The 57,671-nt window shown below is 40.7% G+C and carries 56 protein-coding genes (1 of these 56 running past the window's edge); 20 read left to right on the forward strand and 36 right to left on the reverse strand.

Features of this window, described 5'->3' with window-relative positions; genetic code table 11:
* Positions 1 to 448 precede the first annotated feature (448 nt).
* Positions 449 to 1,669, forward strand: a complete 1,221-nt coding sequence (locus DZ860_RS06375; RefSeq protein WP_120030102.1) for an ammonium transporter — start codon at positions 449 to 451, stop codon at positions 1,667 to 1,669.
* Between the two features lie 80 nt (positions 1,670 to 1,749).
* Here DZ860_RS06375 and DZ860_RS24385 read toward each other — a convergent pair whose 3' ends face one another.
* Positions 1,750 to 1,923 carry a hypothetical protein gene (locus tag DZ860_RS24385; protein WP_165862859.1) on the reverse strand — a complete coding sequence of 58 codons (174 nt, stop codon included), beginning with the start codon at positions 1,921 to 1,923 and terminating at the stop codon, positions 1,750 to 1,752.
* A 121-nt stretch (positions 1,924 to 2,044) separates the two neighbouring features.
* Here DZ860_RS24385 and cobB point away from each other — a divergent pair, with 121 nt between their 5' ends.
* Entirely contained in the window at positions 2,045 to 2,776 is a 732-nt protein-coding gene (gene cobB / locus DZ860_RS06380) for a Sir2 family NAD+-dependent deacetylase (protein ID WP_120030103.1), read from the forward strand.
* A gap of 116 nt (positions 2,777 to 2,892) precedes the next feature.
* Here cobB and DZ860_RS06385 read toward each other — a convergent pair whose 3' ends face one another.
* The 5 genes from DZ860_RS06385 to potA form a co-directional block, all read right to left on the reverse strand.
* The gene (locus DZ860_RS06385; RefSeq protein ID WP_120030104.1) at positions 2,893 to 3,930 is read right to left on the reverse strand and encodes an extracellular solute-binding protein; all 1,038 of its coding nucleotides are present in this window, start codon (positions 3,928 to 3,930) and stop codon (positions 2,893 to 2,895) included.
* A 175-nt stretch (positions 3,931 to 4,105) separates the two neighbouring features.
* On the reverse strand, positions 4,106 to 5,140 hold the full coding sequence (locus tag DZ860_RS06390) for an extracellular solute-binding protein (RefSeq protein ID WP_120030105.1): 1,035 nt from the start codon (positions 5,138 to 5,140) through the stop codon (positions 4,106 to 4,108).
* A gap of 121 nt (positions 5,141 to 5,261) precedes the next feature.
* A complete protein-coding gene (gene potC / locus DZ860_RS06395) occupies positions 5,262 to 6,032 on the reverse strand; it encodes a spermidine/putrescine ABC transporter permease PotC (RefSeq protein ID WP_120030106.1) in 771 nt (256 codons plus the stop codon).
* The gene (potB, locus tag DZ860_RS06400) at positions 6,032 to 6,892 is read right to left on the reverse strand and encodes a spermidine/putrescine ABC transporter permease PotB (RefSeq protein ID WP_120030107.1); all 861 of its coding nucleotides are present in this window, start codon (positions 6,890 to 6,892) and stop codon (positions 6,032 to 6,034) included. The genes potC and potB overlap by 1 nt, the downstream gene beginning before the upstream one ends.
* Positions 6,873 to 8,003: a spermidine/putrescine ABC transporter ATP-binding protein PotA gene (potA, locus tag DZ860_RS06405; RefSeq protein ID WP_120030305.1), complete on the reverse strand. Its 1,131-nt coding sequence runs from the start codon at positions 8,001 to 8,003 to the stop codon at positions 6,873 to 6,875. Before potA ends, potB begins: the two co-directional genes overlap by 20 nt.
* A 406-nt stretch (positions 8,004 to 8,409) precedes the next feature.
* Between potA and DZ860_RS06410 the strand changes: the two genes are divergently transcribed.
* From DZ860_RS06410 to DZ860_RS06420, 3 genes are read left to right on the forward strand one after another with little or no spacing between them, the layout of a single operon-like run.
* Positions 8,410 to 9,213: a hypothetical protein gene (locus DZ860_RS06410; protein ID WP_120030108.1), complete on the forward strand. Its 804-nt coding sequence runs from the start codon at positions 8,410 to 8,412 to the stop codon at positions 9,211 to 9,213.
* The gene (locus DZ860_RS06415) at positions 9,206 to 10,024 is read left to right on the forward strand and encodes a glucosaminidase domain-containing protein (protein WP_120030109.1); all 819 of its coding nucleotides are present in this window, start codon (positions 9,206 to 9,208) and stop codon (positions 10,022 to 10,024) included. The genes DZ860_RS06410 and DZ860_RS06415 overlap by 8 nt, the downstream gene beginning before the upstream one ends.
* Before the next feature lie 32 nt (positions 10,025 to 10,056).
* A complete protein-coding gene (locus DZ860_RS06420) occupies positions 10,057 to 10,716 on the forward strand; it encodes a DUF2987 domain-containing protein (protein WP_120030110.1) in 660 nt (219 codons plus the stop codon).
* 107 nt (positions 10,717 to 10,823) lie between these two features.
* Here DZ860_RS06420 and ttcA read toward each other — a convergent pair whose 3' ends face one another.
* The 11 genes from ttcA to ccoN form a co-directional block, all read right to left on the reverse strand.
* Positions 10,824 to 11,693, reverse strand: coding sequence for a tRNA 2-thiocytidine(32) synthetase TtcA (gene ttcA / locus DZ860_RS06425; protein ID WP_120030111.1), 870 nt, complete (start codon positions 11,691 to 11,693; stop codon positions 10,824 to 10,826).
* Between the two features lie 632 nt (positions 11,694 to 12,325).
* On the reverse strand, positions 12,326 to 13,273 hold the full coding sequence (uspE, locus tag DZ860_RS06430; RefSeq protein ID WP_120030112.1) for a universal stress protein UspE: 948 nt from the start codon (positions 13,271 to 13,273) through the stop codon (positions 12,326 to 12,328).
* A gap of 130 nt (positions 13,274 to 13,403) precedes the next feature.
* The gene (gene fnr, locus DZ860_RS06435; protein WP_120030113.1) at positions 13,404 to 14,153 is read right to left on the reverse strand and encodes a fumarate/nitrate reduction transcriptional regulator Fnr; all 750 of its coding nucleotides are present in this window, start codon (positions 14,151 to 14,153) and stop codon (positions 13,404 to 13,406) included.
* Between the two features lie 88 nt (positions 14,154 to 14,241).
* Positions 14,242 to 14,916: a sulfite exporter TauE/SafE family protein gene (locus DZ860_RS06440; protein WP_120030114.1), complete on the reverse strand. Its 675-nt coding sequence runs from the start codon at positions 14,914 to 14,916 to the stop codon at positions 14,242 to 14,244.
* Entirely contained in the window at positions 14,906 to 15,082 is a 177-nt protein-coding gene (gene ccoS / locus DZ860_RS06445; RefSeq protein ID WP_120030115.1) for a cbb3-type cytochrome oxidase assembly protein CcoS, read from the reverse strand. The genes DZ860_RS06440 and ccoS overlap by 11 nt, the downstream gene beginning before the upstream one ends.
* On the reverse strand, positions 15,082 to 17,454 hold the full coding sequence (locus DZ860_RS06450; protein WP_120030116.1) for a heavy metal translocating P-type ATPase: 2,373 nt from the start codon (positions 17,452 to 17,454) through the stop codon (positions 15,082 to 15,084). The genes ccoS and DZ860_RS06450 overlap by 1 nt, the downstream gene beginning before the upstream one ends.
* Positions 17,455 to 17,461: 7 nt before the next feature.
* Positions 17,462 to 17,941: a FixH family protein gene (locus tag DZ860_RS06455; protein ID WP_120030117.1), complete on the reverse strand. Its 480-nt coding sequence runs from the start codon at positions 17,939 to 17,941 to the stop codon at positions 17,462 to 17,464.
* Between the two features lie 81 nt (positions 17,942 to 18,022).
* Positions 18,023 to 19,003 (reverse strand): cytochrome-c oxidase, cbb3-type subunit III, encoded by a 981-nt coding sequence (gene ccoP, locus DZ860_RS06460; RefSeq protein ID WP_120030118.1) that lies wholly within the window; start codon positions 19,001 to 19,003, stop codon positions 18,023 to 18,025.
* Entirely contained in the window at positions 19,000 to 19,176 is a 177-nt protein-coding gene (locus DZ860_RS06465; RefSeq protein WP_120030119.1) for a cbb3-type cytochrome oxidase subunit 3, read from the reverse strand. The genes ccoP and DZ860_RS06465 overlap by 4 nt, the downstream gene beginning before the upstream one ends.
* 10 nt (positions 19,177 to 19,186) lie before the next feature.
* Entirely contained in the window at positions 19,187 to 19,807 is a 621-nt protein-coding gene (gene ccoO / locus DZ860_RS06470; RefSeq protein WP_120030120.1) for a cytochrome-c oxidase, cbb3-type subunit II, read from the reverse strand.
* A 12-nt stretch (positions 19,808 to 19,819) separates the two neighbouring features.
* A complete protein-coding gene (ccoN, locus tag DZ860_RS06475; RefSeq protein WP_165862860.1) occupies positions 19,820 to 21,247 on the reverse strand; it encodes a cytochrome-c oxidase, cbb3-type subunit I in 1,428 nt (475 codons plus the stop codon).
* 257 nt (positions 21,248 to 21,504) lie between these two features.
* Here ccoN and DZ860_RS06480 point away from each other — a divergent pair, with 257 nt between their 5' ends.
* A complete protein-coding gene (locus DZ860_RS06480) occupies positions 21,505 to 21,879 on the forward strand; it encodes a hypothetical protein (protein ID WP_120030122.1) in 375 nt (124 codons plus the stop codon).
* A gap of 195 nt (positions 21,880 to 22,074) precedes the next feature.
* Here DZ860_RS06480 and DZ860_RS06485 read toward each other — a convergent pair whose 3' ends face one another.
* Entirely contained in the window at positions 22,075 to 22,443 is a 369-nt protein-coding gene (locus DZ860_RS06485; protein ID WP_120030123.1) for a DUF3693 domain-containing protein, read from the reverse strand.
* 127 nt (positions 22,444 to 22,570) lie between these two features.
* On the opposite strand from DZ860_RS06485, the gene DZ860_RS06490 reads away from it, so the two are divergent.
* The 10 genes from DZ860_RS06490 (at position 22,571) to DZ860_RS06540 (ending at position 29,834) form a co-directional block, all read left to right on the forward strand.
* Positions 22,571 to 22,873 carry a hypothetical protein gene (locus tag DZ860_RS06490; protein WP_120030124.1) on the forward strand — a complete coding sequence of 101 codons (303 nt, stop codon included), beginning with the start codon at positions 22,571 to 22,573 and terminating at the stop codon, positions 22,871 to 22,873.
* Positions 22,873 to 23,088 carry a hypothetical protein gene (locus tag DZ860_RS06495; RefSeq protein WP_120030125.1) on the forward strand — a complete coding sequence of 72 codons (216 nt, stop codon included), beginning with the start codon at positions 22,873 to 22,875 and terminating at the stop codon, positions 23,086 to 23,088. Before DZ860_RS06490 ends, DZ860_RS06495 begins: the two co-directional genes overlap by 1 nt.
* 2 nt (positions 23,089 to 23,090) lie before the next feature.
* Entirely contained in the window at positions 23,091 to 24,350 is a 1,260-nt protein-coding gene (locus DZ860_RS06500; protein WP_120030126.1) for a replication initiation factor domain-containing protein, read from the forward strand.
* The gene (locus DZ860_RS06505) at positions 24,338 to 24,640 is read left to right on the forward strand and encodes a CTX-RstB family phage integration protein (RefSeq protein WP_120030127.1); all 303 of its coding nucleotides are present in this window, start codon (positions 24,338 to 24,340) and stop codon (positions 24,638 to 24,640) included. Before DZ860_RS06500 ends, DZ860_RS06505 begins: the two co-directional genes overlap by 13 nt.
* 256 nt (positions 24,641 to 24,896) lie before the next feature.
* The gene (locus tag DZ860_RS06515) at positions 24,897 to 25,106 is read left to right on the forward strand and encodes a phage coat protein (protein ID WP_120030129.1); all 210 of its coding nucleotides are present in this window, start codon (positions 24,897 to 24,899) and stop codon (positions 25,104 to 25,106) included.
* Positions 25,107 to 25,244: 138 nt separating this feature from the next.
* Positions 25,245 to 26,831 (forward strand): hypothetical protein, encoded by a 1,587-nt coding sequence (locus DZ860_RS06520; RefSeq protein ID WP_120030130.1) that lies wholly within the window; start codon positions 25,245 to 25,247, stop codon positions 26,829 to 26,831.
* Between the two features lies 1 nt (position 26,832).
* Entirely contained in the window at positions 26,833 to 27,147 is a 315-nt protein-coding gene (locus tag DZ860_RS06525) for a DUF2523 family protein (RefSeq protein WP_120030131.1), read from the forward strand.
* A 1-nt stretch (position 27,148) separates the two neighbouring features.
* Positions 27,149 to 28,276: a zonular occludens toxin domain-containing protein gene (locus DZ860_RS06530; RefSeq protein WP_120030132.1), complete on the forward strand. Its 1,128-nt coding sequence runs from the start codon at positions 27,149 to 27,151 to the stop codon at positions 28,274 to 28,276.
* Between the two features lie 457 nt (positions 28,277 to 28,733).
* A complete protein-coding gene (locus tag DZ860_RS06535; protein WP_120030133.1) occupies positions 28,734 to 29,294 on the forward strand; it encodes a DUF2726 domain-containing protein in 561 nt (186 codons plus the stop codon).
* A gap of 129 nt (positions 29,295 to 29,423) precedes the next feature.
* The gene (locus tag DZ860_RS06540; protein WP_120030134.1) at positions 29,424 to 29,834 is read left to right on the forward strand and encodes a hypothetical protein; all 411 of its coding nucleotides are present in this window, start codon (positions 29,424 to 29,426) and stop codon (positions 29,832 to 29,834) included.
* Between the two features lie 40 nt (positions 29,835 to 29,874).
* Here DZ860_RS06540 and DZ860_RS06545 read toward each other — a convergent pair whose 3' ends face one another.
* The 4 genes from DZ860_RS06545 to matP all read right to left on the reverse strand — a co-directional run bounded on the left by DZ860_RS06545 (position 29,875) and on the right by matP (position 33,108).
* Positions 29,875 to 30,270, reverse strand: a complete 396-nt coding sequence (locus tag DZ860_RS06545) for a phage protein (protein ID WP_120030135.1) — start codon at positions 30,268 to 30,270, stop codon at positions 29,875 to 29,877.
* Between the two features lie 611 nt (positions 30,271 to 30,881).
* On the reverse strand, positions 30,882 to 32,102 hold the full coding sequence (locus DZ860_RS06555; RefSeq protein WP_120030137.1) for an HDOD domain-containing protein: 1,221 nt from the start codon (positions 32,100 to 32,102) through the stop codon (positions 30,882 to 30,884).
* A 226-nt stretch (positions 32,103 to 32,328) separates the two neighbouring features.
* Positions 32,329 to 32,640, reverse strand: a complete 312-nt coding sequence (locus tag DZ860_RS06560) for a DUF3634 family protein (protein WP_120030138.1) — start codon at positions 32,638 to 32,640, stop codon at positions 32,329 to 32,331.
* An 18-nt stretch (positions 32,641 to 32,658) separates the two neighbouring features.
* Positions 32,659 to 33,108: a macrodomain Ter protein MatP gene (gene matP, locus DZ860_RS06565; RefSeq protein ID WP_120030139.1), complete on the reverse strand. Its 450-nt coding sequence runs from the start codon at positions 33,106 to 33,108 to the stop codon at positions 32,659 to 32,661.
* Between the two features lie 161 nt (positions 33,109 to 33,269).
* Between matP and DZ860_RS06570 the strand changes: the two genes are divergently transcribed.
* The gene (locus DZ860_RS06570; RefSeq protein WP_120030140.1) at positions 33,270 to 34,913 is read left to right on the forward strand and encodes a S16 family serine protease; all 1,644 of its coding nucleotides are present in this window, start codon (positions 33,270 to 33,272) and stop codon (positions 34,911 to 34,913) included.
* A gap of 71 nt (positions 34,914 to 34,984) precedes the next feature.
* The gene (gene fabA / locus DZ860_RS06575) at positions 34,985 to 35,503 is read left to right on the forward strand and encodes a bifunctional 3-hydroxydecanoyl-ACP dehydratase/trans-2-decenoyl-ACP isomerase (protein WP_120030141.1); all 519 of its coding nucleotides are present in this window, start codon (positions 34,985 to 34,987) and stop codon (positions 35,501 to 35,503) included.
* Positions 35,504 to 35,637: 134 nt separating this feature from the next.
* On the opposite strand, the gene rmf is transcribed toward fabA, so the two are convergent.
* The 7 genes from rmf to pyrD form a co-directional block, all read right to left on the reverse strand.
* Entirely contained in the window at positions 35,638 to 35,811 is a 174-nt protein-coding gene (gene rmf, locus DZ860_RS06580; protein WP_120030142.1) for a ribosome modulation factor, read from the reverse strand.
* A gap of 165 nt (positions 35,812 to 35,976) precedes the next feature.
* Complete coding sequence (locus tag DZ860_RS06585; RefSeq protein WP_120030143.1) at positions 35,977 to 37,620, reverse strand: DUF3466 family protein; 1,644 nt, start codon at positions 37,618 to 37,620, stop codon at positions 35,977 to 35,979.
* A 5-nt stretch (positions 37,621 to 37,625) separates the two neighbouring features.
* Positions 37,626 to 39,542 (reverse strand): ABC transporter ATP-binding protein, encoded by a 1,917-nt coding sequence (locus DZ860_RS06590; protein ID WP_120030144.1) that lies wholly within the window; start codon positions 39,540 to 39,542, stop codon positions 37,626 to 37,628.
* Positions 39,520 to 39,765 (reverse strand): glutaredoxin family protein, encoded by a 246-nt coding sequence (locus tag DZ860_RS06595; protein WP_120030145.1) that lies wholly within the window; start codon positions 39,763 to 39,765, stop codon positions 39,520 to 39,522. Before DZ860_RS06595 ends, DZ860_RS06590 begins: the two co-directional genes overlap by 23 nt.
* 24 nt (positions 39,766 to 39,789) lie before the next feature.
* The gene (gene rlmKL / locus DZ860_RS06600) at positions 39,790 to 41,916 is read right to left on the reverse strand and encodes a bifunctional 23S rRNA (guanine(2069)-N(7))-methyltransferase RlmK/23S rRNA (guanine(2445)-N(2))-methyltransferase RlmL (RefSeq protein ID WP_120030146.1); all 2,127 of its coding nucleotides are present in this window, start codon (positions 41,914 to 41,916) and stop codon (positions 39,790 to 39,792) included.
* A gap of 503 nt (positions 41,917 to 42,419) precedes the next feature.
* Positions 42,420 to 42,965, reverse strand: a complete 546-nt coding sequence (locus tag DZ860_RS06605; protein ID WP_165862867.1) for a cell division protein ZapC — start codon at positions 42,963 to 42,965, stop codon at positions 42,420 to 42,422.
* 186 nt (positions 42,966 to 43,151) lie between these two features.
* Complete coding sequence (gene pyrD, locus DZ860_RS06610; protein ID WP_120030148.1) at positions 43,152 to 44,162, reverse strand: quinone-dependent dihydroorotate dehydrogenase; 1,011 nt, start codon at positions 44,160 to 44,162, stop codon at positions 43,152 to 43,154.
* Positions 44,163 to 44,509: 347 nt separating this feature from the next.
* On the opposite strand from pyrD, the gene DZ860_RS06615 reads away from it, so the two are divergent.
* On the forward strand, positions 44,510 to 44,773 hold the full coding sequence (locus tag DZ860_RS06615; RefSeq protein ID WP_120030149.1) for a hypothetical protein: 264 nt from the start codon (positions 44,510 to 44,512) through the stop codon (positions 44,771 to 44,773).
* Between the two features lie 70 nt (positions 44,774 to 44,843).
* Here the strand turns inward: DZ860_RS06615 and DZ860_RS06620 are convergent, their stop codons facing one another.
* The 7 genes from DZ860_RS06620 to DZ860_RS06650 all read right to left on the reverse strand — a co-directional run bounded on the left by DZ860_RS06620 (position 44,844) and on the right by DZ860_RS06650 (position 57,199).
* The gene (locus DZ860_RS06620) at positions 44,844 to 49,691 is read right to left on the reverse strand and encodes an NAD-glutamate dehydrogenase (RefSeq protein WP_120030150.1); all 4,848 of its coding nucleotides are present in this window, start codon (positions 49,689 to 49,691) and stop codon (positions 44,844 to 44,846) included.
* Positions 49,692 to 50,026: 335 nt separating this feature from the next.
* On the reverse strand, positions 50,027 to 50,245 hold the full coding sequence (locus DZ860_RS06625) for a DUF2835 domain-containing protein (RefSeq protein WP_120030151.1): 219 nt from the start codon (positions 50,243 to 50,245) through the stop codon (positions 50,027 to 50,029).
* A 180-nt stretch (positions 50,246 to 50,425) separates the two neighbouring features.
* Positions 50,426 to 53,032, reverse strand: a complete 2,607-nt coding sequence (gene pepN, locus DZ860_RS06630) for an aminopeptidase N (protein ID WP_120030152.1) — start codon at positions 53,030 to 53,032, stop codon at positions 50,426 to 50,428.
* Positions 53,033 to 53,190: 158 nt separating this feature from the next.
* A complete protein-coding gene (locus DZ860_RS06635) occupies positions 53,191 to 53,853 on the reverse strand; it encodes a hypothetical protein (protein WP_120030153.1) in 663 nt (220 codons plus the stop codon).
* A 132-nt stretch (positions 53,854 to 53,985) separates the two neighbouring features.
* The gene (gene prc, locus DZ860_RS06640) at positions 53,986 to 55,983 is read right to left on the reverse strand and encodes a carboxy terminal-processing peptidase (RefSeq protein WP_120030154.1); all 1,998 of its coding nucleotides are present in this window, start codon (positions 55,981 to 55,983) and stop codon (positions 53,986 to 53,988) included.
* A gap of 17 nt (positions 55,984 to 56,000) precedes the next feature.
* A complete protein-coding gene (gene proQ / locus DZ860_RS06645) occupies positions 56,001 to 56,627 on the reverse strand; it encodes an RNA chaperone ProQ (protein ID WP_120030155.1) in 627 nt (208 codons plus the stop codon).
* Positions 56,628 to 56,725: 98 nt separating this feature from the next.
* The gene (locus DZ860_RS06650) at positions 56,726 to 57,199 is read right to left on the reverse strand and encodes a free L-methionine (R)-S-oxide reductase MsrC (protein WP_120030156.1); all 474 of its coding nucleotides are present in this window, start codon (positions 57,197 to 57,199) and stop codon (positions 56,726 to 56,728) included.
* Between the two features lie 141 nt (positions 57,200 to 57,340).
* On the opposite strand from DZ860_RS06650, the gene DZ860_RS06655 reads away from it, so the two are divergent.
* Positions 57,341 to 57,671 carry the beginning of an ABC transporter ATP-binding protein gene (locus tag DZ860_RS06655; protein ID WP_120030157.1) on the forward strand. Its footprint extends 1,466 nt past the window's final position, so 331 of the gene's 1,797 nt are visible here — the first part of the coding sequence; it begins with the start codon at positions 57,341 to 57,343; the stop codon falls past the right edge of the window.

Raw genomic sequence — 57,671 nt, forward strand, 5'->3', positions numbered from 1 at the left:
CATTGAGATGATGTTCTTGGCAAAACTCAGCGGTAATCTGTAACTCTTTAGAAAACTCAGACATAAAAAAATCGGCCTCAACTATGTTGAGACCGATTATGAACCCTGCTCAGGATCGTTCAATTATTTAAAACGATCAGCATTAAGTATTTACTGGGGTTTTTATTATATTGAATATCATAGTAGTCTACTTCTGCGCATTATATTTTTGCATGTATTTAGTGCAGCCTCACCAACAGTGTGCAATATCGTCATGTCACTACTAGTCATTACTTTCAACGCATATCATCTTTCTTATTAATAGTTCAATAATTTCAGTCTGTTATCGATGACTTGCCGTTATTGCACCAAACTGGAACAAACCTTGCTCAGTTGTAACAAATTCAAAGTCATTACCAATTGATGATTGAGCACAGGATTAGTGCAATTTACTCAAGGAGAGAGCAAGATGAGCGTAGCCAGCGCTGACGTACATGGGGTCGTGCAAACGTTAACCCAAAGTTCTAACACACTGTTTTTATTGTTAGGTGCCATTATGGTTTTTTTGATGCATGCGGGCTTTGCATTCCTTGAGGTCGGTACTGTAAGGCATAAAAACCAAGTCAACGCCTTAGTTAAGATTCTTGCTGATTTCGGTGTTTCTGCAATTGCTTATTTTTTTATAGGTTATTGGTTAGCCTATGACGCACACTTCTTTGCCGACGCACAAACCTTGTCACAGGGCAATGGATATGAGTTGGTAAAATTCTTTTTCTTACTCACCTTTGCTGCCGCTATTCCTGCTATTGTGTCCGGAGGAATTGCTGAACGTGCTCGTTTCTATCCTATTTTGATCGCGACATTTTTTACCGTTGGATTTGTTTACCCTTTATTTGAGGGAATAATCTGGAATGGTAATTTTGGTGTGCAAGCATGGTTTGAACATCGTTTTGGTTATGGGTTCCATGATTTTGCCGGTTCCGTTGTTGTACATGGCGTCGGTGGCTGGATTGCTCTCGTCGCAGTAGTCTTCCTAGGGATGCGAAAAGGTCGAGTCCGCGCGGGTAAACATACGAACTTTGCACCATCAAATATTCCTTTTCTTGCCCTCGGTGCTTGGATACTTTGTGTCGGCTGGTTCGGGTTCAATGTTATGTCAGCTCAGACGCTGGATGGTATCAGTGGCTTAGTCGCAATGAATTCACTGATGGCGATGGTTGGTGGCATTATCGCATCAATGATAGCAGGCAAGAATGATCCAGGATTTATTCACAATGGTCCATTAGCTGGGCTTGTCGCAGTATGTGCAGGTTCGGATCTGATGCATCCCATTGGAGCGTTAGTAACAGGGGCAATTGCTGGAGTCTTGTTTGTCCATGTATTTACTTACCTGCAAAACAAAACGCGAATAGATGACGTTCTAGGTGTTTGGCCGTTACATGGTTTATGCGGAGCATGGGGTGGAATTGCTGCTGGGGTTTTTGGTCAAACAGCACTGGGTGGTTTAGGTGGCGTTAGTGTGGTCGTTCAAGTGTTGGGAACACTTGCGGGGATCACCATTGCAGTTTGTGGTGCCATTATTGTTTATGGCGCCATAGATTTCTTTTCAGGTTTACGCTTGTCTGAAGAGGATGAGTTCAATGGCGCAGATCTTGCCATTCACAAAATATCATCAACGAGTGAAGACTAATTAGGTTGAGAAGATAAGAACTGTTCGTTTTAGTTCTTATCTTCTTATTCCCTTTAAATTAGCCAATAACAAAATCGCATTTAGCAATTTCCTTTTTTTGCTTGGCCTGGCGGGCAAAAAGTGCCTTTACCAGAATGGTCATCATCTTTGCTGCTGACTTTTATTTTAACATCATCAACTTCACCCTCAACATGAGTTAACTGGCAACCGGTGATGGTCAGTAAAGTAATTAATGAAAGCGATAGCCATCTCATTGCGTGTCCTCTCAAATTTGCACTAAGTCTCAGTTCACTTCGACTATGGTCTAATCCATGTTACTACTGTTGTTATTCATTCGGTGTTAAGCTAATGAAAAAGAACAACAAGGATTAGGTTATGAATTTTCCCTATAGAAATATTGTAGTACTTACTGGCGCAGGGATATCTGCGGAGTCAGGCATTCAAACATTTCGAACACAAGATGGCCTCTGGGAGAATCATCGTATTGAAGATGTCGCGACTCCTGAAGGTTTTGAGCGAGATCCAGATTTAGTCCAAGACTTTTATAATCAACGCCGTTTAAAGTTACAGAAGCCTGAGATCAAACCGAACGCAGCACACCTCTCTCTTGGTCGCTTAGAAAAAGAGCTAGAGGGGAGTGTGACTATCATTACGCAAAATATCGACAACTTACACGAACGTGGTGGCAGTGAGAATGTTATCCATATGCATGGTGAATTACTAAAAGCACGATGTAGTGAATCGAATCAAGTGATTGAAGAGCTCGGTGAGATTAAAACCGGGGACTTATGTCACTGTTGTCAAATTCCAAGTCAAGTCCGTCCCCACATTGTTTGGTTTGGAGAAATGCCTCTACGAATGGGGGAGATTTACGCAGCATTAGAGAAAGCAGATTTATTTATCTCAATTGGTACTTCAGGTGTCGTTTTCCCAGCTGCTGGCTTCGTTCATGATGCCCGTATGCACGGCGCGCATACGATAGAGATCAATCTAGAACCTAGTGCGATTGAAAGTGAATTTGAAGAGAAACGTTATGGTAAAGCCAGTGTAATCGTTCCAAACTTGGTTGCCGAACTACTTGGTGATGAAAACCAAGCGAGTGCCTAGTTCTACAAGCACATAATTTTTAACAAGCGAACCGATCTTAATGAGTAAACTGGTTTTTAATGTACAAAAAAAGCGGCTAAAGCCGCTTTTTCGTTAATTAAAGAGTTGGACTTAAATTAGTTGCCAACTTTTAATTTTTGGAAGTATTCGTCATATAGTACGCTTGCTTCACCAACTTCATCTTGCCAAACACCGCTATCCATCACGCTTTGTGGTGGGAAGATACTTGGGTCGTTAGCAAAATCTTTTGGCAACAGATCATGTGCCGTTTTCACTGGAGTAGGGTAACCAATTTCCAATGCGATTTTTGCTGCGTTTTCTGGGCGTAGAAGGAAGTCGATCATCTGATGAGCTGCGTCAACATTCTTTGCTTCTTTAGGGATTGCTAAGCTATCCATCCAGAAAATTGCGCCTTTTTCAGGCCATACGATATCAATCGAAGCACCTTCTTTACGAGCCATGTAAGCTGAACCGTTCCAAAGCATACCAAGTGATACTTCACCTGCTAAGTATGGGTTCGCAGGAAAGTCCGAGTTAAATACTAATACGTTTGGTACGAGTTTTTTTAGCTCTTCGTAAGCTGCTTTGATCTCTTCTGGGTTAGTTGTGTTTGGCGAGTAGCCTAACTTAGTCAACGCGATATGGAATACTTCACGAGAATCATCCATCATCATTAATTGACCTGCCCATTTACTATCCCAGAAGTCATCCCATTTAGTAATGGTTGAAGGATCTAGCATAGCAGAGTTAATACCAATACCCGTCGCTCCCCAAATATAAGGGATTGAGTAGTTATTGTTTGGATCAAAAGGTTTATTTAGGAAGTTAGCATCGAGATCAGCAAAGTGTGATAGCTTGCTTTTATCGATAGGTTGCAACATGCCTTCTTTACGCATTTTAGAAACGAAATAGGTAGACGGTACTACCAAATCGTAACCAGAACCTTGAGTTTTTAACTTAGCGTACATGCTTTCGTTTGACTCATAAGTAGAATAAATTACTTTGATTCCAGTTTCTTTCGTAAAGTCTTCAAGAACTTCAGCTGGAATGTATTCAGACCAGTTGTAAAAATACAGTTCTTGATCAGCCGCCATTGCAGGGCTTGCAAACAACGTAGCTGCGCAAAGTGCGCTTGCATAGATTTTACTTTTCATTTTATTTCCGTTTTATGGTTGCTTAAATCAACATATTGTTATTCCAGACAATATTCGTTGAAAAGCATCATGTATGACATTGCTCACGGGTTAGGTGAGCGTAGCGCGACGGATTATATCAGCCAGAAACAAAAATAGGCAGCGAATGCTGCCTATTTTCAATTAGTAAGACGATTTACTGACCAGCTTTCAATTTTAAGAAGTAGTCTTCAAATTTTACAGTCAAGTCGCCTACTGAATCTTGCCATTCAACACGGTCAAGGTCTTCTTGAGAAGGGAATAAAGGTGCAACGTCTTTGAACTTCGCATTAGATTCAGCAACAGCAGTTAAGTAACCAGTATCGTTAGAGATTTGCTCTGCGATTTCAGGGCGTAGTAGGAAGTCGATCATCTTGTGAGCCGCTTCTACGTTTTTCGCACCAGAAGAAATTGCAAAGTTATCAACCCAGCCGATACCGCCTTCTTTAGGGAATACCAATTTGATAGGTAGACCTTCTTTTTGAGCAGCAGCAGCAGAACCGTTCCAAAGCATACCAACACCAACTTCACCAGACATGTATGGTGCACCTGGGTTATCTGAGTTAAATACTAAAACGTTTGGCATTAGTTTTTGCAGCTCAGCATAAGCTTCATCGATCTGTTTTGGATCAGTAGTGTTACCTGAGTAACCTAGTTTACGTAGTGCAATGTGGAATACTTCACGAGTATCATCCATTAGCATCACTTGACCTTCTAGCTCAGGATTCCATAAATCAGCCCAGCTTTGGAAGTCATTTGGATCATACATATCTGTATTAACCGCAAGACCTGTAATAGCAACAACGTGTGGGATAGAGTAGTCGTTGTTTGGGTCAAATGGTTTGTCTAGATAGTTTTTATCTAGGTTGTCAAAGTTTGATAGCTTTGATTTATCAATCTTTTGCAACATACCTTCATCGCGCATTTTTGCTACGAAGTAGGTAGATGGTACTACGAGATCATAACCTTGGTTATGAGTCTTTAGCTTTGCATACAAAGTTTCATTTGACTCATAAGTAGAGTAAATAACTTTGATACCAGTTTCTTTGGTAAATTGCTCTAGGATATTACTGTTAATGTAAGGCCCCCAGTTCATAAATACCAATTCTTTATTCTCGTCCGCTGCCACTGAACCAGAGAACAGAGAAAGCGCACATGCACTACCAGCTAATAGAGTAGCCCATTTTTTCATTGACGTTAGCTCCAAACCAAACGTTGTCCATTTTACCCATTAGTTGAGGGTGCCATAGACGTTTTATAAAAAAACAGAATAGCTTAGCCATTCTGTTTCGTGAAATTTTTAGTCGCGGATTCTACTTTACTTTTTCTCTTGCAAGCAACTGAGAAATAATGACCAGCAGTAAAGAAACAATCAGCATCACTGTCGCCAGTGCGTTTACTTCTGGGGAAATGCCCACTTTAACCATCGAATAAATCTTCAATGGTAAAATCTCGTAGGTAGGCCCCGTAACAAAAGAACTGATGATCACATCATCCAGTGATAGCGTAAAACTCAATAACCAACCTGCAGCAACTGCTGGTTTAGCTAAAGGTAAGATGATTTGTTTCAAAATCACCCATTCGCTCGCACCTAGATCTTTTGCTGCTTCTAGCATCTTCACATCAAAACCGTTTAATCGGCTATATACTGTCACGACAACGAAAGGCAGACAGAACGTGATGTGGGCAATCAGCAAGGTAAAGAAACCAAGCTGTGCGCCTAATACTAAGAATAGTGCAAGTAATGAAATTGCCATAACAATGTCAGGTGACATCATTACAACAAACAGCATTCCATTTACCGCTCCCTTACCTTTAAATGAATAACGGAATAGGGCGACGGCTGCTAAGCTACCAATAATTGTAGCTGCTGTTGCAGAAAAAACCGCAACATTTAATGAGTGCCATGCCGCTTGCATTAAACTGTCGTTGCTGACTAACGTTTCATACCACTTCGTGGTAAATCCACCCCATTTCATACCAAATTTATTAGCGTTAAATGAGTTTACGATCAAGACAACAATCGGTAGGTATAAAAATGCGTATACCAGCGCCATAAAGCTAAATCTAACTGTGCGTCCCACTAGTCCAGCTCCACTTTTCTATTCAATAACTTACCAGCTCGGTAATAAGCGTAAAGCATGATTGCCATCGCAATGGTCAACGCAATACTGGTTGCAGCACCAAATGGCCAATCTCGTGCGTTAAGAACTTGGCTCTTAATGACGTTACCAATAAGTAGGTTTTTAGCACCACCTAATAGGTCTGAGATATAGAACATGCCTAAAGCAGGGAGCAATACCAATAAACACCCACCGATTATTCCCGGCATTGTTAGAGGTAAAACAACTCGAGTTAGGGTTTGCCACTTATTCGCACCCAGATCACGAGCTGCTTCAATGTATGTGTTGTCCAACTTCTCAATGGCAGAGTAGAGGGGCAAAATCATAAATGGCAACAAAATGTAGACCAAACCGATCATAACTGCCGTTTCGGTGTACATAATACGTAAAGGCTTATCAATGATGTCCATCGCTAATAGCGACTTGTTTAAGATCCCTTGTGTACCAAGCACTATCTTAAGCCCGTATGTACGGATTAGAGAGTTGGTCCAAAATGGGACAATAACAAGAAACAACATAAACGGACGCCATTTTTCAGGCATCTTCGCAACGATATACGCAAAAGGGTAACCAATGACTAAGCACAATAACGTTGCAATGATCGCCATGTAGAAAGAGTGCATCATCACTTTTCCGTACAATGGATCGAGCAAACGCAAATAGTTGTCAAATGTAAACGTTAATTCGATTAAGTTAGCTTCATCACGCGTCAGGAAACTAGTGCCGATAATCATTAAGTTTGGAATTAAAACAAACAGTGTTAACCAACTAACAATTAGAGCAATGATCGCGTTCTGAAGATTAAGCTTCTGCCGTATCATTTAGTACTACCTCCCAGCTCTCCACCCAAGTGATCGCAACTTTTTGACCCAAAGAGTGATCAACGTCAGGATCATCTTCGTTAAAGAATTCACTCACCATTACACGCATGCCTGATTCTAGTTCAATAACTGAATCTAAAGTCATACCTTTATAGGTACGCTCAACTACGTGACCAACAATGCCTTCTTTTTCCGATTCTTTAATCTCTTCGATTCTCAGATCTTCTGGGCGCAATAGAACTTGGAGTTTGTCGCCAGGTTGTGCTTCGTTTTCATAGTAAATAACCGATTCCACACCCTCAAGGGTTGCACGAACACGTTTATCATCAAGACGTTCGATCATAGTGGTATCGAATACGTTGATTTCACCAATAAAACGAGCAACAAATAGGTTTTTTGGCTCTTCGTAAATTTCACGAGGAGAACCGTCTTGCTCAATAACACCTTCACGCATCACAATAATGCGATCAGACATTGACAGTGCTTCTTCTTGGTCGTGCGTAACAAAAATAAAGGTAATGCCAAGTTGGCGTTGCAACTGCTTCAACTCGATTTGCATTTGTTTACGTAGTTTGTAATCCAATGCAGAAAGAGATTCATCAAGTAACAATACTTTAGGTTTGTTCACTACGGCACGCGCGATTGCGATACGTTGTTGTTGACCGCCAGATAATTGGTGAGGCTTACGTTGAGCCATTTTATCTAGGCGAACCATACGTAAAGCTTCCATCACGCGAGGTTCGATCTCAGCTGAGGCTACCTTTTGCATGCGCAGGCCAAATGCTACATTTTCAAAGACGGTCATATGCGGAAAGAGTGCGTAACTCTGGAAGACCGTGTTTACATGCCTTTGTTCAGCAGGAACCTGTGTTACATTCTGATTATCCAGGATAATGTCGCCGCCATCAGCAACTTCAAAACCTGCGATCATCCTCAATACGGTTGTTTTACCGCAACCCGATGGACCTAAGATCGTTAGGAATTCACCATGGTTCACATCAAGGCTAAGGTTGTCGATGATCTGCTTGCCATCGAAACTTTTACTAATACCAGTCAAACGGATAACTGGTTGTCCTGCTTTTTTAGCGTTCAACGTCTGTTTTTCTCCCACATTGGCCATTATCCATTCTAATTATCTAATGGCCCGTAGTTACACAAAATAGAGGCGCGCATCATAATCACCAATAGAGTGAAATCAAAGCCTTTTCTTATCTTGAAACAGAAAAAAATTTGTAGGTAAAAGTAAATACTCATTACCATACTGCACTTATACTGTTAAGTTTTGCATGAATAACTAAATATTTGATTTAGAAAATTTATGCATTAAGCGTAATCCATCACTGAAAGTGTTGATAAAATGCGCACCACGAGTGGTTAATTATCAATCATACAGTTAATAAAGCAAGTGTTCGGCCAATAACTCATTTTAGTGTCGACTTCGTTTCAGTATAATCAACTATACTTGTTATCAACATGTTAGAGCTCCATCAACCAATACAGGAGCATCGGATCCACGAATGAATAATGATATTGAAAAAGACATCAATTTAGGTGGCAGCGTCGAAAGGGCCATCTCGGGTAAATATGATTTAAAAGCAGGGGAAGTATTTAGAGAAGCATGGGGACATACGGTTAAGAACTTCATTTCTTTCTCCCCAGCAATCATCATTTTGATGATTGTCCAGGTAGCTATCTTTTATTTAGCGCTTAAGTTCCAATTAGGGGATCCGTCGGTATTATGGGATGCAATTGCAGATCCTGGTGCATTTGATCCAAGCATTTTCCAAGCATTAGTCGTGGCTAATTTTAGCTATGAGGTGATCAGTGCGCCTATCTATGCTGGTATCTGTTTAATGGCCATGAGCCATTCCGCAGGTTTAAGTACTAAGCCGCGCCACATCGCAAAAGGTTTAGCATTTACTGTACCTGTAATTATCGCCACTCTATTTAGTTTATTACTACAAGGTATAGCAGGAACGATATTACCGTTTTTATCCATGTACCTTTCTCTGGCGTTCAGTAACTCTATATTATTGATATGTGAAAAGAAAATGCCACCAATGCAGTCACTTTTAGTATCACTGCGTGCAGTTAATAAGAAAATATTCGTATTATCTGGCATTTATATTTTAGTTATGCTGATGTTCGTTGTCGGTGCTATGTTCTATGGTATCGGGCTAGTATTTGTACTGCCTTTCTTCTTCCACGTGAAAGGGGTCATTTACAGAAATATGTTTGGCATTAGATTGAAAATTGTTGCTTCTGAGCGTCCTAAAGACGACGACAATAACAATGGCGACTCGCAGGTTTTCGATGCGTAAATATGAAATTATAGCCATTATTCTTGTTACTATTATTGCTGCGTTTGGTTTGTATCGTTATGAAAATCAATCCAGTAGTTTAGGTATTGGCAATATACGCGATGATGGATCAGGTATGCAACTGATAGCTTTTGCTATTGGAAGTCCTCCTGATTTTGCAAAAATAAATAATGTGACTGAGAAAAAGCGCGCATTTTTTGAGTATTTGAAACCGGGGATTGCATTAGAAAACCAACGCATTGAAAAAGAACGTCGTCGGTTAGATACGATGAAACAGCGTTTCGATAACGGTGAATTATCGGCAGAAGATAAGAGCTATGCTAAGCGTCTTGGAAAACTGTATAACGTTAATGTTCCGGCTTCTGGTATCACAGAAGGTTGGTTAGATAAAATGCTGCATCGTGTGGACGTATTGCCCGAGGCTTTAGTCTTGATTCAAGCAGCTAATGAATCTGCGTGGGGAACATCTCGATTTGCTACGCAAGGAAATAATTTTTTTGGTCAGTGGTGTTACCAGAAAGGTTGCGGTCTTGTGCCTTTGCAGCGAGGTGGCGGTAAAAGTCATGAGGTGGCGAAGTTTAGCTCAGTGCAAGAATCAATCCATCGTTATTTTATGAACGTTAACCGAAACACGGCGTATTACCAACTTCGAGAGATCCGTTATCAACGTCATTTAAAACACGAAAGTTTAAAAGACGATGCCGCAGCTATCTCATTAACGAATGGGTTAACTAAATACTCTGAACGTGGTGAGGCATACGTCAAGGACTTACAACAAATGATCAGGCAAAATGAAGCTTATTGGAAATAAGTCCATAACATTGACTAAAGATATTGATAACAATGAAAAAAACGTTTGCCTTCTTAAGTGCAGCACTGATTAGTGCTGCTTCTTTGCCAATCCAAGCGCAAGAATACATGTTCACTTATTCTAAGCTCTATTCCCAAATGAAAAAGAATGCAGATGAGGGACATGATGATGTGAAAGTCGGTTTCTTTTTTCTCAATGCGAACACAAAGCAACTGTGTAATATAGAAAAAGCATGGATGGAGAAAGAAGAGCATTATGAAAAATTAGACGTCTCTCCTTACAAAGAGTTATTGGTTCCATTAGATAGTCACCTTAAACAAGCTAATCCACTTGTTTTTGTACAGACGCCTATGGACGAGCGTTGTGACTTCTCAATGGTTGTGATGAGCAAGAAGCCATTTAAAGGTGAGGTCACTTACGACGAAGTTTCGGTACTTCTTCCTCAGATGCAAGTCATTTTAGAAGATCTTGGCGGTTCATTTGCAAGTTGGTTTACGCCTGATGTAGAGGGTGTGACTTTAGAATTTCCTGAACAACTCAATGACACGGTCTCATTTAGCAATGGGACAGAGAAAAAGATTGTAAATGGGAAAGTACAAATCACATTGGATGAGATTGGTGTGGACGGGACAATGCGTTTGCCTGCAGAAACCTCTCGCGTGCTTCCGTATTTACCAAAAGCTGATAAATAGCCCAAACCATCTACTTTATAAAGTTCGCCCAGACTGGGACATACAGTAGATAAAAATGGCACATAAAAAGAGTCGCACTAGCGACTCTTTTTTTATCAGTTGAAGATTTACACTTCGTAGAACATTTCAATCAAGTTCGAGTGTGATACCTCAGGACCTTTAAATTCATACTTCTCACGATTACCAGTACGATCAATCTGTAAGTTGTTAAAATCGAATATTTCAGGATCGGCTAGTTGTGATGGACTAACATTCTTAATGCTATTAAAAATACTCTCAATACGTCCAGGGTTAGAGTGGTCCCACTCTGTCAGCATAGATTTGATAACCTTTCTTTGAAGGTTTTCTTGCGAACCACACAAATTACAAGGAATGATCGGGAACTGACAAGCCTCAGCATACTTTGCAATGTCTTTTTCTCTACAGTACGTTAGTGGACGAATAACTACGTTACGTCCATCATCGCTCAGTAACTTAGGTGGCATCGATTTTAGTTTGCCATTATTGAACATGTTCATGAACAAGGTTTCAACTGCGTCGTCCATGTGATGCCCAAGCGCAATCTTTGTCGCATTAATTTCTTCAGCAAATGTGTAAAGAGAACCTCTTCTTAGGCGAGAACAAAGAGAACAGGTGGTTTTACCCTCAGGAATCTTATCTTTTACGATCGAGTAGGTGTCTTTATCAATAACGTAGTAATCAACGCCCAATGCTTTAAGGTATTCCGGAAGTACGTGCTCAGGAAATCCTGGTTGTTTTTGGTCTAAGTTTACTGCAACCACTTCAAAGTTAATTGGTGCGACTCGCTTGAGGTGAAGCAAAATATCCAGCATGACAAAGCTATCTTTTCCTCCAGAGATCGCTGCCATGACTTTATCGCCTTCTTCGATCATGTTGAAATCAATGACGGCTTTACCTGTCAGTCCACGTAATCGTTTTTGAAGTTTTAGCTGGTTGTTAGAAAGCTCTATAGACATTCTCTATTCGTCCTCGGTTCTTAACTTTGTTAAGGGTTCTAAATTTTGTTTTAAGTTTGGTATCTCAAGCGCGTTTGCGATTAATCTTTGGATAAACCGTTCCTGTTCATTGATGACCCGGTTTTAATTTTAATATTTGCTTCAACCCTTTGAATTATCGATACTATATTTATATAGCTCTCGGTATCATTTGTGGTAGTAAACATCTTTACGTGTCTTTGCTTTACTCATCATAAACTCGCTCTTAATTACAGTGTAACAATTAAGAGTTTGCCTATGACTCTTTTGCCAAGCTTAAGTTCAATTCGCTCAACCATCAGCTTCAACGTTTTTTTACTAAACCAACATTCGCAGTTGATTGAAAGACCGCAGATTATACATAGTTAGAGTCAGAATCCAAATGAAGCCAAGATCTCTTTTGCTGAATCAGAGACAATTTTGATGCTGGTTGTTATTTTAGGACAGTAAAAACTCTTGTGATAGAAGAATATGGACGGGATAGGCAAGCGTATGAGTCTCTAGGTTCGCGAATAAACCAGAAGTAAAGATGATGGGTTCGAGGATAAAAAAGTCCCCTTATCAGATTCACAAGGAAAATCATAAGGGGATAGATTCTAGATGTAATCCGTTTATTAGATCGCAGTTTTAGGGTCTAGTGGACTAATGTAGCCCTGAGGCTTAAGTGCGAGGATGTCACAGTTAATTTTATCGATAACATGCTCTGCAGTATTACCAATAAATACTGCTGATAAACCAGTGCGTCCAGTTGTACCAATGATCACCATTGCAGCGTTCAATTCTTTTGCCGCTTCAGGAATAATATCTTCTGGTAAACCTTGCTCAACTACGGTTTGATCTTCGTCATAACCATGCTTTTGACGCAGTGCTTTCATCGCAGTTAAATGGTGTCCTCTAACAGCATCAGTGTAGGTTGCAGGGTCAAACTCTGGCAGTTCAATCGTGATATTAGCTGGAGTAACAGGGTAGGCATTTACTAAATAAGGTTTTGCGCCTAAACGATCAGTGAGACTCTTAAGTTGCTCAACCATGCTATCGTTTAGCCCTAAATGTGTATCATTTTCTGAACCCACATGGACTGAAGCAATGATACTGGCATTCTCAGGCCAATCTGAATTTTTTACGAGTAAAACTGGGCTAGGGCATTTACGTAATAAGTGCCAATCTGTTGGGGTGAAAATAACAGATTCTAACACATCATGTTTACGGGTACCTTTAATGACGATGTCATGCTCTCCGGCGAACACTTCGGCGATAATCGCTTCATAAGGGCGATTGTGCCAAACAACATGCACTTCAAAATCAATATTGTCATTAATATAAGGAGCTGCAACTTTCTGCATCCATTGTTCACGTTGGTGAATAACACCACGACGCATTGCGTCACGCTCATCAATAGATAGCATTGATGTCATATCATAAGAGAAATCATAGATAGACAAAAAGAATTTCACTTGGCTTCTTGAACGGCTTTTTGCAGCAAGCTGCATTGCTCTTGCAAGAGCAGGTTGCTCATCGTTGTTGATATTCGCAACAACTAAAATCTTGTTGTAGATACTCATATAAACTCCTTAGCTTTGAGGAGAATCGTATAAACACTTTAGCGTAGTTCTAGGAAGATTATTAGGAAAAAATACGATGGGGGTTAAGAATTATGATGTAGCTCATTTTTGAGCTACATCATTGATGTTACTAAGATTCTTTAGATACTCCAGCAAGAGACATTAAAGCATCATGATCAAGGATCGTGATGTATTTGCCTTTAACACTGAGTATTTCAGATTTTTGAAAACGACCAAGAAGACGGCTAATCGTTTCAACGGTAAGACCTAGATAGTTACCGATATCACCACGAGTCATCGTTAAACGAAATTCACGAGGGCTGAAGCCACGTTGTGAAAAACGAGTCGAGAGATTATAAAGGAATGCCGCTAAACGCTCTTCAGCATTCTTTTTCGACAATAGAAGGATCATCTCTTGATCGCCTTTGATTTCGTTACTCATCAAACGCATAATTTGTTGACGAAGTTTAGGCATTTTGCCCGATAAATCATCAAGAATTTCATACGGAATTTCACAAACCATCGATGTTTCAAGTGCTTGAGCAAAACTTGGGTGACTATCACCGGTAATCGCATCAAAGCCAACTAAATCACCTGCTAAATGAAACGCTGTAATCTGTTCATCACCTTGCTCAGTGATAGTATAGCTTTTGATCGTTCCTGAACGAATCGCATAAAGGGATTTAAGATCATCCCCAGCTTTGAAAAGCTCTTGGCCTTTTTGAATCGGCTTTTTACGCTCAATGATCTGGTCGAGTTGATCCAGTTCAGACTCATTTAGCGTAAATGGAATACAAAGTTGGCTAATGCTGCAGTCTTGACAGTGTATTGCGCAACCACCTGATTGAATGCGCTTTGTCGTAGGCTTTTCAGAAATCATAACAACCTTTCACTATTTGATATACATCAATATTTTATCACCCTTATAAGCGAAAAGGTAGCTAAAAAAGGTGCTTAAAAACAGAGAACTATTCATTTAATGATAAAACTATGACGGAACCATAGAGTGTATAGAGGGCATAAATTAAGATTGTGAGCGCAGCAATATGTCGAAAAGTGCTGGATTGTTGCAAATTGTGTAGGTATCCCACACCAAAGCCAATCATAATCATCGAGGGTAATGTCCCTAAACCAAAAGAGAGCATTATCATCGCGCCATTGGCGACGCTACCAGAAACTGCTGACCATGTTAATGCGGAATAGACTAAACCACATGGCAACCATCCCCAAATAAAACCAAAAGGTACTGCATGTAGTGGGTGCTTTAACGGCAACAGTGATTTACCTGCTGGCGAGACATAGCGCCATAGTTTTTGTCCAAGTCGCTCAACAACAAGTAAACCAGACCACCATTTCCCTATATAACAGGCTAGCATTACCATAAAAATCGCGGTAAAAATGCGTAGCCATACGAGTGCACTATTAAAGTCACCAATCGAAGCAATTGATGCAACGGCACCGCCCACAATGCCGCCTATTAGTGCATAGCTGACAATTCGACCTATATTATAGAAAACAGGCACAACTTTTGATGGACGTTCTTGCCCTATAGAAAGCAAAGACGCTATACCCCCACACATTGCCATGCAATGACCTGAACCAAGCAAGCCAATCATAAATGCACCAAGCCAATCAGCCGTCATTCTTTTCGTTCTTCTTGTTATTTTTATCTTCTTCGTCAAACAGTATGTTATGGCCTTGGCGCTCTAGATCTTCAAACTGCTCACTTTTCACGGCCCAAAGGAAAATAGCAACAGCCACACACACCAATACAATAGCGATAGGAATCAAAATATATAAACTTTCCACTATTTACCTTTTTCGTTAAGTAGTCGCAGTGAGTTTGATACTACAATAATTGAGCTTGCAGACATACCAACGACAGCAAAATATGGGGCAACTAATCCAGCGACAGCAAGAGGTAAAATGAGCACGTTATACCCGAGCGACCATGCTAAGTTCTCTCGGATGATTTTTCGTGTTTGCAGCGCAAGCTCTCGCGCACTAAGTAGACGGTCAAGTTGATCGCCAAGTAATACCATATCCGCAGAGGCTTTAGCGACATCAGTACCGCCACCCATTGCGACAGATAAATGAGCACCGGCCAAAGTCGGGGCATCATTAATGCCATCACCAATCATCATTGTTATATCTGAACTATCTAGGTTTCTGAGAAAATTGAGTTTATCTTCTGGTTTTGCTTGTGCCACCACATCGGATATCCCGATTTGTTTCGCAACAAGTTGAGCATTGGCATAAGAATCCCCAGTTAAGAGAGTGACTTTAATACCGCTATTTTGGAAAGAACGAATAAAATCAGCGGCTTCTTGACGAATAGTGTCTTGATATTTGAATGTCGCGACATGGATGTCATCAATGGACAAGAAAATCGATTGTGAGTCGGTTGTCTCAGCGTTGTGTATGACAAACTCAGCACTGCCGATTTTTACTTGTTGTCCCTGATAATCACCTTGAATGCCAGAACCAATGATGTTTTCAACATTGGTGACGTAGAAGTTAGCATCATAATAAGGACGAAATGCTTTAGCGATCGGATGATTCGCGTATGATTCTAAAGCTGCTGCGATAGAAAGTAGCGTGGATTCTTCAATATTTTGAAAACGCTCAACCTCACTAATGACGATGTCGCCATGGGTGAGCGTGCCAGTCTTATCAATGACAAGGTGATTAACTTTGCACAGCGTCTCAAATACGTGGCTTTTTCTCAACAAAATGCCAAGATGACCCATTCGGGATGTCGCACAAGTTAACGCGGTTGGAGTCGCGAGAGAGAGAGCACATGGACAGGTTGCAACCAATACGGCCAGCATTATCCAAAAGGCATCATCGGGACGAGTATTATTCCAATATAACCAAGTACCAACTGCGATGATAAGAATCACACCAACGAAGTAACGAGCCACGGTATCAGCTATTTCGGCAATCTTAGGCTTAGAGAGCTGAGCTTCATCTTGCAAACGTACAATATTGGCGATCATTGAATCTGCTTTAGACGTGGTGACCTCGAGATTGAAGGATTCATCGCCATTTAACGTGCCTGCGAAAACAGCATCACCTACTTTTTTTACAACGGGAACGGATTCACCAGTTAACATTGATTCATCGACATGCACACGCCCAAGAGTAATCAAACCATCGGCAGGGATATGTTCTCCAGGAAGAACACGAATGTGGTCGCCTATCTGAAGTGTTTTAACTGGAACTTGTTGACCATCAAGTTTAGTTGCAATGGCAGGAACCAACTTTAGGAGATTACCACTGGCAGCGGCGGCTTTTCTGCGAGCTCGCATTTCGAGAAAACGTCCTACAAGTAAGAAGAAAGCAAACATTGAGATGGACTCAAAGAACACTTCACCTTGTTCTGTTACTGTCGCAACTAAACTCGCAACATAAGCAAAAATCATAGCGATAGAAACGGGTACATCCATTCCTAACGTAAAGCCTCGAATACTGCGCCATGCATTTATATAGAAAGGCAGAGCAGAGTAGAGCATGACAGGCGTAGCGAAGATTAAGCTTACCCAACGGAAGTAATTCTTAAATTCAGCATCAAGATCGCCAAACACTTCTAAATAGAGCGCAACCGCCAACATCATGACCTGCATGGTGGCTAATCCGGCAATACCTAGACGATAAAGGTATTGTTTCATTGCCTCGTGATACGCCGATTCTTGTTTATCGGCTTCAAAAGGTGCTGCTTTGTAACCTAACCGGTGAATTTCACCCAGCAGTTCACTGAGTTTTGTTTCATCTTTATTCCAAGCGAGTAATGCGCGATGGGTGGTTGTATTGACGCGAATCGAAACTACACCTTGTTTTGAACCAACTCGTTTTTCTATTAACCACGCACAAGCAGCACAAGATACCCCATCAAGTGACAGTGTCACCTCTGAGGTTGTATCTGAGTTTCTGACGAACTCAGATTGCACGTCGTCATTATCATAATGAACGAGTGCACGAAGTTGTTCGGGTACCAAGTCTGCTTTTTCTGCGGGAGCTGTTCGATACTGATAGTAGGAAACAAGTCCACTATCGACGATAGTTTGAGCAACCGTCTCACACCCCGGGCAACACATTTCACGTATTGAGCCGAGTATTTCAACCTGAAAGTCCGTGTTGACTGGTACTTCTTCACCACAGTGATAACACGATTTACACATAGTTGATTTAGTTCTTCAATTGAGTCGCACTTGACGAGGGGAAACTTACTCGGCCTTGAATGAGCCATTCTTTGTTATGTGGCGTCAATTCAATAAACCAAGGGCCTTGTAATTGTTCGGATAACGAAAATCGATATTGACCACTAGCATCTGAGGTAACTAGCTTTGAAAAGTCACGATCGGGTAGGGTTCTATGAGCAAACATAGCCGTAATAGCGGGGAAATGTTCGAGCTGTCCTTTATCAAAAGCGATGACTATATCGTTTCCACTAGAGTAAACTTGAGCACCGAGCTTTAGATCACGAGCAATATTGATTTTAGTTATATCAATATTAATGCCTTTCCCTTTTTTATAGTAATCCTCAGTCACGAGATCCACTGAGTTCTGTGAAAATATCACCACTGTAATTAATGTCCAAACAACGACCGTCAAAGGCAGAATTATTAGAAACCACGGCCAAAACTGCTTATACCAAGGCTTTACCATAAAAAAGTTCTCACAAAGAAAAATGAATAGGCTTAAATTAAAGAAAAGACAGCCCCTAGGAAAGGGGCTGTTATTGAAATGTTACTTATTATCTGAGTTAGATAGGCTCCAGACATAGGCAGAAACAAGCTGCACTTTGTCATCACCAAGAATATCTTTCCAAGCTGGCATCACACCAGAGCGACCGTTGGTCACTGTTTCTGTAACGTCATCACGCGAACCACCAAACAACCAATATTGGTCAGTTAAATCTGGTGCACCAACAGCAGGGTTACCCTTGCCATCAGTTCCATGACAAGCTGCACAAACAGCAAATTTAGTCTTACCAGCTGCTGCTTCTTTAGCGTTAACAGAACGGCCTGAAAGGCTCAGGGTATAAGTTACAACTTCTTTAACCCCTTGCTCTCCAAGAACTGCACCCCAAGCTGGCATTTGACCAACACGACCTTGCATTACCGTTGTGACGATTGCCGCTGGTTCTCCGCCATATAACCAAGCTCCATCAGCAAGGTTAGGGAAGCCACTTAGACCACGCGCGTCTGAGCCATGACACTGTGAACAGTTTTGTAGGAACAAACGTTGACCAACCTTTACTGCTTCAGGGTCGGCTGCAATATCAGGGATTGAACGAAGTTCCGATGTACCATCAACATAGGCAAGGCGTTTGAATGCTTCACCGAAGTAAGTATCAGCATCGTCGAGCTCTTTCGCATATTGAATTAGTTCTTTATTTTGCTGTGAATTGGCTATCGAAGCTTTCGATTCAGCCATAGAGCGGACCGTTTGATCCGAACTTTGCCATCCTAGCAAACCTTTGAAATTACCCAGCCCTGGATAAAGGGCAAGGTAAATCGCAGCGAAAAAGAACGTACTAATAAACAAATACGTCCACCATTTCGGTAGCGGGTTATTTAACTCACGAATACCATCATATTCGTGGCCCATGTCCGCACCTTCTTCTACGCCAACATTGTCTTTAAGACACCAAGCAAGAATTACAGCACAACCGACAAGAGTTCCCACGGTAATGATAATTATCCATAGACTCCAAAATGTTGTCATTTCTTAGTCACTCCTTGTTCTTTAGAGGGTGCTTGTTGCTCATCAGCAAAAACAAGGTTAGCGGCTTCATCAAAACGAGCTTTACGACTTTTACCGTAAGCCCACCAAACCACGCCTATAAAGCTAGCAAATAGCACTATGGTCCAAATACTGTGAATAGTACCGATATCCATAAATACCTCCTTATTTCATTGCGTGACCAAGAGACTGAAGATAAGCGATGATGGCATCCATCTCGGTTTTTCCTTCAACATCTTTTGACGCATTAGCTATTTGTTCATCACTGTAAGGTACGCCGAACTGATTTTTGAACAACTCAAGTTTCTTCTGAGCAAGTTCTCCATCAAGGCCGTTTTCAGCAAGCCAAGGGAATGCTGGCATGTTCGACTCAGGTACAAGTTCGCGAGGATCAAGTAAATGAACACGGTGCCATTCATCAGAATAACGACCACCAACTCGAGCTAGGTCTGGGCCTGTACGCTTAGAGCCCCACAAAAATGGGTGTTCGTAAACACTCTCACCAGCGACAGAATAGTGACCGTAACGCTCTGTTTCAGAACGGAAAGGACGAATCATTTGGCTATGACAAACGTTACAACCCTCACGGATATAAACATCACGACCTTCCATTTCCAAAGCTGTATATGGGCGTAGATTTTCTACAGGCTCAGTTGTTTGCTTTTGGAAAATTAGTGGTGTGATTTCTACAAGAGCCCCCAAGCTAATTGCGATGACAATCAAAATCGCAAGTAAACCGACATTACGTTCTACAATTTCATGGCGATTGTTAGAATTGTTACTCATTCTTAAATCTCCTTATGCCGGTTGTGGAATAGCTTTTAGGCTAGATTCAGGCGCTGTTACTGTCTTATAGGTGTTATATGCCATTAAGAACATACCGAATAAGAAGATAAAGCCACCAATGAAACGAACCGTATAGAATGGATAAGAAGCTTGTACGGATTCAACAAAACTGTACGTCAACGTACCGTCTGAGTTAACTGCACGCCACATCAAACCTTGCATAACACCAGAGATCCACATCGCTACGATGTACAGAACCGTACCAATTGTAGCTAACCAGAAGTGAGCATTGATAAGGCTTACAGAGTACATGCGTTCTTGACCAAACAGACGTGGGATTAAGTGATATACCGAACCGATGGATACCATTGCAACCCAGCCTAATGCACCAGAGTGAACGTGACCAATCGTCCAATCAGTATAATGCGACAGTGCATTCACTGTTTTAATCGACATCATTGGGCCTTCAAACGTGGACATGCCGTAGAACGAAAGCGATACGATTAAGAAACGTAGGATAGGGTCGTAACGAAGTTTGTGCCACGCACCTGACAACGTCATGATACCGTTGATCATGCCACCCCAAGATGGAGCGAATAACACCAAAGACATTACCATGCCAAGTGACTGAGTCCAGTCAGGCAAAGCAGTATAATGAAGGTGGTGTGGGCCAGCCCAAATATATAGAGATACTAGAGCCCAAAAGTGAACGATAGACAAACGGTAGGAATAGACAGGGCGTTCAGCTTGTTTCGGGACAAAGTAGTACATCATACCTAGGAAACCGGCTGTAAGTAGGAAACCTACTGCATTGTGTCCATACCACCACTGTACCATTGCATCGACTGCACCTGCATAAATCGAATACGATTTACCCATTGATACAGGGATAGCCATACTGTTGACGATATGAAGAACCGCAACTGTGATGATAAAGGCTCCAAAGAACCAGTTTGCTACGTAAATATGAGAGGTTTTACGTTTGATTAGCGTCCCAAAGAACACAATCGCGTATGAAACCCACACTACCGCGATAGCGATATCGATTGGCCATTCTAATTCAGCATATTCCTTACCAGAGGTATAACCTAACGGTAAACTAATTGCTGCGGAAAGAATGATTGCTTGCCATCCCCAAAAAGTGAATGGGACAAGCGGGCCTCCAAATAAACGCGCTTGGCAAGTACGCTGCACCACATAATATGATGTGGCAAATAGGGCACTTGTACCGAACGCAAAAATAACCGCATTAGTATGCAGGGGACGTAAACGGCTGTACGTCAACCACGGCGTATCAAAGTTGAGCTGTGGCCAGACTAATTGAGCGGCAATCAAAACACCAACAGCCATACCGACAATTCCCCAAAGAATAGTTACCAGGGTAAATTGACGAACGACTGTATAGTTGTAGTTTTGTTCAAGCTGCTTTTCTTGGCTCATTTGCATGCTTCCAATTTTTAATTAACTACACTTTACTTCCAACACGACTCATGTCGTAATGCCACCCAAAATCTTCCAATAAAAATAATCAATAAAATTGGTTAATTAAACATTCAGATTTTTAATAAAAGTGGCACTTTCAGGCAACAACTATACTGCATTTAACAATTCAATGACAGAGTGGTAACCTTACACTTGTTCTGGTTTTGGGCTTTTATTTTAAAACTTTGAAGTTTGTTACACGGAGAACACCCAGTATGGCGGCACAGAAGCTGACACGTGAACGTTTTGTTCAAATAATCATCATGTTAACCTTACTTATTGCAGCGTTTATTTGGCGTACGATTAGCTATAAACCAGAGGTAAAGGTGGTGTGTGACCTAGAGACAATTTGTGTTATTGATGTTAATGGCACGAACTCAAACATAGAGAAAGTTGGGAATGTACTCCTGATTTCTAAGCCGACTAATCATTGGGATATAATGATTGAAAATGCAAAATATCACATTTCCGATAAACCAGAATTATGGCAAGTGAAATTCGAAAAGATACCATCGGAACTCAAGATAATATTCAAATCACAATCAGATAAAAGTGATACTTTAAAAGTTATCGTTTCACAAAATAAATGAAAATATAGATCTGATCACATACTTAGTTAGATAAAAACATTGATTATCTCTTAATAACCATATTTATATCGTTAGATATTAAATGTGGTTATTAAGTATTTTATGGTAAATCGGTTATGGTAAATGACAAAGTGAACAGTAAGACAAGAAAAGGGCTCACATATACTATGTTGCCCCGAATACCTTAAACCTCATTTAACATAAGATACATAATGCGCACTGGGCTAAGGCATCTTTAGGGGTGATTAACCATGCCATTAAACCACCGTAAACCATTGATATACTTGATAAACCAAGCCCATTAAACTTTTTTGCTATGGATTCCCAATGTGCGCGTATTGTTGGATTATCATTGCGGTCTGCATGGCATCCTAACAATGCGATCTCCGGTTCAATTCCTGCTGCTTCCGCTAAAAAAACTGCTTCAGAATCAGATATATAGCGTTTTCCATTTCTCATTTCACTGATTCTAGACGGTTGAACATTCAAGTCATGTGCAATTTGCTTGTCTTGTACGTAATTTCTAGCCTGTTTATAGGCATCTAACAGATTACTTTGATACATAGCGCGACTCCTTTTTTTTTAGTTTAACGGAAAAATTCCGAAAATGCGTATCTTGAACATCCGATTAAACGGAATTATGCTAATTACGAAATATCGGAATTCAGCACTATTCTCAAGGTGGTTGTTCATGGCACATCAAAATTTTACCAAGGAAGACGGTCTACTTCGTTTTTCGTTAAATGGTTACAAGGTCACTTTTTCTCGACCAAGCCTAAACACTGCCAGTGCACTTGTTGAGATTGGTTCAAGCTCGTTCACTATTGGCTGCACTATTTCTCAAATCTCTTTTCATTGGGATGAACTCGATAATGAGTCTTTCATTATGTTTGGCTTTGGTGCAACGCTCACTGGCTTCAATTGGTTTGATACACAAGTCATCTGCGACTATTTCAGCATCCCACATCATTTAGCTTTACCGGAGGCAAACTAATGTCTTTCGGTGAAAAGCCTAATCGCAAACGTCCGGTTTACTTTGAGCAACATGCAGATGGTTACTGGTGCTCGGTCGATGGTGAACCTGAATACTTCAAAACAAAACATGAAATGTACCTTTACGCCTGTGAAGAAGAACGTGAATTGATTGAAATCACTTTCGAAAATGAATCACAGCTTCGTGAGTCTGGTGCATTTGCAAGGGAGTTTTGAACATGGCTCATACCTTGATTGACTATGTGAGTTTCTCTGGAACTCCCCAATTGCTTGAACGTTGCAAAGAAATGGCTAAACAACGTTTCTCATTAACCCAATCGCCGAATGAGTTTCAATCTCAAGTTTCATCAGCAGTTAAGCATCGTGAAAACACCAAGATTGCTTATTTTGCTGAGAATCTCGCGTCTGTCTTGGGTTGTGTTGAGTCTGAAAACTTTGCTAATCGTGATTTGTATTTTGCTGCTTTGGATAAAGAGCTGTCGAATGCGGATATCGAAATCACTCAAGATGTGGGTTTTAGCGAGTGCTATCAACGCCTAATTTCAAACATCGGCATCGATATGTTGGACGTCCTTTGTCACGGTGAAGTTGAATCATTTTTGGAGTTACTCAATACCGAAATCACTCATTACGGTAACGTTTGGACATTAGAACGTCGCGGTGGTTATTCCGGTTATCGTAGCAGTGCCAAGTTACTTTGTAATGGTTCGCAAGCTGGCTTAGTGGCTTGGGGTGCTGAGAACTTTGGCTATTACGTGTCGTTCTCTGGGTTTGGTTGCGCAGCTATCAAGATGGACGTTTTGCATAAAGCATTAACACAAATGCCATCCGCTAAATTGACTCGCGTCGATGTGGCCTATGACGATTTAGAGGGTGCAATCACGGTTCCTTACTTACGTGAACAGTATGAAAACGGTGAGTTCATTACTCGCGGTGCTCCACCAAGTTATGGTTATTTTGAAACGGGTTCATTAGTGACTCGTGACGATTCCAAAAAATACGGCGTCGTTCCTAGTGGTGGTCGTACGTTTTATGTTGGTCAACGAAATAATGGCAAGTTATTCCGTGGCTATGAAAAAGGCAAACAGATGAAGTCTGAACAATATCCCGATTGGGTGCGTTTGGAGGTTCAATTAGGTAATAAATCACGGGTTATTCCACTTGATATATTACTTGATAGTGACCCTTATTTTTCAGGTTCGTACCCTGCTCTATCGGCTGTATTAGAGGATGTCGAACCAAAAGCAATTCCTATTTCTCGCGTTATTGCTAACTGTAATTACGAGCGTTTTGTTGAACATGCAAAAAAGCAATATGGGAAATTAATTAACTTTTTAAACATCGTTCATGAGGATACGAACAAAGTCGTTTCTATTCTCACTAAGGGATTTACCGTCAAAGATATTCCTGACCGCTTAAACATTCCAGTCTGTCAGGAACACATTAACCAATCTGGAGATTCATTATGTCTAAATTAACTGTTGTTGTTACTGGTTGCGAACATTCTCAAGGGTTATCTAAAAAAGATGACAAGCCTTATAACTTTGCGGTTGTTAACTACTTAGCCACCAATGAGGGTTGGACTTCTCAAAAAGGCTCTTGTACTGCGGTTGGTATGACGCAAAAACAGATTTCAATGAATCCTAGCCCGCAATTAGTGGCTGAATTTCAGAAACTGCAATTTCCTATTCAATGTGAATTGCAATTAGGTGTAGACCCTCAAAATCCGCAACGTAATCAAGTTGTCGATATTAAACCTTTGGGGTAATTGAATTATGACTTCTTGTGTTGAAACTAATCGGGATGGCTTTTTATTAGTATCTAGTGCCCCTCTTGAACAGTGCACACAATTGGTTGTTTTAAGTGCTGATGAATATAACTATTTGACCTCTCACATAACTATTACGGGTGCTGAGGTCGTGGAATATTATTCGTTTGGTTTTGCTCTGGTGATGTTTGGGTTTCTTATTTCAATCCCAATCAGAGCCGCAATAAAAGCTGTTAACTTAACATAGGTATAAATTATGAAAATCAAAAATCTTGTTGTTGGTGCTTCTCTAGCTGTTCTTGGTGCTCCTGCGTTTGCTACTGCTGGCGCTCTCGACTCAATTTGGGCTGCGGTCGATTTGTCTGGTATTTCGACTCAAGTTATCGCGGTTGGTGTTATTGCAGTTGGTATTGCGGTGGCATTCAAAGCAATTACTCTGGCTAAACGTGCGGTCGGTAAGGCTTAACCGTGTTACTAGCTCTGTATGATTTGCAATTGGTGATATTTACTTTGCTCGGTGGCCTATCTGGCCTCCTCTGTGCCTTTAACTTGCGAATCTAAACCAAGGGAGCTTATTAGCTCCCTTTTCTTTTAGAGTGATTCTATGCGTGTTTTAATTTACTTTTTTGTTCTGAGTCTTTCTATTTTTTCTTATAGTGCTAACGCTGAAAAATTAATGCGTTCTAATAGTTCGAATGGCTCTAGGCATCCTTGTCCTGTTAAGGTCGGTGATGTTTTTAGTTCCTCTTCTTTTGATGCTTATTGCGTAGGTGCGCAGATAAGTTCAAACAACTATGTTTCTTCAACCTCTTGCAGTCCTGATTATACGGGTAAGCGGGGCTCGTGTTTTATGTATCACACTAGTGGCGCAAATAGCTCAGTATTTACGTGGAGTTATTACTCTTGCCCTGCTGGAACGGTATTTAATCCTGAAACAAATGAATGCGGTAGCATCTGTGAGAGTTTGGCTGGCAATATAAAGAAAGACCACAAGTGGGATTATTTTAAATATGGTGATAGCCCTACTTTTTGTTCTCAAGGCTGCGCATTAAAACCAACGGGTCTGAGTTTGTGCTTTATGAATTCAGGTTCGTGTAATGGTGATATTAAAATCACGGGTGAACCTTGTGATGTTGATGGCACTGAAGCTGGCGGCTCGGTTCCTGATGAAATCCCTCAAGGTTGTGAGTTGATTGGTGGTAAATATGTTTGCCCGGAAGATACTAACGGCGACGGTGAGCCTGATGCGGGTAGCCCTTTAGACCCTGATGCTGAGTGTGGTTATGATGGCAATGACCAATTCAATTGCAGTGGCGGTTCTTTTGCTGACCCTGACCACGAAATGACGGACCCTACTAAACCTTTAGACCCTGAAACTTCCAAGCCGATTACCCCCAGTACAGGTGGTTCGTTGGATGTTGAAACACCAAGTGACCCTACTCTTCAATCCGGTGTTTCTGAGCAAGTCAAATTACTAAACGAACAGATAAATAAATTGCTGAGTGGCCTAAATAAAGACAATAACGAGAATTTCAAGGATGTCATTAATGAGTTAACTGATTCGAATACTTTTAACCAGCATCAATTAGACGCCATTGTCGGGGGTACTAATAAGCAAATTGAAATTTGGAATGAATTAAAAGCGTTAGAGATTCAATCGACCAATGACATGGTGAGCGCGATAAATAAACTCGATGACTATGATGAGTTTTATCATGGTCAACAGATGGCAATGCAAAAATCATTGATTCAAGCTATTCAAGGTTTGGCCTCTTCTGGCGGCGGTGATGGCGGTGAAGACGGTAACGGTGTGGGAAAAGATGTGTCTGGAATATTAGATGCCCTGACCAAAACGGATGCGACTGGGTTAGTCAATGGTGAACCGTGTAAAGGTGGCGCGTGTCCGGTTACTTACGTTTCTCAACATGATAATGAGTCACTGAAAAACATGGTCACAACTCGTTTGGTTGCGACTAAAGATACCATTTACGGTGGGATTCTAGATTCATTTGGTAACGTTGATTTGTCTAACGCATCACGTCCATCTTTTACTTTAGATATGAGTGGCTTTGGTTTCGGTGTTTATGATTTGAATGACTATACGGATTTTAGTTACGTCTTTTTATTCATTCGCGTTTGTATGTTATTTACGGCTGCAATGACTTGTCGTCGTTTAATCTTTGGGGGTTAATATGAATTGGTTAATTGATGTATTCCAGTATTTGATTGATTTCTTTTATGGCTTGTTCCTGAGCATAATCGAACTCGTAAAGGACGTTGTCTATTTCATTTTTAACTTGCTGCTCGATATTGTTGACGCGATTGTGCTTGGTGCAATATCACTTTTTGACCCTGTTGATGTGAGCCAATATCTAACTGGCTTTCCTCCGGAAGCTTCTTGGGTGCTTGGGCAAATTGGATTACCTCAAGCGTTAGGTATGATTGTTACAGCGATTGGTGTTCGCATCATGTTGCAACTGATTCCGTTCACTCGATTAGGTTCATAATATGATTAATGCACTAACGGGTCGTCCAGGTGGCGGCAAGAGTTATGAAGCGGTTGCCTTTCATATCATTCCGGCCATCAAAGATGGTCGTCGGGTGATTACCAATGTTGCTTTGAATCGTGATCACTTTAGGAAAATCTTCGGTGACATTGTTGATGAGCTATTGATTACCATTGATGGAAAATTGAATGATTTTGGTAATGTTGAGCGCCCTTTCTCCAAGCTGTCTGACTATCAAGATGATTGGCGTAACGATAAAGGGCAAGCCCCTTTGTATGTTATTGATGAGGCGCATTTGGCATTACCAGCAAGGGGGTGCGCGGTGGATGTGTTGGAATGGTATTCAATGCATCGTCACTATGGCGCTGATTTATTGTTAATGACCCAGAACCTGCGCAAAATTCATCGTGACATTAAAGACATGATAGAGGTTCATTACTACTGCGTAAAAAACACAGCATTGGGTTCGACTAAGTCTTATACGCGCAAAGTACGTAATGGCTCTGGTGGTGAAGTTCTTAACGAAAACGTGCGTAAATATGAGAGTGCTTATTTCAAGTTTTATCAGAGTCATACTGGTTCAAATAAAGCGGTTGAAGAGGCAATGGCTAAAGATGTTAAGCCGCTTTGGAAGCATTGGACTGTATGGGTGTCTGCTATTTGTTTATTAGGTGGCCCTATTTATCTGATTTCCAGCGGTGGTATTTTTGGCGGTGTAGCTCCTGAAGAAACTGAACAGTCGGAACCTGTTCCTGTGGATGCTCCAGCTACAAACATTGAGGTCTCAACTCCGGCTTATGCGCCTAAGCCTAAAGTCGCTGACCCTTTGAGTAGTTATAAACTGTATGCGTCTGGTGAAGTCATTCAGGCTGCTTTCGATGATAAGAAACGGCTAATTCGAGGCAATACGTTTAGTAAGGTTTATATTGATGTGTTTGAAAACGATATGAAGCTTTTCACAACAAACAGCCTAGATTTGATAGACATGGGTTATACGTTCAAACAGATGACTGAGTGCATTTACCAACTGACCTATGAGGGTTCTTCGCGGTTTGTCGTCTGCGGGGATTATGAAAAGCAAGTGGATGAAAAGGAGCTATTCGCGGCTAACCCTATAGCCTCGTTTTAATGCTCGCGTTTTGTGGGAGGGGCCCCGTTTCGTCGGGGAGGTTGCCCACAATAACGCGGCTAATGTTGTTACTTCGTTTATGGGTTTGCTGCTGCTCATTGTGCCCACTTCACTAGCCCCGCAGGGATAAGCGAACCCACCTTGCCTATTTGTTCGATATAGCTTGTTGAGCGAAAACAAAAGCGGATTACGCTAATCCGAAAAATCACCCTTTCTTCTGCAAAGATGAGCCTCGCAGAGACTCTCCTCACCAGTGGCGGCTTCTGCTACTGCAACTCGAATTAGTCAAACGTTAACCCCCGTTTTGAGTGCCGAAAAATGGGGCGTGTTCGCACCCCGTATAGTAATACGGGGTGAAAGTATTTCCCCCATCACTCCAAAATCTTTGATCTCTTGCTCTTAATAATATGCAAAGACTTGATATGCTCTCGCATCTATTTGATTAAGGAAAAGCTCAATGGATCTCAATGTTGTTTTTATCGCGGTAGGCGTTATCTTTGTTTTAATCGTTCTTGGGCGCCTATCAAAAGGTAATCAAAAGCAATCAGAAAAAGGTGTGGTAGCTACTGACTACCTCTATCAATCTAGAAAGACATTGGTCACTAAATCGGAACTGGCCTTTTATCAAGCATTAACGGTATCAGTTAAGGGACGCCACCTTATTTTTTCTAAAGTACGTATCGCTGATGTATTGAGTCCTAAAAAAGGAAAATATGACAAAAGCACCTGGAGGAAAGCATTCAATCAAATTGCCTGTAAGCATTATGATTTTGTGCTTTGTGACCCTGAAACGTTAGAAATCCACATGGTTATTGAGCTAGATGATTCTAGCCATGAACGAGATGATAGAAAAAAACGTGATTTGTTTGTTGATGCGGCCACTGGTTCTGCAGGGATTATGTTTAAGCGATTTAAAGTTCAAAAGACATATGACTATTTTGAGTTAGAGAAAGAACTATACGGATTGGCTTCTAATATTAATTCTGACATTGATGTAATGCTTGAAAGACCATCATAGCGTAACGTTCCCAGCATGAATTTTAACTAACTTAATTGTTTTGTGGCCAACCCACAAAATAAAACAATTACGAATCTGAATATAGAACATATGTGTTTTAATAAGTCCAAACAAAAAGGAGAGCGTATTATGCAAGTAGAACAGTTAATTGGTTGGAGTGAGCATGAAAGTAGAACTAACGAATTACTAAGTGTTTGGACAACATTTTTTGGTAAAATAAGTTTTATGAATAACATAGAGATCACTGATGAACCACTCGAGATCAACTGGTTATCTTACAAATTCAAAATTAAGAAACACATCGTTCTTTGGGAAAATGAATTTGTTTATCATATAAAAATTTCCGCTATAGTCTTTGATAAAGAAGTAGATGCTATTGATATGTTTCTGGATCGCCATGCTACTCTTAGCGTTCCTAGAATGGAAAACTTAGGCTATGGTACACTTAATTTGAATTTGATAGGAAATCAAGCATTCGAACTCTACATCAAAAAAATTCTATCCGAGTTTTTGTTAGATAGTGATTTCTTTAACGCTTAATCGCAAGGTAATCAATAAAGGGGGTTTCCCCCCTTTATTATCAAGTATTCTTATTTTTAGATTGCTGACTATTTTTTATGTCTGCTATTTTTCTCGCATACTTTAATAGCCTAGTCGTAGTTACAATTTCTAGCTCAGACTGAATTTCTAACAAGGCTATTCCTGCTAATAATTCTTGGGGGCTAATCATTCTACCCGTTGGTAACTCTAATTTATCTGGATGCATAATAAACCCCTGCCATACATCTGATTGACTTAATTCCCTACCTGTCGCCATTCTCATTAGACGCTTACATTCTTTAGGAATAGCTTTTCCTTTATCCCATTCTGTGACTGCTCTCAAAGATTTAAAACAAAGTTTCGCTGTTTCTTCTTTGCTTAATCCGCACTCAAACTCACGAAAAACATAGTTTTTAGTCATTTCGCGATACTTCATAGATGATACTCTCAAAAACAAGAGTATCTGCAAATTGTTGATATGAAACAGTATTTAACTTAACGAGACATAATGCGCACTGACAACACCGTTGATTATAGGCCAAATTACCCACATAAATGACTCATAATCGTTGTTCAGATGGCAGCTGTTCGATGTGTTTATGCTGTTGATGATATGTTTGTGCTACTTAGAACCACACGTTTAGCGGATGAAGATTTTCTAAGTACACGGTTAACGCATGAACTTCTTCTTGCAACGGTACTTAAGCTGTTGGTCAGTTGTCTTTTACACTTATTTACACTTATCAATGTTGTGCTTGTTCTTTCATGCGCACACAGCATTTACTATTTTCGCGATTGATATAGCGTGCTAAAAAGCTCGCTACATCTTAATCTTAGCTCTTCTTTACTTAGCGATTGTCTGTTTTTGAAGTGCTCAGTTCAAACTAAGCAGCTTGAGACTGAGTTGCGATCTACTCAGTTACTATCTTTGGTTCTCTGAGACGATCGCTAATCTAGTGGTCATAGAGATGCTTCTACTAAGAATGCTCGCACTGATATCACTATTGTGCACAATAGTTAAAATGTGACACCGTCACTCCGCGTTAACTATGTAGCAAGTTCGACTCGACCTGGATTACAGGCACGTAGTTCTGTGAGGATACCTGGCGGCATTTGAACATGTGCAAAAAAATACGGTTTATGTTTTTCCACAAACACATTGCTACGTTCTAGCATGTCATACATTGAATATGTTTGTGCTTGTGCTAATGCAACACCATGTGGACTTCTTTTTAATACCGGTACATCTTCAAAATCTTCAATCAATGCCGCTTTTAAATGAATCGTATTCGGCGACCATTCAAATGATGAAATAATATTTAATGTAATCTGTTTTTCTAGCTTCAGGAATAAACGCGGTAAAATACTTAGGGTTGGTTTAACATCTGCACATGCATAATATTCATTTCGTTTATTTTGTCGACGAAAAGACTGCATCTTTTCGACAAGAGCATCTTCAAATGCTTGAGAGAATTGATTAACTAAAGCGAAATACCCAATCGTTCGCAATATACCTAATAAGATACCTTGTTCATCATTTTCTAATCCCGCTTGTTTTAGTCGTAAGCGTGTCACATTAGCGGTCAGTATCATATGTTGCCAGACTTTAGGGGCAATGTATTTTGTTACAGGGTCATGCCATTTTAATAATGGTTTCGCCATCAGTATCGGAAATAGTAATCGACTGTTATCAATACCAAGAGTACCGATAGCCATTTTTGGGTCGGTAAGAGAACGACTCGACTTCCCTATCCTGCTACAGAATTTAGGGTCGTTGACTAGTTCAAGCACACTGTTTTTGAGTCTATTATTGTTGGTGGTTAATGAGCTTAAACTACTAAAACTGAGTGATGGTGAATAAGCTATTTGTAGGAAGTGTTCAAAATCGGGGAAATTACCGAAGATACGAAGAGCATTCTCCTCATTAAATCGCTCTGTAAGCAATTTTTCAGTATGAGCACTTATAGTGGAAACGACATGCTTATGGATGCGAACTCTTTCTTCTTCTTTTTGTCGCCGAGCTTGAACGCGCTCACTCTCACACTCTAATAATAAGCGTTGTTTATCCGTAACACGTTCTTCTTCTGAAAGAATGACACTGTCACAAAAATCAGATTGGCGACTTAATATAGAATCAACATTAGATTGATCCAAAATATATTTAACACTAACCAACCACTTTGCATGGCGCTCTTTTGTTGTTAAGGCTATTTTTCGCGCGAGTTCGTTAGCTTCTTCAGTATAGTTTTTATTGGTAACTAACAACATTTTTACCTTTGTTCGTTTCTATACTTAAAGTGTATCACAAGATCTCGACTATATATCCTGGTAACCCAGATATCGGAGATTCCATGACAATAATCATACCTCTTCTGTTATATAGAAATGAATTGTCATTGAAGAAGAACCTTATTCTACCTGCTCCTTTCTTTTAACATAATATAGAAATATCAACCAATAATGACCCTATATTTACTTACGGCCTAAACAAATGCTACCTAGCTTTACGATCGCCTTTCACTTTAAATCCTTGATGTGGAAACACGTTCCTGATTCTTTGCTGGACACTTTTTGGAACTTGTTTAGAAAATACTAATTTTGCGCCTGTGCGCTGTTGATAAACTTTCAATTCTCCATTAAATGAATTTTTTTCCCCAATCTCGACTAAGTTATGCTTAAATTTTGCAGGAAGATGTCCTTTTACCTTTGTAATATGTCCATCTGAAAAAGTTATTTTGACCACAGGTCTGTCAATGACAATTAACCAAAATATAATGGCCGCAGCAATAAGAATCACATACACCATAAGTCACTCCCTAGCCCATCAATCTGATAGTAATTTAGACAAATCTTCTTTTAAACTGTTTACGGCTTTACTGGCTTTCTCACTTCGAGATGCTTCAGATAACAGATATTCGATTGCATCTGATAAAGTACAGCCTAGTTCATTGGCACGAAAAGAGAGCTTTTCCCAAACACGATAATCCAAATCTATCGATTTTTTCTTGGTATGAATTTGTTCAGCATTAAAATGACGCTTACGTTTTGCTCGAATCGCTTGTTTAAGCTTGTTCTCAAGGTCAACTGCCATATTCTGCTCAATCCACTCAAGCACTTTCGTTGGTTCGTGCTCTAACGTTCGTAATTGTTGAACTGCGGTTTCAGCTTCACTCCTATCAATGTATCGAGTGATCTGATCACCATCTTTCCATTTCTTTATCAGGTACTTCCATTTCCAACCACATTCCAAATTTTCGAGCTGCTGATATTTCATTTTACGTACGGATCCAAATTAGTATGAGTGACAGCGTAACCCAACCTCACTGGGGTTACAATCTCATTGTAACTAAATGTCGAGACGAATCATTTGTACTATCTCCCAATCTTGTTTTTCTATATAATTTCTCACCTTTTTCAAGTATATGAATGTAATCCATGAACCAAGAAACCTGGCGTGCTGTTGTGCCACAGTATTCAAATTTTGATGATGCCATCAATCAATTCCCAAACTTACCTTTTGTTGACTTCATCGAACTACAGCCGCGTTTAAACAGGACTCTATCTACTTTCGTATCCTTAACTCGTTTCAACCCTCTACTCGTAATCAATTCACCTGATAATGTGTTCTATCGCTCCCTGATGGTTGAGCTTTTGCGCAATCGAACTGATATGGCGGTAGAGAAAACAGAATCGATTAATATGACCTCATTGTTAGGTTCATATACTGCGGATGAATTGGGGAACATTACGGTTTCAACACAGGGCCTACTTGAAAAAGCCAATAATGGTTACATTGTTATTTCAGTTAACTTACTACTGGCTAACCCTGCGTCTTGGCAGCATTTGAAAGCGGCCTTAATGGGTGATTATGTCAGCCCAGTAAATAGCAATCCTGCGCGTCAGGCAAAAGAGATTCCATCAAATCGTTACAATGTAAAACTGATTGTTATGGGCGATCGCAGCCAAATTGCTGATCTTGAATATGTAGAGCCAGACCTTTATCACAACCTTGCTCTATACACTGAAATCGAGCAAGACTTGCTACTCGACGAAACCACGATTGAACAATACCTTGGTTACTTACGTTGGATAACAGATACATACAAACTTCCAACATTGACTTCTAAAGCGATTCATCGATTAATGATTGCTGGTGCACGCTTTACAGAAGACCAAGGTTATATGCCTGCAGACATTCAATGGTACCTTTCTATTTTTGAAGAAAGTGCTCTCTCTGTAGAGAACAACCAATTTACTTACGAAGACTTCGATCAAACGATTGCCAATCGATACTACCGACAAGCCTATTTACCTCAACGTGCCTTGTCTGACATTCTCAATGGACAAGTCATTATCGAAACTGATGGTGAATGCGTTGGACAAGTGAATGGCTTAACCGTCGTCGATGTAGCTGGTCATCCTGAATCTTATGGTGAACCAGCGCGAATTTCTTGTGTGATTCACTTCGGTGATGGTGATATCTCCGATGTTGAACGCAAAGCGGAACTTGGTGGCAACCTTCATGCAAAAGGTATGATGATCATGCAAGCATTTGTATCAAGTGCGTTGCAATTAGACGAACCTCTTCCTTACTCTGCATCTGTGGTATTTGAACAATCTTACAGTGAAGTCGATGGTGATAGCGCAACACTTGCGGAGCTGTGCTCTTTTGTTAGTGCTTTATCTGAATACCCAATCAACCAACAAATCGCTGTAACGGGCGCTGTCGACCAACTTGGTCGAGTTCAAGCTGTTGGTGGGTTGAATGAAAAGATTGAAGGTTTCTATCACGTATGTAAGCATCAAGGATTAACTGGCAGCCAAGGTGTGATTTTACCAAAATCAAATTTAAAACACCTTGCCCTACATACCGATGTGGTTGAGAGTATCCAAGCTGGCGAATTTCATATATGGTCAGTTGAAACTGTTGATGAAGCTATACCAATCATCATGGGCAAACCGTTCCGTGGTGATGATGAAACAAGTGTGATCAGTAAGATTGCAGAACGTATTGAAAACTTTGAAAGACACGAACATCCGCAAGGAATTGTGGAACGCATCAAAAACTGGTTTGTTTAGCACTGATCGGAGTTGTTTAGCGTACACGTGTTCACTAAGATGCACCTTATCAAATATTGGAGTAATTGATAATGCAAAATAAACGTGATTCTTATAGTCGTGAAGACCTAATAGCATCAAGCCAAGGTGAATTGTTTGGACCTGGTTATCCTCAACTACCAGCGCCAAACATGTTAATGATGGATCGAATCACTAAAATGTCTGAAACAGAAGGCGATTTCGGTAAAGGTCTTATCCTAGCAGAGCTGGACATTACTCCCGATCTTTGGTTTTTTGATTGCCACTTCCCTGGCGATCCTGTGATGCCAGGTTGCCTAGGCTTAGATGCTATGTGGCAGCTTGTTGGTTTCTTCCTAGGTTGGGTTGGCGGCAAAGGTAAAGGTCGTGCACTAGGTGTTGGCGAAGTGAAATTCACAGGCCAAATTCTACCAACGGCAAAAAAAGTAACCTACGAAATTCATATGAAACGTGTGGTTAACCGTCGTCTTGTTATGGGTTTAGCGGATGGCCGCGTACTCGTAGACGGAAAAGAAATTTATGTAGCAAAAGACCTAAAAGTTGGCCTCTTCCAAGATACGTCAGCATTTTAACGTTTAGCTATTTTAAAAGCGGCTTAGTTTAGTCGCTTTTTTGTCACCTATATATTTAGTTATAGTGCATTAGGGTTGTCAATATAAGCCCCTTTCGGGGCTCACATTTTCCTTATTGTATGTGGAGTAAGTCTTTATTTATAGAGACCAGATTGTTTATCTTCTCTGGCATCACGCCAACCACCAAGCCAATAAGAACGAACATCCATCTGTTGATACGGACAATTTTCCGTAGAGCGGCCATTTAGGCCTGCTTTGTATCCCTGTGATTGTGCTCGTTCTAGGCGGTCACGCTTTTGTCTCTTCATAGTGTCGTCCTCATACATGAACTGGTGTCTAACGTACTACTATTAAATTAATGTGGTGTTTTGATGACCACACAATTAAGAATCGAACAAAAAAGCAACTTTCACAAGACATAAAAAAAGCACAGATCCAAATTTGTGAACCTGTGCTCTTTATTACAATTTGTATTATTTACGTCTAAAGCCCAGCACACCTAGGATCAGCAGAGAAATCCAGCCAAATGAACCGCCTTCGCGTGTCACTGTGGTCTGAGTTTTGCCACGAGGTTCAATCATGTCGCTAGTCGCACCTTGAACAGGAATCAGTTTCACTGCAACTACCGTTTCCAAACCAGGTGTCCCATCACCACATAATGCATCTGTGTTTGTATTAACGTAACCAGATGGACATTTAATAGCTGTCGCTGAAATAACGCCAGCGCCATTAATATCAGACGCTCTTAAAATACGGAAGTAATTGTTCTGTGTGGAAAATTCACCTCCATTAGTTAAGTCATCTAATAGCCAAGCTTTACCTTTAAACAAGTCTAACCGAGAACTATCAGTTCCTGTCAAATCTAGTGGGTAAATAAAACCACGCTTAGTTCGAGGTGAACCATCGATTTCTCGAGCAGTGGTTGCATCAATGCTTCCCACGACCTCGTTGAAATCATTAATAGCCCCAATAGTTCCACCCGATCCATTAAAGAAAATTCCGCCGGAAAAATAAGTTGCCGTGGGATTAGTTACATCTTTAACATAAAAAAGGCGATTATTGGCAGCTCCATCTTCCGCTTTTTGGCCATCACGCTTTGCACTACCAACCGCAATCTTATTTTTGTTAATGGAAGATACGACAGAATTTGTATAAATATAATCGTCACCACTTTGAGCATTAACAACGGGTTTAATGGTTACTTTTGATAAATCGGTTGTGCTACCCTGATAGATTGTCGCGTCCATTCTTTGATCAGAATAGGTATTATATCCGACACCATAAAAAACATTCGTATTATCAATATAAAAATCACGAATACTTGCTTGGCCTAGCGCGCTTCCATCTCGAACAACACCCCCATTTCCAAATCCGAGCTCAATTGGCGATCCATTTTGCCAAATAATAGGTTTAGAATAAAACCAAATACCATTACCGTCAGTATCTTGTTCACGTGAGACACTACCTACCGTGTAAGTCCCATCAGTTTTCCAAGCGTGTGTTTGTACGACTTTTGGTGCACCGGTTGGAGTAGATAACGTTTGTCCATCAGCAAAAGCTTGATTTCTAGTTCCATCTACACGTTTATTTCCTACCGCTTGACTGTTTGAATGGAGACTATTGATTACAGCATTAATAGTCGAGACCGAAGTACCACCTTCAATAAAAGCAATAGAGTTATGATAATCGTTGTTTAACTCTTGTTTGTATCCATTAAACTGTTCGACACCCCATTCATCACACGTCGCGTAACCCAGTTGATTATCACAATAGTACTCAAAATCCGCTGCTTCGTTGTAGTCTGCATATATAAATGAATTGTCCATCGCGAATGGCACTTCTTCACGATAACTAATACCAGCAGGCCAATTGCGAGTTTCCGCAGCAATTTTGAAATCTGGACATGGCACTGCACCATCAAAACAACCTAGTGCTTGCCCTACTATTTCGCCTTGCTCAATCGCAGTACCATAATATTCAGTGTCATAGCCACCTAAACCATAGGTGTTATTTTGAGATTCTGAAATTTCGACAACTTTATAAAGCGCTGCTTGTGCACCAAATGTAGTAGCAACCGATGCTGCCACTACAGATAATTTAAATAATTTACTACTCATCAGTTTTAACTTTCCTGTTGCATTGCTTCCAGCTCTTCCCAGCGTTCGAAAGCAACTTCAAGCTCCTGCTCGACAGCAGCTAGCTTATCTAAAATTGGTTGAGTTTGCTCAATGGACTTAGTAAAAAAGTCCGCACTATTCACTGTTTCTTGTAGAGATTCGATCTCCGCTTCCAGTTCTTCTAGCTTTAATGGCAATGCTTCAAGTTCTCGCACCAGTTTATAGGATAACTTGGTCGGCTTACTTTTTACCTGTGTGGTTTTGGGACTTGCCTCAACTACCTTGTTCTCTTTTGCTGGTTTTTCGCTCGCTCGTGATTGCTTCACTTGTAGGCGTTGTTGTTGAGCATCGTGGTAACCACCAACGAACTCTTCAATTTCACCATTGCCCTCGAAAATCCAACTAGTCATCACGGTATTATCAACAAATTGACGATCGTGACTGACCAAAAGCAAAGTACCCTGATAGTTGGCAAGCAAATCTTCTAAAAGTTCCAAAGTTTCGATATCCAAATCGTTGGTTGGTTCATCGAGCACCAACAAGTTATTTGGTTTAAGGAAGATTCTGGCCAGTAGAAGACGGTTTTTCTCACCACCAGATAATGCTTTAACAGGTGTACGTGCGCGATGTGGCGCAAATAAGAAGTCTTGCAAGTAGCTTAATGCATGACGCTGACGGCCATTCACCATCACTTCTTGTTTTCCGTCCGCAAGGTTATCAATAACCGACTTCTCAGGATCAAGAATTTCACGATACTGGTCAAAGTACGCGACTTCTAACTTAGTACCACAATGTAATCGACCTGAATCGACTTCAAGTGAACCAAGCAACAGTTTAAGTAATGTACTCTTACCACAACCGTTTGGACCAATCAGTGCGATACGATCGCCGCGCATGATATTGAACGAGAAATCAGAAACGATGGTTTTGCCTTCAATCGCATAATTAACGTTTTCAGCTTCAAACACGATCTTACCTGAACGGTTTGCGTCATCAATTTGAATGTTAGCTTTACCCTGCACTTCACGACGATTTGAACGCTCTTCTCTTAACGCTTTAAGTGCGCGAACACGGCCTTCGTTACGAGTACGACGAGCTTTAATGCCCTGACGAATCCACACTTCTTCTTGAGCTAGTCTTTTATCGAACTCAGCATTTTGCATTTCTTGAACGCGAAGCATCTCTTCTTTATCAATCAGATACTGATCGTAGTTACCAGGAAACGAAGCGAGTTGACCACGGTCCAAATCAACAATACGAGTTGCCATTGATTTAATGAAAGCACGGTCATGGGAAATGAAGATGATTGAACCACGAAAATCTTTTAAAAAGTTTTCTAGCCATTCAATTGTGGTTACATCTAAGTGGTTGGTTGGCTCATCAAGAAGCAGTACATCAGGGTCTCGAACCAGAGCGCGAGCAAGTGCGGCTTTACGCTGCCAACCACCGGATAAATCCGTTAGTTTGGTGTGACCATCTAATTTCAACGCATCTAATACGTTTTTAATACGGTCTTCAAAACGCCACGCGTTAAGGTGATCAAGCGTCTCTTGAACACGTGAAAGCTTGTTAATATTTTTTTCACTCGGATCAACGGCAATCAGATCAAGCAGATCGTGGTAACTTTTTAAATGTTCACCGACTTCTGCTAAGCCACCTGAAACGTAATCAAATACTGTACCTTCTTCATTACGAGGTGGATCTTGCTCTAGGCGAGAAACGACAACATCTTGAGTGATGGTCAGTTTGCCGTCATCCATGATCACATCGCCGGCAAGTACTTTCATTAAAGTCGATTTACCCGCACCATTTCGGCCAACAAGACACACGCGTTCGTTTTCTTGTAGAGCAAAATCTGCATTGTCGAGTAACGGATGATCGCCAAATGCTAGCGATCCATTATTTACGGTAAGTAATGCCATTATTGTTTAACCAATCTTGTAGTTGTTGCGAATCGAAAGGCCAATTAAGTTCATTGCCTTGATAATTGAGAATGGGAATTGTGACCCCGTAACGAGCGAATAACTCGTCATTGAATGCGATATCGACGACAACAACTGAGTCGTCCAGACCCAGTTGTTGTGTAAGTTCAAATGCCATCTCGCAAAGATGGCATCCCTCTGTACTATATAAAGTTAACGGCATATGCGTTAGCGACCTTATATCTAATTAATCTTCCTTGTGAGTAACAAGCCAGCAGTTGTGAATCTGCTTGTTACGAGAGAAGTCCATAGGGAGTGTTTGAGCAGAAATATTCTGCGCTTTCAAACCCATCTCTTCGAGTTGTTCTAAGTCCATTTTAAAGTGACGCTTGTTGTTAGAGAAAACGATTGTGCCGCCCGCTTTCAACAAACGCTTTAGATTCTTCATCAGTTGAATATGATCACGTTGAATATCAAACGACTGTTCCATACGTTTTGAGTTAGAAAACGTTGGTGGGTCGATGAATATCAAATCGTATTGAGTCGATTCTTTCTCAAGCCACTGTAGACAGTCTGCTTGTTCAAAACGATGCTGACGACCTATTTGGCCATTCAACTGCATGTTTTGCTTCGCCCACTCGATATAAGTATTTGACATATCAACGGTGGTGGTTGATTTAGCGCCACCACAAGCTGCATGCACTGTTGCCGAACCAGTGTAAGCAAACAAGTTCAAAAAGTCTTTGCCCTTAGCCATCTCACCCAGACGACGTCGAGTCAATTTGTGATCTAAGAACAAACCGGTATCAAGATAATCATGCAAGTTAACAATAAGCTTCACACCATACTCATTGACTTGCATTGTCTGAGCATGTTGAGACAATTTGTTATACTGATCGCGCCCTTTTTTCTTTTCACGGACTTTCAATACAACCTTGTTCGCCTCAGTGCCGGTTACTTGAATAGACGCACGAATAATATCAGTCAATCGACGCTTAGTCGTTTCTTCAGGGATATCTTTAGGTGCTGCGTATTCTTGGATTACTAAGTTATCAAGATAAACATCGATCGCCACGTTGTAGTCTGGCAAATCCGCATCATAGATACGGTAGCAATCAAGCTTCTCTCTCTTCGCCCACTTACCAATTTTAGCGATGTTTTTCTTCAAACGGTTTGAGAAGTCCGGAGCAACAACTGTTTCTGTTACTGCATCATCACGTGACTCTACTGTACGATCAGAAATATGGTAGTTCTTTTGGTGACACGGTAACGCACCATTGTTCAATTTAAATTGCTTATCTGCACGCATGCGCAGACAACTTAGCAACTCATCAGAACCTGAGAAGATCGATGCTTGGCAGCCACCAAACTCTGCTTTAATTTGAGCGCCAAATGCAGTGTAAAGAGCGATCAAACCTGGATGCGTGCCTAGACGTTCACCGTATGGTGGGTTACAGATAATCACACCATTTTCAAATCCCGCAGGACGTTTTAGCTGAGCTGCGTCACCTAGTGTAAAGGTGATCAGGTCTTCAACGCCTGCACGACGAGCATTATCTTGCGCCGTTTTAAGCACACGTTCATCGTTATCAAAGCCAAAGAATCTAGCGTCAGTCTTTTTGACACCTCTTCGCGCTTGAACAGAAGCTTCAGATTTAATCTCTGTCCATAGCTCTAAATCGAAATCTTCTAGTGACTCGAAGCCCCACTTCTTACGGTTTACGCCAGGTGCCATATTCGCGGCCATCATAGCAGCTTCGATAAGCAATGTGCCTGAACCACACATTGGATCAAGTAGCGGTTTTGTTTCATTCCAACCACTACGAAGAATAATGGCGGCAGCTAACGTTTCACGTAACGGAGCACGGCCTGATTCAGGGCGGTAACCACGCTGGTGCAAACCACTGCCTACCATATCAACACCAAGAATTGCTTTCTCTTTATGCAGACGAACGTGGATTCTAAGATCTGGTTGTTCTTTGCAGATCGACGGGCGCGGTAGGTTCTTCTTGTTATAGCAATCGACAATAGCGTCTTTTACTTTCATTGCACCATATTGGCTGTTTCTAATCTCGCGGTTGGTACCGTTAAAATCCACAACGAATTTTTTTGAACTATGGAATTGATCTACCCAGTTAACCGCTGAGGTTGCTAGGTACAAGTCCATATCATCTTGACAGTTAAACTCTGACAAGATGCGAACAAAACGGGATGCCAGGCGGCTCCAAAGACAGCAGCGATAAATCTGTTCTTTGCTAGCCTTAAATTTCACACCGGCTTGTACAGGTTTAGCATTGCTGATCCCAAGCGCTGTGAGCTCATCAACCAATAGATTTTCTAAACCGTTGGATGTAACCGCAAGATATTGATGCATAGTGTTCTTATATTCTTAGGAAATGACCCCTAATTATACCTGACCTAACACAAAATCCGTTAGCTCTATCAAAAAATTCACAGATAGTTCCTCTCAATTGCTCAACTCCTCGCCAATTTTGCCATTTAGTATTGCTGTTATTTCCTTTCAGCTATCAATTTTTTTTGAATTCACTGACTAAAGCCTTCTATCGAATTTTATTGCCTTACAGTCGAAGTGAATACTTATTTACTGCAAATTTGGTCTATACCAGAGCACTCTCCTAGGTGTAATTAGATTACAAAATAAGCTTAATTGGGGAATTTCTTGGTTTTCTCGTTGCTAAAGGATGTAAAAAACAATAGAAACCCAGCAAAAGTACGATGAAATATTGTACGGACTTCACACTTTCTCAGAGGTCATTGAAACGAAGAATATCGATAAATATTGTATTGGGAGGAATTGGAGGCAAAAAAAAGCCGACACTAAGGTCGACGGAAATAAAACAAAGGAACGAATAAGGTTTAACCCACCAAAGCCATCGGCGAATTAATAAAATCTTGATTTGATAGTAGCATTCTATCGTGCATCACTTTAATTGGCTGACCAAATTGCAAAGACTTGCTGCCATTTAATACAAACTCACCCAACCCTATTGAAGCACATAGACTCGCACTCTCTCCGACTTCCAGTACAATAAAGTACCCCTCACCAAATGCATTGGATAGCTTGATGAGATCTCCTTCCTCAGGCTCTAAGTCACCATTAGAAAGGCAATCAAAAAACCAACTCTTCGGCTGTACTGGTTTATGAAAGCGTTTAGCTGCGACACAATATAGCGCCAGCTCGGTTTGACGCGGTACGCTAATATCGAGCAAGGCGATTTGTTCTTTGTATGTTTGGTAAGCAGATGCGTCGTCTACTGAAAATTCATTAATTCCAATAGCACAATTAACGATCAGTTTATGAGAAAGGTTGGTCTTAAATACCATATCACAACCCAGATCGAGCATAAGGTGCCCCTCTGTGTTGTCATAGTACCAAGTCCATTTGTCACTGGGTTTAAGCATCATTCCAATCTCTGATTAGTTGAATTACTAGGTAAAACGCTTAATTACCTTTCTTCATAATTAGCAAAAGTTTATGCACTCAGGAACGAAAAAAAAGAGGAAATGAATTCTCATCTCCTCTTTATGCAACCATCAGTAACACGGATTTATTGTAAGTGACATCGTCACTTGTAACAATCAAATATACTAAATATTTTTGACGATGTTTTTAACTAATGCAGGACCTTGGTAAATAAAGCCAGAATAAACTTGTACCAGCTTTGCACCGGCTAACATTTTTTCTTTCGCTGCAACGTAAGAGTCAATACCACCTACCCCAATTACTGGGATCTGTTCGCCTAACTCTTCGTATAAACGTCGTACTACTTCAGTGCTGCGCAACTGTACTGGTCGTCCACTTAGGCCACCAGCTTCATTCGCATGTTTCATGCCCTCAACCATTGAGCGATCAAGTGTCGTATTTGTTGCGATCACACCGTCGATCTTATTGCGCAATAATGATTGGCAAATTTGGCTAATTTCGTCATCACTAAGATCTGGAGCGATCTTCAGTGCTAACGGGACATACTTGCCATGTTTCTCTGCAAGTTCCAACTGCTTGGTTTTTAACTCAGCCAAAAGTTCATCAAGAGCCTCACCATATTGAAGTGAACGTAATCCTGGTGTATTTGGAGAAGAAATGTTAACTGCGATATAGCCTGCATATTGATACACTTTATCCATACAGATAAGGTAATCTTCTGCCCCTTTCTCTATCGGCGTGTCTTTATTTTTGCCGATATTGATGCCCAATATGCAGTTATATTTTGCTTTCTTTACGTTATCGATCAGGTTATCAACGCCGAGGTTATTGAAACCCATTCGATTGATAATTCCCTCTGCTTCAAGCAAACGGAACAAACGTGGTTTGTCATTCCCTGATTGAGGACGAGGTGTCACCGTACCAACTTCTACAAAACCGAAACCCATTGCATCAAACGCTTCAATACACTCACCATTTTTATCCAAGCCAGCTGCTAGGCCAACAGGGTTAGGAAATGTAATGCCCATGCATTCAACTGGACGATGAGGAAGTTTTTGACGATAGAATAGATCGAGAGGAGTACCGGTTAGGTGTTTAAAATTATGAATTGCAAGATCGTGTGCCTTTTCGGCATCGAGTTGGAAAAAGCCAGTCCTGGCTAGACGGTAGAGCATTGTGCCTCCGAAAGAAAAAAGCCCCGTATAAACGGGGCGTAATTATTTACTGATTTGCGCAACAATACAAATTTAATCGTCTAATTTATGCGTTTTAATGTCTTAAGTTTGCGATTAGTTGCGTTAAGTCAATCTCTTATCGTCAATATACCCACTAAAAGTGTGACACCGTAACCTTAAGGCCAGCTAAAAACGCCCTTTTCATCTAAAAGTAACGCTGTAAGTCGCTCACTCAATCACTAAAAAACTAATAAGTCGTAGAACAATATTAGAAATAACTAAAATTCAGGGACTTGAATTGCGTATAGCATTTCATATAATGCTCGTCCAACTATTAGGGATTTATTATGAACAAACTACTTTGTCTTCTACCAGCCGCTCTTCTATTAGCTGGTTGTTCTGGTGCTAACGTAACGAGTCAGCTTCGTGCTTTGGATACAAATTCACCAGAAAAAGTACTGCGTTGTGAAAGTTTCTCGACTGGCAGCAGCTCAGTGAATGAAACTTTAGAGCAATATGACGGTTGGGCTATGGTTTACGCATCAGAATATACAACTGATAACAAAACCACGACTGAAATGACTATGTGTTTTGAGAAAGACGCAAAGTAATAAAAATAAAGGGAGCCAATTTAGGCTCCCTTTTCATATTTTACTTTTACGATTAACTTCAAGTCGCTGATTACTTAAGATCACCAGCTGAACAGTTTAGATTCAAAAGCATCAATTCACGTAGTGCCACAGAGAACTTCGCAAATTCATGCACTGAGCCCACCTTAAATTCATTTAAGATATTTTCCCAACGATGCAATGAAGTCTCATTGTTTATAATCCAATCTTCCAATGCCTGCATCACATCTAAGCTTTCTAAGGTACAACCACAACTGAGTACTTGCCCTGTTAACTGACGTTGTTGCCAATCGAGATCTTCTCTAAATGCCGCTCTTGCTAATGCCTGCCAATGATTATCAACGGCTTGGCCATTTATTTGTTTTAAGAACCAGTGAAGCGATAATCGATCCCCTAAATTGTAATAAAGCTTGGCCGTTTGTTCGATTGAAGTGCCCTTTTCCTTAGATACTGTAGATATATCCAGTATAGAGTACAAACTCGATAATCGAGCAACATAATTGGCTAATTCAGCTTCAATGCCTTGATTTATCCAATCATTAGCCATTGTATTATGTTCTTCCACTTCTTCAGGAACGAGCATTTCGTCTAGATTAGTTTTAATCGTATCAATATCTGACTGATAAAGTGCAATCATGGCATCAACACTCAACTTACCACTTCGATTTCTTAATAACCAACGAGACAAACGTCTTAATGTACGACGGACATAGAAGATCATGTCATATTGAGCATCAGTACTAGCCACATTATCAAGTTGGCGTACCCGTTCTAGAACTTCACCTAGTGAGAATATTTCACGACCCGCAGCATAAGCATTGGCAATATCAACAACGGTTGCTCCAGTTTCCTCTTGCAGACGTGTGACGAAATTACATCCCATCTCATTAACCATCTGATTAGCCAATGCCGTCGCAATAATTTCAGCTCGCAGAGGATGCTCATTCATTCTCTCTGAATAGTTACGACGTAACTCAGTTGGGAAGTAATTGACCAATTGTTTGGCATGGAAACTATCATTAGCGATATCTGGATGAACAAGTTCTTCTTTTAATACCATCTTGCCATAAGCAATCAATACAGACAGTTCCGGTCTAGTTAATGCTTTCCCTTGTTTCTCTCGTTCCAATAAGGTTTCATCGTCTGGAATATATTCAAGAACGCGATCCAAATAGCCTGCTTTTTCCATAGTATGAATAAAGCGAATCTGCTCTTTAACCAGAGAGACCCCTTGTCTATCGGTTACGGAAATAGATTCTGATTGGCAATAAGCATCATCGAGTACAATCTCACCGACTTCATCTTCCATAGATTCAAGAATGATATTACGCTGCTTAACTGTCAAATCGCCATTTGCGACTAAACCGTTTAAAAAGATCTTAATATTGACTTCATTATCTGAACAATCAACACCACCTACGTTATCAACAAAATCGGTATTTACACGTCCACCGGTTAACGCAAATTCAATACGCCCCAGTTGGGTCATACCTAAGTTACCACCCTCGCCAATAACTTTCGCACGTAGATCTCTTCCATCGATTCTCAATACGTCATTGGCTCGGTCACCTACTTCCGTATGTGTCTCTGTAGAAGCCTTAACATAGGTGCCAATCCCGCCATTCCAAAGCAGATCAACGTCCATTTTAAGAATCATTTTAATCAGTTCATTCGGTGCTAATGCCGATTTTCTCGTACCGAGCAATTTCTGAATTTCTGGTGTTAGTTCAATAGACTTCGCTCTGCGTGAGAACAAACCGCCACCTTTAGAGATCAATGACGAGTCATAATCTTCCCAACTGGATCTTGGAAGATCAAACAATCGCTGACGTTCCTCCCAACTTGTGGCTGCATCTGGGTTTGGATCAATAAATATGTGCATGTGGTTAAATGCGGCGATCAATCGAATATGCTTTGATAACAACATACCGTTACCAAATACATCTCCCGCCATGTCACCTACACCAATCGCTGTAAAGTCGGTCGTTTGACAATCAATATTCATTTCTCTGAAATGACGTTTAACTGATTCCCAGCCACCTTTCGCGGTAATCCCCATCGCTTTGTGATCATAACCATTGGAACCACCCGATGCGAATGCATCTCCTAGCCAAAAGTTATATTCAGCCGATACGGAATTAGCGAGATCAGAGAATGTTGCTGTTCCTTTATCTGCCGCTACAACGAGATATGGATCATCTTCATCATGGCGAATAACACTTTTAGGCGGAACAACCTCTCCCTCGATAATGTTGTCTGATACATCTAGTAAGGCTCGTATGAAACGCTTATAACAACGCTGCCCCTCTGCAAAAATCTCATCACGAGAACTTAGCCCAGGTTGACGTTTACAGACAAACCCACCTTTAGCGCCAACAGGAACAATCACAGTATTTTTTACCTGTTGCGCTTTAACTAATCCGAGTATCTCAGTACGGAAATCTTCTTGTCGATCGGACCAACGTAATCCGCCTCTCGCTACTTTTCCACCCCGTAAATGTACCCCCTCAATATCCGGCGCGTAAACGAAGATTTCATACGCTGGTACAGGTTGTGGTATTTCCGGAATTTGACGAGGACTAAGCTTTAACGCCAACCAAGGTTTAGGCTGCTTATTTCCATCCAATTGATAGTAGTTGGTTCTTAATGTCGCCGTTATCATCTCCATATAACGACGAATAATTCGATCATCATCTAAGCTTTCAACATGGTCGAGCTTTTCAGTGATCTTATTAACCCACTCGGTTTGTCCTTTTTGATTCCCTTTAAACTTAGGATCAAAACGTTTCGCAAACAGTTCCACCAGCGCTTTAGCAAGATCCGGATAGTGGCTTAACGTGTCTTCTATATACTGTTGGCTGAATGGGAAACCGACTTGACGCATATATCTGGCATACGCACGTAAAATAGAAATCTCTCGTCCTGTTAAAGAAGCTCCTAAAACTAATCTGTTAAAACCGTCACTTTCTAACTCACCCGCCCAAATAGAAGCAAAAGCTTGCTGGAATCGATCTCGAGCTTGGCGAAGATCTACGCTCTGTTCACTTTTGTGCAGCATCGAGAAATCAAGGATCCAATAGTTCTGTCCATTCACTTTGCGAACTTCATAAGGTGATTCACCAATAACACGAAGTCCTAAGTTTTCAAGCATCGGCATAACATCAGATAAGTGAATAGGTTCATCTCGGTTATACAGCTTCAAACGAACCGATTTTGAGTCTGAAGCCAGTTCTTGTGGTCGGTAAAACAACATGCCGAGTTTATGATCATCACTCAACGCTTCTAAACGTTCGATATCGGCAACCGCAGAACCGGGTAATACATCTTCTTTGTAAGAGCGAGGAAACGATCGCATGTACTCTTTTGATAATGGCAAGCCTTTACTCTCACCAAAGCTTGCGATAATCGCTTCAGATAATCGGTCATCCCAAGTCGAAGAGGCTTCCATTAGATTCCGCTCTATTGTATTTACATTGATGTTCACATTGTTGTTATCGACACGAACAATATAATGAGTACGAGCAAGCGGACTCTCGGAAAAGTAAGTCGTAAACTCCACTTCTTGCTCACAACCAAAGTATTGCTGAAAAATTCGCTGAGTCTGGCGACGAAGTTCGGTGTTGTAACGGTCTTTCGTTACGTAAACCATACAACTAAAGAAACGTCCAAACGGGTCTTTACGCACAAACAATCGCAACATATCACGATCTTGCATTTGTACGACGCCCATGCCCACTTCAAGTAACTCTTCTTCTTTTGCTTGAAGCAGTTCATCACGAGGGTAATTCTCAAGAATATTGTGCAGCGCTTTATAGGAGTATGAACCAATGCGGTAACCACTCGCCGACAGAATACGTTCTACCTTTTCACGGACAAGAGGAATATTCGCTACGCTTTGATTGTATACTGCTGAGGTATAAAGTCCTGTGAAGCGATGCTCACCGATAACTTTACCGTTTGCATCAAATTTCTTAATGCCGATGTAATCCGTATAAGCAGGACGATGAATTCGTGATGGCGTATTACCCTTTGTCACAATAAGCAAGAAGGGTTTCTTTGCTTCCAATCGCGCTGAATCAGGAAAGTCAGAGAGTTTCACTTTACGAACGCGATCAGGGCTGGAAAACAATCCTAATCCTTTTTCTTTCGTCGGATGCAGTTCACTCTCACCGTCTACCGTGATCAAGTCATACTCTTTATATCCCATAAAGGTAAAATTATGATCACCCAACCAACGCAAAAACGCCAAAGTCTCATCGTAACGATCTCTTTCGATCTTAACGTTAACTTGTTGAGCCTCGACTTGATCAATCACCTCACCCAGTTTTTCTACCATTTGTTGCCAGTCTTGGACGACTAAATCTGTGTCAGTTAAAATTTTTAATAGTTCTTCTTTTAACTCGACCATCGACTTCTTGTCGCTTAAACGATCGACTTCAATGTGGAAAAGGGATTGAAACTCACCTTTCCCATCATTAATGCTAACAATAGAACCATTCTCTCCGCGTTCTATTTGAGTTGGGCCATGAAGCATTAGGTGAGAAGCAAGATCAAGACGTGTAAGTGCCATCTTAGTCGAGTCAACCAAGAATGGGCTATCTGGAACTAGAATTTCTACGATGGTGTGTGTTGATTGCCAACCTTGACGGCTAACGGTTGGATTAAATACTCGAACTGAAATTTCATTGGCATGTTTTTCATTAACATGATGCCAAAGACTGACTACCGCACCATATAAATCAGATTCATTTCTTTCAATTAGATCATCTTGCGAAATATTGCTGAATAGATGCTGGGCTAATTGATTAACTAAAGGTTGATCAGCAGATTTAAGTTTGTCATTGATCAGTTTGTACACTTTCTCAAGTAGCACCGGCAACAGCGTTTCACGCGCGGTCATAATCACACTCCACTATTAGAATTTTGGATATGGGATGTTTGGGCATCATGCTTACGCAAAGCTTGCTAGACTAAATGAGTGAATTATTAATTAGACGTTCATAGAATAAACATTTCGCACTTTTGAAACCACTGACTGCGAATAAATGAACGACAGTACAATAAAACAAACGTCCAGATCACTAGCCCTTTTGGTAAGCATAGTGCCTAAATTCAGTAATGCCGTTTTATTGTAAAAGCTTTATTGATAAAAAGTTAATTATTTAACGCAGTGAATAGATGAAATGTTCAATAATGTGACTACCGCTATATTTAAACCACTAAAAACAGTGCTTTTTATAGACTTTCTAACTTAATAAACTTGTTATTTTGGTCAGTTGTTAATCGAAAGCGTCCTTTTAATCCAATGTAGCTTAGAAACGGTCGAAATCGACTTGCTGGCAGTTGAATTTTCACGCCATTATCGGTAGTCACGACAACGTGACTTGCTACACCACTATAGTAGGCAAGAAAGTGTTGATAAGGAATATTCAGTGAAAAGCAATATTGGTTCATTAAAGTGCCACTTTTCGCGCAGATAAATTAACACTGTATGCTTATACAGTGCTCGTGAGTCATATAGAAAAGTGGCACCTAATGGGTACCACTTTTAATTTTTTAGCTAAAATTCAATAACTTAAGAATCTATTGCTAAAGGACAAATTACTACAGAGCAAGTATTCAAAAGCAACAAGCTTAAGATTCCAGTGCTTTTGTCACTTTTTCAAACAGATCGTTAGCCAGATTATCCATCGCTTTTAACGACTCTAACTCGGCAATGATAAGAGCTTGGCGCTCTTCATCATATTTACGGAACTTTAATAATGGATCAATCAAACGCGAAGCGACTTGAGGGTTACTGCTATTCATTTCACGAAGAATTTCGCCAGCAAAACGATAGCCCTCTCCTGATTTTGCATGAAAGTTGACAGGGTTCATGTTAAGAAAAGAACCGATTAAGCTACGTGTGCGATTCGGATTCTTCAAGCTAAATGCTTCATGTGCCATTGACTCACGAATCACTTCCAACGCATTTTCTCCTGGGTTACTTCCTTGTATTGCAAACCATTTATCCATAACAAGACCATCATGCTTCCATTGAGAGCTATAGTCTTTAAGCAGATCTTCACGACAAGCAAGTTGAGCAGAGTTTGCCGCACTCATCGCCGCGATAGTGTCTGTCATGTTATTGGCTTTTTGATATTGCAGTTGTACCAATTCATTACCTTTTTCTGTCATTGCCAAATATTGCAATGCCATATTTCTTAATGAACGCTTACCGATCGCTGCATGATCAACACTATACTCACCTTGCTCTAGGCTGTGGTAGATAGCCGAGAATTCATCTTCTAGTTCAGTTGCCAACGTCAATTTAATTGCTTTTAGGACAAGAGCAATTGCATCAACATCAACACACTTGTACCAACCCGATACTTCATTATGACTCGGCAAGGACATCATTTCTGCGATAAATGCAGGTTCTAACTCTTCGCTCAACAACACTCCACGAAATGCATCGACAACTGAATCAGGTAATGTGACAGATTGACCGTGACGAACCGCTTCAACGTTACTTTGAATATACTTAGCCAACAACATTTGACCAGCATCCCAACGCGCAAATTCATTTCTTGCATGAACCATCAAGAAAATTAATTCGTTATCACTATAAGCGTATTCTAGTTTTACGGGCGCTGAAAACTCTCTGAGTAGTGATGGTACAGGTTGCTCTGCCACATTTTCGAAAACAAAGGTTTGTTTATCTTGGGTTACGTTCAATACATTGCTAATTTTTTGATTGTTACAGCGTAACTCAATAACATCACCATTGCTCGAATATAACTCAATATCAAACGGAATATGTAGAGCATACTTTTCACTTTGATCTTGAGTCGTTTCTGTTTTTTGCTCGATCGTTAGCGCATAGGTCAATGAACTAGCATCATATTCGCTGGTCACAGTGACGGTTGGCGTCCCTGATTGGCTATACCATAGGCGGAACTGTTTAAGATCAACGCCAGATGCGTCTTCCATCGCTTCGACAAAATCTTCACATGTTGCAGCTGTCCCATCATGGCGTTCAAAATAGAGAGCCATCCCTTTTTGAAACGCAACTTCTCCGAGTAATGTGTGCATCATGCGAATAACTTCACTGCCCTTTTCATACACGGTCAATGTATAGAAGTTATTCATTTCAATTACTTTCTCAGGGCGGATCGGATGAGACATTGGGCTTGCGTCTTCAGCAAATTGAGGGCCACGAATAATGCGAACATTACCAATACGATTCACCGCTCGAGAACCAAGATCCGATGAAAACTCTTGATCTCTAAATACCGTCAAACCCTCTTTTAGGCTCAATTGGAACCAATCTCGGCAAGTCACTCGGTTGCCAGTCCAGTTATGGAAATACTCATGGCCAATAACGGCCTCAATTCCTAAGTAATCGGTATCTGTCGCCGTTTTCTCATTGGCGAGTACGAATTTAGAATTGAATATGTTCAAACCTTTATTTTCCATTGCTCCCATGTTGAAGAAATCAACGGCAACAATCATATAAATATCAAGGTCATACTCTAAGTTAAATCGAGTTTCGTCCCATTTCATCGAGTTGATAAGTGACGTCATTGCATGATGAGCCCGGTCTAAATTACCTTTATCAACAAAGATTTCCAATGCAACATTACGTCCAGATTGGGTGACATACTGATCGCGTAAAACATCAAAATCACCCGCTACGAGTGCGAATAGATATGCTGGTTTTGGGTGAGGATCTTGCCATTGAACCCAATGACGACCACCAGATAAATCCCCCTCCGCGATACGATTTCCGTTGCTTAGCAAAAATGGAAACTGTTCTTTGTCCGCAATCACTTTTGTGGTGTATCGAGCTAATACGTCTGGGCGGTCCATATAATAAGTAATGCGTCGGAATCCTTCAGCTTCACACTGGGTGCAGAATGCTCCGCCAGATTTATACAAACCCTCTAATGCTGTATTCGCTTCTGGATTAATCAGCGTTGTTATTGTCAGTTCGAACTGTTTAGGAAGTTCGGTGAGTTCAAGACCTCCATCAACTTGCTGATAGTGAGACCATTGCTCGCCATTTACCTCAACACCTTTTAAGTTGAGGTTTTCTCCATCAAGAAATAACGTCGCACTTTCTTGCAGTTGTTTTACTTGCGAAACTGCAGTAACCAATGTCTCGGTATCATGTAGATCAAACGTTAAGTCTAGATCGGTAATTTCATGTGACGGAGATTGATAATCATTGCGATATTTAGCTTGTGGTGCATGAGCCATCTCTAAATCCTTCTAACTAAAGTATAATTTCGAAACTAGCTTACAACTCTAGATACAAAAAAACGAGGTATTATCAATAAATACCTCGCTTAAACTTGGTTGACTGATGGAATTACGCTGTAGAAGCGAATTGATGGTTAATTATTAACCATACGCAGTTAACGTATTCGATTAAGTACTGCGAACATATCTCCCTCAGCAGTATGTAGCGTTAAAGTGTCACTATTCAATGAATATCGAGTCTCATGTTCACCATCTTCATATAACAGAACGAGCTGATCTCCCTCAGTGTAGTAAACACCTTTATGAACCATTTCATCGCCCTCTTGATTACTCACTCGGAACATAAAGACAAAATTGGGTTGCAAAATTAGATCCATTTTATTGACTTCACTCGCCAGTAAATCTTCGCCCGCTAATTCAGCGCTCGACCAAATCCCAGCCAAAGTGTTTGACAATGCTTTGGTAAATACTACTCCATTAAGGTTAAGCATATGATGATTACTGGAGTATTCATAAATCTGAGGTTCTGATGTATTCAATCCGAGAATTATCGTATCTTCATTGGCACTATAGAGCCCCTCCCAATGATCGACAGAGTAATCGCGTTTCTGAATATCGATGGCAAAGTTGTAGTTAGAATCCAAACTAAGTTTTATGGCGAGAAAATCTTCTTTAGAAGCTTCGGGGTTAGGGTTAATCAGATACCAATCCCCAAGAAGAAATGGCTGATCAAATTGAGTTAAATCACTGTTATCGCGGGTTTGACCAGCGAAACAAGACGCACAAAAGCATGCTAAAACTACACTTATCCATTTCATCCTCAATCTCCTCGCTTTTTCTTTAAGCTTAGGCATAGGAGTCGAATAAGGCTAAAAATTTGATCTAAATCACATAATTTTTGCGCAAAAAAAAGCGAACCACCATGGTTCGCTCTCTAATTTATTGATTAACTAGCCTTTAATAATATCGACCATCACTGCAACAGACTCATCAAGATAAGCATCTGGCGCTTCGTAATCTTTAGGCAAATCATCAATTGACTTGTAAGCTGGCTTACCTTGCAATTTTTGACGTTGATTAATTCGTTCAAGTCGTTCAGCATCCGCCTTATCACTTTCTTGTTTACGAATTTTCTCACTCAATGACAAAGTCGTATCATCTTTTTCGGCTTGATAGCGAGCGATGTCATCAGCAATAAACTGAAACTCTAAATCGTTAGCAATACGTTGTTGATGCAAGGTATTCAACGATGAGATTAGTTTATCGTTACGCTGTAACTGCTGGTAATTAGCGCGTGCAATACTATCCCAAGGCAATGCGTTATCTTCAACACTTTCTCCAGTTTCACTTGGATCAATCGGCGTTGGGAACGCGATATCAGGGGCTACCCCTTTGTTCTGCGTACTTCCACCATCGATACGATAAAACTTTTGAATGGTATATTGAACATAACCAAGTTCTTTATCGAACAAATCATAAATATGGTTAAGAGAGCGATGTTGTTGCACCGTACCTTTACCAAATGAATTTTCGCCCAAAATAATCGCGCGACCATAGTCCTGCATAGCAGCGGCAAAAATTTCTGATGCCGATGCGCTGTAACGGTTAATAAGTACGGTCAGCGGTCCGTCATAACTGATCACATCATCAGTATCACTATTAACATTTACACGTCCGTAGCTATCTCTTACTTGAACCACAGGTCCACTAGTAATAAAGAGGCCAGACAATGCAGTTGCTTCCGTTAATGCACCGCCACCATTGTTACGCAAGTCAACAATAATGCCATCGACGCCATCTTTTTTAAGTTCTTTGATCAGCTTATCGGTATCTTTCGATAATCCGACATAAAAACTCGGTACTTCTAGTACTCCTATTTTTTTGCCGTCTTTTTCAAAAATTTCTGATTTAACCGCTCGATCTTCAAGACGAATCTTATCACGTACTAACGTAATAACTTCACTCTTCGTATCTTTGCCCTCAGGTAAGACTTGAAGGTAAACTTTGGTTCCTTTCGGACCCTTAATCAATTGAACAACATCATCTAGACGCCAACCAATTACATCGACGATTTCTTTCTCGTTTTGACCAACACCAATGATGCGGTCACCCTCGACGAGTTGTTTACTTTTTGAGGCAGGACCACCAGCAACTAACGAACGAATAACTGTGTAATCATCCGTCATTTGCAATACCGCACCGATCCCCTCAAGAGATAGATTCATCTCTGTCTGGAACTGTTCAGCATTACGAGGAGAAAGATAGCTAGTATGAGGATCAACTTCACGCGCGAATGCATTCATATAAAGCTGAAACGCATCTTCATTATGCGTTTGGCTCATACGTTTAATGGCATTATTGTATCGCTTACCAAGTACTTCTTTGATTTCGTCCCAACTCTTACCTGTCAGTTTTAAATTCAAAGCATCGTACTTAACGCGCTTACGCCACAAATCGTTTAGTTCAGCCTCATCTTTCGGCCAACTTGCTTCACTTCGATCGACTTCGATAGATTCATCAACATCAAACGACATCTCTTTATCTAACAAAGACAAAGCGTATTGGAAACGCTCATAGCGACGTTTAATTGACTCGTTATAAACATCAAAGGCAATCTGGTTATCACCAGTTTTTAGTTGATCATCAACTTGTTTCGTCCATTTATTGAACGAGTCGATGTCCGCTTGGGTAAAGATGTTTTTGTTGTAATCAAGCATTTCCAAATAACGATTAAAAATCGCTTGAGAGAATTCATCATTCAATGAAAAATGCTTATAGTGAGAACGAGTAAATCGAGAAGTAACGCGCTTGCTTGCGGTTTCATGCTGAGCTTCTGGGGCAAGCACGGGAAGGTCATCGATCGTGATATTTGCTTCAAGAGCAAAAGCTGGAGTAGCTGCTAGCACTAGGCTAGCAGCAATCAGCGACAGTTTAATACGGCATTTCATGCGTAGGAGTATCTCCTTTATGCGCGTAGGTGCTCCGCTTTAACAACCATTTGTAGGCCGTTAGACAGTTGAACTCGCACATCTTCCTTGTTGATTTCTACGATAGTCGCAGCCATGTTTCCTTTGCCCATGTTCACATTGATATCTTTACCAACAATGAATTCTTCAGCAGTCAAAGCACGAGTTTCTACTGGCGTTTTAGCCTGAGGTGCTTTGTTCGCTTGAGGGCGACGAGCTTGCGGCTTCTTAGCTGGTTTTGCTTTCGCTTTGTTTTCTTCGCGAGTTTTTTGTGCTTGCTCTTTACGACGAGCTTGTACTTTAGCTTTGCTTTCAGCTAGCGCAGTTTTAGCGTGTTCTACGTGTTCTTCTTCTAGTTCACCACAAGGGTTACCATCCAAATCTACACGTACTGCACCAGGCTTAACACCGTGTAGGTAACGCCATGATGAAGTGTACTGTCTTAACGCTGCACGAAGCTGAGTTTTACTTACTTTTGGATCGTCAGATAGACGTTCCGCAAGATCTTGAAAAATACCAATTTTAAGAGGTTTGGCTTCACCTTCTAAAGTAAAGCACTTAGGGAAACATTCAGCAACATATGCGATAATTTCTTTGCTGTTTTTTAACTTTTCAGTGTTTTCCATGAGGATTCCTGGTTGTTGCGGCGTGTCCGCGAGCATTAAGATAAATATTTCAGGTATTATAGTGACCTGTAAGCGAAAAACCACACTCTAGGAAGAATTTATGCTTTGATAGCGTGTGAATTAAGCAGCTTTTGCACTTCTTCCATTAAAAATGTCAGACCTTGCTCATCAATTTCGCTAAATCGACCAATTTTTGGGCTGTCAATATCTAACACCCCTAACAATTGACCACCTACAGAGAAAGGAATCACAATTTCTGAGTTGCTTGCTGCGTCACAAGCAATGTGGCCATCAAACTGGTGGACATCATACACCCTTTGTACGCAATTTTCCGAAATCGCTGTGCCGCAGACTCCTCGACCGATGGGAATTCGTACACATGCCGGTTTTCCTTGAAAAGGTCCTAACACTAATTCGTCGTCTTTTAATAGATAAAATCCGACCCAATTTAACTCGTCAAGCTCCATATTTAGCAAAGCACTGAGATTAGATAAATTTGCAATCAAGTCTGTTTCAGATTCCAGTAATGCGATCGCTTGCTTGGTTAAGCGCTGGTAATGTTCTATTTTCATAATGAACCCTTCAAGAAATTATCCTCGGTTCCGTTTGGTTTTCTATACCACTGAAACCGCTAATGTTTAAAACTGAGAGACTTCCCAAATGAATCTACGTACAATCGCCGAAAACCATAAATAGTAAGCATTCTCATTATAATGAATAATCAAAACAACACTATTAGCCGTTCTTGGTTAATAAAACAAGTTAAACAGCACAAGTCAAAATTGATTTGGGCTAACGTTATCGCGTTGCTTGCGACCTTGATTAGTGTCCCTATTCCGCTTTTAATGCCTTTAATGGTCGATGAAGTACTATTGAATAAACCCGCAGCAGGAATTGACGCGATGAACGCGTTGTTGCCGGTCTCATTACATACGCCAACTGGGTATATCTTTTTAACGCTGCTACTCGTGATTTTAATGCGTACAGTCAGCCAAGCCCTCAATATCTTGCAAGGCCGTCAATTCACTCTAGTGTCGAAAACCA

Origin of the sequence: Vibrio sinensis (assembly GCF_003605645.1) — a bacterium.
GTDB classification, from domain to species: Bacteria; Pseudomonadota; Gammaproteobacteria; order Enterobacterales; family Vibrionaceae; genus Vibrio; species Vibrio sinensis.

Bases quoted from the DNA above. Each gene is read 5' to 3' on its own strand.
- DZ860_RS06375 (WP_120030102.1), top strand. From the start codon at position 449: ATGAGCGTAGCCAGCGCTGACGTACATGGGGTCGTGCAAACGTTAACC.
- DZ860_RS24385 (WP_165862859.1), bottom strand. From the start codon at position 1,923: ATGAGATGGCTATCGCTTTCATTAATTACTTTACTGACCATCACCGGT.
- cobB (WP_120030103.1), top strand. From the start codon at position 2,045: ATGAATTTTCCCTATAGAAATATTGTAGTACTTACTGGCGCAGGGATA.
- DZ860_RS06385 (WP_120030104.1), bottom strand. From the start codon at position 3,930: ATGAAAAGTAAAATCTATGCAAGCGCACTTTGCGCAGCTACGTTGTTT.
- DZ860_RS06390 (WP_120030105.1), bottom strand. From the start codon at position 5,140: ATGAAAAAATGGGCTACTCTATTAGCTGGTAGTGCATGTGCGCTTTCT.
- potB (WP_120030107.1), bottom strand. From the start codon at position 6,892: ATGATACGGCAGAAGCTTAATCTTCAGAACGCGATCATTGCTCTAATT.
- DZ860_RS06410 (WP_120030108.1), top strand. From the start codon at position 8,410: ATGAATAATGATATTGAAAAAGACATCAATTTAGGTGGCAGCGTCGAA.
- DZ860_RS06415 (WP_120030109.1), top strand. From the start codon at position 9,206: ATGCGTAAATATGAAATTATAGCCATTATTCTTGTTACTATTATTGCT.
- DZ860_RS06420 (WP_120030110.1), top strand. From the start codon at position 10,057: ATGAAAAAAACGTTTGCCTTCTTAAGTGCAGCACTGATTAGTGCTGCT.
- ttcA (WP_120030111.1), bottom strand. From the start codon at position 11,693: ATGTCTATAGAGCTTTCTAACAACCAGCTAAAACTTCAAAAACGATTA.
- uspE (WP_120030112.1), bottom strand. From the start codon at position 13,273: ATGAGTATCTACAACAAGATTTTAGTTGTTGCGAATATCAACAACGAT.
- fnr (WP_120030113.1), bottom strand. From the start codon at position 14,153: ATGATTTCTGAAAAGCCTACGACAAAGCGCATTCAATCAGGTGGTTGC.
- DZ860_RS06440 (WP_120030114.1), bottom strand. From the start codon at position 14,916: ATGACGGCTGATTGGCTTGGTGCATTTATGATTGGCTTGCTTGGTTCA.
- DZ860_RS06450 (WP_120030116.1), bottom strand. From the start codon at position 17,454: ATGTGTAAATCGTGTTATCACTGTGGTGAAGAAGTACCAGTCAACACG.
- DZ860_RS06455 (WP_120030117.1), bottom strand. From the start codon at position 17,941: ATGGTAAAGCCTTGGTATAAGCAGTTTTGGCCGTGGTTTCTAATAATT.
- ccoP (WP_120030118.1), bottom strand. From the start codon at position 19,003: ATGACAACATTTTGGAGTCTATGGATAATTATCATTACCGTGGGAACT.
- DZ860_RS06465 (WP_120030119.1), bottom strand. From the start codon at position 19,176: ATGGATATCGGTACTATTCACAGTATTTGGACCATAGTGCTATTTGCT.
- ccoO (WP_120030120.1), bottom strand. From the start codon at position 19,807: ATGAGTAACAATTCTAACAATCGCCATGAAATTGTAGAACGTAATGTC.
- ccoN (WP_165862860.1), bottom strand. From the start codon at position 21,247: ATGAGCCAAGAAAAGCAGCTTGAACAAAACTACAACTATACAGTCGTT.
- DZ860_RS06480 (WP_120030122.1), top strand. From the start codon at position 21,505: ATGGCGGCACAGAAGCTGACACGTGAACGTTTTGTTCAAATAATCATC.
- DZ860_RS06485 (WP_120030123.1), bottom strand. From the start codon at position 22,443: ATGTATCAAAGTAATCTGTTAGATGCCTATAAACAGGCTAGAAATTAC.
- DZ860_RS06490 (WP_120030124.1), top strand. From the start codon at position 22,571: ATGGCACATCAAAATTTTACCAAGGAAGACGGTCTACTTCGTTTTTCG.
- DZ860_RS06495 (WP_120030125.1), top strand. From the start codon at position 22,873: ATGTCTTTCGGTGAAAAGCCTAATCGCAAACGTCCGGTTTACTTTGAG.
- DZ860_RS06500 (WP_120030126.1), top strand. From the start codon at position 23,091: ATGGCTCATACCTTGATTGACTATGTGAGTTTCTCTGGAACTCCCCAA.
- DZ860_RS06505 (WP_120030127.1), top strand. From the start codon at position 24,338: ATGTCTAAATTAACTGTTGTTGTTACTGGTTGCGAACATTCTCAAGGG.
- DZ860_RS06515 (WP_120030129.1), top strand. From the start codon at position 24,897: ATGAAAATCAAAAATCTTGTTGTTGGTGCTTCTCTAGCTGTTCTTGGT.
- DZ860_RS06520 (WP_120030130.1), top strand. From the start codon at position 25,245: ATGCGTGTTTTAATTTACTTTTTTGTTCTGAGTCTTTCTATTTTTTCT.
- DZ860_RS06525 (WP_120030131.1), top strand. From the start codon at position 26,833: ATGAATTGGTTAATTGATGTATTCCAGTATTTGATTGATTTCTTTTAT.
- DZ860_RS06530 (WP_120030132.1), top strand. From the start codon at position 27,149: ATGATTAATGCACTAACGGGTCGTCCAGGTGGCGGCAAGAGTTATGAA.
- DZ860_RS06535 (WP_120030133.1), top strand. From the start codon at position 28,734: ATGGATCTCAATGTTGTTTTTATCGCGGTAGGCGTTATCTTTGTTTTA.
- DZ860_RS06540 (WP_120030134.1), top strand. From the start codon at position 29,424: ATGCAAGTAGAACAGTTAATTGGTTGGAGTGAGCATGAAAGTAGAACT.
- DZ860_RS06545 (WP_120030135.1), bottom strand. From the start codon at position 30,270: ATGAAGTATCGCGAAATGACTAAAAACTATGTTTTTCGTGAGTTTGAG.
- DZ860_RS06555 (WP_120030137.1), bottom strand. From the start codon at position 32,102: ATGTTGTTAGTTACCAATAAAAACTATACTGAAGAAGCTAACGAACTC.
- DZ860_RS06560 (WP_120030138.1), bottom strand. From the start codon at position 32,640: ATGGTGTATGTGATTCTTATTGCTGCGGCCATTATATTTTGGTTAATT.
- matP (WP_120030139.1), bottom strand. From the start codon at position 33,108: ATGAAATATCAGCAGCTCGAAAATTTGGAATGTGGTTGGAAATGGAAG.
- DZ860_RS06570 (WP_120030140.1), top strand. From the start codon at position 33,270: ATGAACCAAGAAACCTGGCGTGCTGTTGTGCCACAGTATTCAAATTTT.
- fabA (WP_120030141.1), top strand. From the start codon at position 34,985: ATGCAAAATAAACGTGATTCTTATAGTCGTGAAGACCTAATAGCATCA.
- rmf (WP_120030142.1), bottom strand. From the start codon at position 35,811: ATGAAGAGACAAAAGCGTGACCGCCTAGAACGAGCACAATCACAGGGA.
- DZ860_RS06585 (WP_120030143.1), bottom strand. From the start codon at position 37,620: ATGAGTAGTAAATTATTTAAATTATCTGTAGTGGCAGCATCGGTTGCT.
- DZ860_RS06590 (WP_120030144.1), bottom strand. From the start codon at position 39,542: ATGGCATTACTTACCGTAAATAATGGATCGCTAGCATTTGGCGATCAT.
- DZ860_RS06595 (WP_120030145.1), bottom strand. From the start codon at position 39,765: ATGCCGTTAACTTTATATAGTACAGAGGGATGCCATCTTTGCGAGATG.
- rlmKL (WP_120030146.1), bottom strand. From the start codon at position 41,916: ATGCATCAATATCTTGCGGTTACATCCAACGGTTTAGAAAATCTATTG.
- DZ860_RS06605 (WP_165862867.1), bottom strand. From the start codon at position 42,965: ATGCTTAAACCCAGTGACAAATGGACTTGGTACTATGACAACACAGAG.
- pyrD (WP_120030148.1), bottom strand. From the start codon at position 44,162: ATGCTCTACCGTCTAGCCAGGACTGGCTTTTTCCAACTCGATGCCGAA.
- DZ860_RS06615 (WP_120030149.1), top strand. From the start codon at position 44,510: ATGAACAAACTACTTTGTCTTCTACCAGCCGCTCTTCTATTAGCTGGT.
- DZ860_RS06620 (WP_120030150.1), bottom strand. From the start codon at position 49,691: ATGACCGCGCGTGAAACGCTGTTGCCGGTGCTACTTGAGAAAGTGTAC.
- DZ860_RS06625 (WP_120030151.1), bottom strand. From the start codon at position 50,245: ATGAACCAATATTGCTTTTCACTGAATATTCCTTATCAACACTTTCTT.
- pepN (WP_120030152.1), bottom strand. From the start codon at position 53,032: ATGGCTCATGCACCACAAGCTAAATATCGCAATGATTATCAATCTCCG.
- DZ860_RS06635 (WP_120030153.1), bottom strand. From the start codon at position 53,853: ATGAAATGGATAAGTGTAGTTTTAGCATGCTTTTGTGCGTCTTGTTTC.
- prc (WP_120030154.1), bottom strand. From the start codon at position 55,983: ATGAAATGCCGTATTAAACTGTCGCTGATTGCTGCTAGCCTAGTGCTA.
- proQ (WP_120030155.1), bottom strand. From the start codon at position 56,627: ATGGAAAACACTGAAAAGTTAAAAAACAGCAAAGAAATTATCGCATAT.
- DZ860_RS06650 (WP_120030156.1), bottom strand. From the start codon at position 57,199: ATGAAAATAGAACATTACCAGCGCTTAACCAAGCAAGCGATCGCATTA.